Annotated in this window: 58 protein-coding genes and 1 tRNA gene (2 of these 59 running past the window's edge); 36 read left to right on the plus strand and 23 right to left on the minus strand. The window is 72.3% G+C overall.

The window, feature by feature from the left end:
* Window positions 1–1,025, plus strand: the 3' portion of a protein-coding gene (locus tag IOD16_RS37000; protein ID WP_201438047.1) for a BCCT family transporter. It extends 697 nt beyond the left edge of the window; 1,025 of the gene's 1,722 nt are visible here — the last part of the coding sequence; its start codon lies beyond the left edge, outside the window; it ends in the stop codon at window positions 1,023–1,025.
* Here IOD16_RS37000 and IOD16_RS37005 read toward each other — a convergent pair.
* Complete coding sequence (locus IOD16_RS37005; RefSeq protein WP_201438048.1) at window positions 1,006–1,437, minus strand: DUF6474 family protein; 432 nt, start codon at window positions 1,435–1,437, stop codon at window positions 1,006–1,008. The two genes, IOD16_RS37000 and IOD16_RS37005, sit on opposite strands and share 20 nt — an antisense overlap.
* Window positions 1,438–1,543: 106 nt before the next feature.
* Here IOD16_RS37005 and IOD16_RS37010 point away from each other — a divergent pair, with 106 nt between their 5' ends.
* Entirely contained in the window at window positions 1,544–3,178 is a 1,635-nt protein-coding gene (locus tag IOD16_RS37010) for a TM0106 family RecB-like putative nuclease (RefSeq protein ID WP_123744788.1), read from the plus strand.
* Between the two features lie 49 nt (window positions 3,179–3,227).
* Here IOD16_RS37010 and IOD16_RS37015 read toward each other — a convergent pair whose 3' ends face one another.
* Window positions 3,228–3,980 (minus strand): SDR family NAD(P)-dependent oxidoreductase, encoded by a 753-nt coding sequence (locus tag IOD16_RS37015; RefSeq protein WP_123744787.1) that lies wholly within the window; start codon window positions 3,978–3,980, stop codon window positions 3,228–3,230.
* Window positions 3,981–4,260: 280 nt separating this feature from the next.
* Here IOD16_RS37015 and IOD16_RS37020 point away from each other — a divergent pair, with 280 nt between their 5' ends.
* Both IOD16_RS37020 and IOD16_RS37025 read left to right on the plus strand, forming a co-directional pair.
* The gene (locus tag IOD16_RS37020; RefSeq protein WP_201438049.1) at window positions 4,261–5,559 is read left to right on the plus strand and encodes a UDP-glucose dehydrogenase family protein; all 1,299 of its coding nucleotides are present in this window, start codon (window positions 4,261–4,263) and stop codon (window positions 5,557–5,559) included.
* 85 nt (window positions 5,560–5,644) lie between these two features.
* Window positions 5,645–7,441 (plus strand): gamma-glutamyltransferase family protein, encoded by a 1,797-nt coding sequence (locus tag IOD16_RS37025; RefSeq protein WP_201438050.1) that lies wholly within the window; start codon window positions 5,645–5,647, stop codon window positions 7,439–7,441.
* Window positions 7,442–7,512: 71 nt separating this feature from the next.
* Here the strand turns inward: IOD16_RS37025 and IOD16_RS37030 are convergent, their stop codons facing one another.
* Window positions 7,513–7,782 carry a hypothetical protein gene (locus IOD16_RS37030; RefSeq protein WP_123744784.1) on the minus strand — a complete coding sequence of 90 codons (270 nt, stop codon included), beginning with the start codon at window positions 7,780–7,782 and terminating at the stop codon, window positions 7,513–7,515.
* Window positions 7,783–8,007: 225 nt separating this feature from the next.
* On the opposite strand from IOD16_RS37030, the gene IOD16_RS37035 reads away from it, so the two are divergent.
* The 3 genes from IOD16_RS37035 to IOD16_RS37045 all read left to right on the plus strand — a co-directional run bounded on the left by IOD16_RS37035 (window position 8,008) and on the right by IOD16_RS37045 (window position 9,693).
* Complete coding sequence (locus IOD16_RS37035) at window positions 8,008–8,169, plus strand: DUF397 domain-containing protein (RefSeq protein ID WP_201438051.1); 162 nt, start codon at window positions 8,008–8,010, stop codon at window positions 8,167–8,169.
* Between the two features lie 65 nt (window positions 8,170–8,234).
* Complete coding sequence (locus tag IOD16_RS37040) at window positions 8,235–9,137, plus strand: sensor histidine kinase (RefSeq protein WP_236594598.1); 903 nt, start codon at window positions 8,235–8,237, stop codon at window positions 9,135–9,137.
* Window positions 9,034–9,693 carry a response regulator transcription factor gene (locus tag IOD16_RS37045; protein ID WP_123748217.1) on the plus strand — a complete coding sequence of 220 codons (660 nt, stop codon included), beginning with the start codon at window positions 9,034–9,036 and terminating at the stop codon, window positions 9,691–9,693. The genes IOD16_RS37040 and IOD16_RS37045 overlap by 104 nt, the downstream gene beginning before the upstream one ends.
* A 141-nt stretch (window positions 9,694–9,834) precedes the next feature.
* Here IOD16_RS37045 and IOD16_RS37050 read toward each other — a convergent pair whose 3' ends face one another.
* Window positions 9,835–10,209, minus strand: coding sequence for a hypothetical protein (locus IOD16_RS37050; RefSeq protein ID WP_201438052.1), 375 nt, complete (start codon window positions 10,207–10,209; stop codon window positions 9,835–9,837).
* A 363-nt stretch (window positions 10,210–10,572) separates the two neighbouring features.
* Between IOD16_RS37050 and IOD16_RS37055 the strand changes: the two genes are divergently transcribed.
* Window positions 10,573–11,853, plus strand: a complete 1,281-nt coding sequence (locus IOD16_RS37055; RefSeq protein WP_201438053.1) for an alginate O-acetyltransferase AlgX-related protein — start codon at window positions 10,573–10,575, stop codon at window positions 11,851–11,853.
* Here IOD16_RS37055 and IOD16_RS41160 read toward each other — a convergent pair.
* The 6 genes from IOD16_RS41160 to IOD16_RS37085 all read right to left on the minus strand — a co-directional run bounded on the left by IOD16_RS41160 (window position 11,850) and on the right by IOD16_RS37085 (window position 21,370).
* Window positions 11,850–13,694, minus strand: a complete 1,845-nt coding sequence (locus IOD16_RS41160) for an acyltransferase family protein (protein WP_201438054.1) — start codon at window positions 13,692–13,694, stop codon at window positions 11,850–11,852. The two genes, IOD16_RS37055 and IOD16_RS41160, sit on opposite strands and share 4 nt — an antisense overlap.
* A gap of 34 nt (window positions 13,695–13,728) precedes the next feature.
* Window positions 13,729–14,862 carry an acyltransferase family protein gene (locus IOD16_RS37065; RefSeq protein ID WP_201438055.1) on the minus strand — a complete coding sequence of 378 codons (1,134 nt, stop codon included), beginning with the start codon at window positions 14,860–14,862 and terminating at the stop codon, window positions 13,729–13,731.
* Entirely contained in the window at window positions 14,859–15,824 is a 966-nt protein-coding gene (locus IOD16_RS37070; RefSeq protein ID WP_201438056.1) for a hypothetical protein, read from the minus strand. Before IOD16_RS37070 ends, IOD16_RS37065 begins: the two co-directional genes overlap by 4 nt.
* Window positions 15,817–16,461, minus strand: coding sequence for a hypothetical protein (locus IOD16_RS37075; RefSeq protein WP_201438057.1), 645 nt, complete (start codon window positions 16,459–16,461; stop codon window positions 15,817–15,819). The genes IOD16_RS37070 and IOD16_RS37075 overlap by 8 nt, the downstream gene beginning before the upstream one ends.
* A gap of 93 nt (window positions 16,462–16,554) precedes the next feature.
* Window positions 16,555–20,262, minus strand: coding sequence for an FkbM family methyltransferase (locus IOD16_RS37080; protein ID WP_201438058.1), 3,708 nt, complete (start codon window positions 20,260–20,262; stop codon window positions 16,555–16,557).
* Window positions 20,255–21,370: a hypothetical protein gene (locus IOD16_RS37085; RefSeq protein WP_201438059.1), complete on the minus strand. Its 1,116-nt coding sequence runs from the start codon at window positions 21,368–21,370 to the stop codon at window positions 20,255–20,257. Before IOD16_RS37085 ends, IOD16_RS37080 begins: the two co-directional genes overlap by 8 nt.
* A 398-nt stretch (window positions 21,371–21,768) precedes the next feature.
* Here IOD16_RS37085 and IOD16_RS37090 point away from each other — a divergent pair, with 398 nt between their 5' ends.
* Entirely contained in the window at window positions 21,769–22,710 is a 942-nt protein-coding gene (locus tag IOD16_RS37090) for a glycoside hydrolase family 6 protein (RefSeq protein ID WP_201438060.1), read from the plus strand.
* Window positions 22,711–22,852: 142 nt separating this feature from the next.
* Window positions 22,853–24,604, plus strand: a complete 1,752-nt coding sequence (locus IOD16_RS37095; protein ID WP_236594599.1) for an ABC transporter ATP-binding protein — start codon at window positions 22,853–22,855, stop codon at window positions 24,602–24,604.
* 62 nt (window positions 24,605–24,666) lie between these two features.
* On the opposite strand, the gene IOD16_RS37100 is transcribed toward IOD16_RS37095, so the two are convergent.
* Complete coding sequence (locus IOD16_RS37100) at window positions 24,667–25,368, minus strand: hypothetical protein (protein WP_201438062.1); 702 nt, start codon at window positions 25,366–25,368, stop codon at window positions 24,667–24,669.
* A gap of 56 nt (window positions 25,369–25,424) precedes the next feature.
* Between IOD16_RS37100 and IOD16_RS37105 the strand changes: the two genes are divergently transcribed.
* Entirely contained in the window at window positions 25,425–25,889 is a 465-nt protein-coding gene (locus tag IOD16_RS37105; protein WP_201438063.1) for a hypothetical protein, read from the plus strand.
* 46 nt (window positions 25,890–25,935) lie between these two features.
* Here the strand turns inward: IOD16_RS37105 and IOD16_RS37110 are convergent, their stop codons facing one another.
* From IOD16_RS37110 to IOD16_RS37120, 3 genes are all read right to left on the minus strand, one after another.
* Window positions 25,936–26,364, minus strand: a complete 429-nt coding sequence (locus IOD16_RS37110) for an OsmC family protein (protein WP_123748215.1) — start codon at window positions 26,362–26,364, stop codon at window positions 25,936–25,938.
* A gap of 123 nt (window positions 26,365–26,487) precedes the next feature.
* A tRNA-Gly gene (locus tag IOD16_RS37115) sits at window positions 26,488–26,560 on the minus strand.
* A gap of 13 nt (window positions 26,561–26,573) precedes the next feature.
* Window positions 26,574–26,984 carry a DUF7674 family protein gene (locus IOD16_RS37120; protein WP_123744771.1) on the minus strand — a complete coding sequence of 137 codons (411 nt, stop codon included), beginning with the start codon at window positions 26,982–26,984 and terminating at the stop codon, window positions 26,574–26,576.
* Window positions 26,985–27,233: 249 nt separating this feature from the next.
* Here IOD16_RS37120 and IOD16_RS37125 point away from each other — a divergent pair, with 249 nt between their 5' ends.
* The 5 genes from IOD16_RS37125 (at window position 27,234) to IOD16_RS37145 (ending at window position 31,845) form a co-directional block, all read left to right on the plus strand.
* On the plus strand, window positions 27,234–28,607 hold the full coding sequence (locus IOD16_RS37125; protein ID WP_201438064.1) for a sigma-70 family RNA polymerase sigma factor: 1,374 nt from the start codon (window positions 27,234–27,236) through the stop codon (window positions 28,605–28,607).
* An 87-nt stretch (window positions 28,608–28,694) separates the two neighbouring features.
* The gene (locus tag IOD16_RS37130) at window positions 28,695–29,129 is read left to right on the plus strand and encodes a DUF983 domain-containing protein (protein WP_123744769.1); all 435 of its coding nucleotides are present in this window, start codon (window positions 28,695–28,697) and stop codon (window positions 29,127–29,129) included.
* A 27-nt stretch (window positions 29,130–29,156) separates the two neighbouring features.
* Window positions 29,157–30,020 carry an Fpg/Nei family DNA glycosylase gene (locus tag IOD16_RS37135; protein WP_123744768.1) on the plus strand — a complete coding sequence of 288 codons (864 nt, stop codon included), beginning with the start codon at window positions 29,157–29,159 and terminating at the stop codon, window positions 30,018–30,020.
* A gap of 92 nt (window positions 30,021–30,112) precedes the next feature.
* Window positions 30,113–30,403, plus strand: coding sequence for a hypothetical protein (locus tag IOD16_RS37140; protein WP_201438065.1), 291 nt, complete (start codon window positions 30,113–30,115; stop codon window positions 30,401–30,403).
* A gap of 182 nt (window positions 30,404–30,585) precedes the next feature.
* A complete protein-coding gene (locus tag IOD16_RS37145) occupies window positions 30,586–31,845 on the plus strand; it encodes a histidine kinase (protein ID WP_123744766.1) in 1,260 nt (419 codons plus the stop codon).
* 15 nt (window positions 31,846–31,860) lie between these two features.
* Here the strand turns inward: IOD16_RS37145 and IOD16_RS37150 are convergent, their stop codons facing one another.
* Entirely contained in the window at window positions 31,861–32,028 is a 168-nt protein-coding gene (locus IOD16_RS37150; RefSeq protein WP_170185171.1) for a hypothetical protein, read from the minus strand.
* Between the two features lie 71 nt (window positions 32,029–32,099).
* Here IOD16_RS37150 and IOD16_RS37155 point away from each other — a divergent pair, with 71 nt between their 5' ends.
* The 8 genes from IOD16_RS37155 to IOD16_RS37190 all read left to right on the plus strand — a co-directional run bounded on the left by IOD16_RS37155 (window position 32,100) and on the right by IOD16_RS37190 (window position 39,780).
* Window positions 32,100–32,966, plus strand: coding sequence for a S49 family peptidase (locus IOD16_RS37155; RefSeq protein WP_201438066.1), 867 nt, complete (start codon window positions 32,100–32,102; stop codon window positions 32,964–32,966).
* A gap of 61 nt (window positions 32,967–33,027) precedes the next feature.
* Window positions 33,028–33,888 (plus strand): LytR/AlgR family response regulator transcription factor, encoded by an 861-nt coding sequence (locus tag IOD16_RS37160; protein WP_201438067.1) that lies wholly within the window; start codon window positions 33,028–33,030, stop codon window positions 33,886–33,888.
* A complete protein-coding gene (locus IOD16_RS37165; RefSeq protein WP_123744763.1) occupies window positions 33,885–34,325 on the plus strand; it encodes a hypothetical protein in 441 nt (146 codons plus the stop codon). Before IOD16_RS37160 ends, IOD16_RS37165 begins: the two co-directional genes overlap by 4 nt.
* Before the next feature lie 35 nt (window positions 34,326–34,360).
* A complete protein-coding gene (locus IOD16_RS37170) occupies window positions 34,361–36,118 on the plus strand; it encodes a sodium/solute symporter (protein ID WP_442978144.1) in 1,758 nt (585 codons plus the stop codon).
* A gap of 381 nt (window positions 36,119–36,499) precedes the next feature.
* Window positions 36,500–36,847, plus strand: a complete 348-nt coding sequence (locus tag IOD16_RS37175) for a DUF485 domain-containing protein (protein WP_123744761.1) — start codon at window positions 36,500–36,502, stop codon at window positions 36,845–36,847.
* On the plus strand, window positions 36,844–38,433 hold the full coding sequence (locus IOD16_RS37180; protein WP_201438069.1) for a solute symporter family protein: 1,590 nt from the start codon (window positions 36,844–36,846) through the stop codon (window positions 38,431–38,433). The genes IOD16_RS37175 and IOD16_RS37180 overlap by 4 nt, the downstream gene beginning before the upstream one ends.
* Before the next feature lie 101 nt (window positions 38,434–38,534).
* Window positions 38,535–38,873, plus strand: a complete 339-nt coding sequence (locus IOD16_RS37185; RefSeq protein ID WP_123744758.1) for a rhodanese-like domain-containing protein — start codon at window positions 38,535–38,537, stop codon at window positions 38,871–38,873.
* Between the two features lies 1 nt (window position 38,874).
* Entirely contained in the window at window positions 38,875–39,780 is a 906-nt protein-coding gene (locus IOD16_RS37190; RefSeq protein WP_123744757.1) for a DUF4328 domain-containing protein, read from the plus strand.
* A 30-nt stretch (window positions 39,781–39,810) separates the two neighbouring features.
* Here the strand turns inward: IOD16_RS37190 and IOD16_RS37195 are convergent, their stop codons facing one another.
* Window positions 39,811–40,056, minus strand: coding sequence for a hypothetical protein (locus IOD16_RS37195; protein WP_201441780.1), 246 nt, complete (start codon window positions 40,054–40,056; stop codon window positions 39,811–39,813).
* A 91-nt stretch (window positions 40,057–40,147) separates the two neighbouring features.
* On the opposite strand from IOD16_RS37195, the gene IOD16_RS37200 reads away from it, so the two are divergent.
* The 3 genes from IOD16_RS37200 to IOD16_RS37210 are packed head-to-tail and all read left to right on the plus strand — an operon-like array spanning window position 40,148 to window position 42,222.
* Window positions 40,148–40,972, plus strand: coding sequence for a helix-turn-helix domain-containing protein (locus IOD16_RS37200; protein WP_236594601.1), 825 nt, complete (start codon window positions 40,148–40,150; stop codon window positions 40,970–40,972).
* Between the two features lie 23 nt (window positions 40,973–40,995).
* Complete coding sequence (locus tag IOD16_RS37205) at window positions 40,996–41,181, plus strand: DUF397 domain-containing protein (RefSeq protein WP_201441729.1); 186 nt, start codon at window positions 40,996–40,998, stop codon at window positions 41,179–41,181.
* Between the two features lie 24 nt (window positions 41,182–41,205).
* Entirely contained in the window at window positions 41,206–42,222 is a 1,017-nt protein-coding gene (locus IOD16_RS37210; protein WP_201438070.1) for a glycerophosphodiester phosphodiesterase, read from the plus strand.
* Here the strand turns inward: IOD16_RS37210 and IOD16_RS37215 are convergent.
* Entirely contained in the window at window positions 42,212–43,456 is a 1,245-nt protein-coding gene (locus tag IOD16_RS37215; protein WP_201438071.1) for a cytochrome P450, read from the minus strand. The genes IOD16_RS37210 and IOD16_RS37215 overlap by 11 nt on opposite strands.
* 92 nt (window positions 43,457–43,548) lie before the next feature.
* On the opposite strand from IOD16_RS37215, the gene IOD16_RS37220 reads away from it, so the two are divergent.
* From IOD16_RS37220 to IOD16_RS37250, 7 genes are all read left to right on the plus strand, one after another.
* Window positions 43,549–44,256: a glycerophosphodiester phosphodiesterase family protein gene (locus IOD16_RS37220; RefSeq protein WP_201438072.1), complete on the plus strand. Its 708-nt coding sequence runs from the start codon at window positions 43,549–43,551 to the stop codon at window positions 44,254–44,256.
* 17 nt (window positions 44,257–44,273) lie between these two features.
* Entirely contained in the window at window positions 44,274–45,236 is a 963-nt protein-coding gene (locus IOD16_RS37225; protein ID WP_201438073.1) for a DUF5926 family protein, read from the plus strand.
* A 61-nt stretch (window positions 45,237–45,297) separates the two neighbouring features.
* On the plus strand, window positions 45,298–45,621 hold the full coding sequence (locus IOD16_RS37230; protein WP_123744750.1) for a DUF952 domain-containing protein: 324 nt from the start codon (window positions 45,298–45,300) through the stop codon (window positions 45,619–45,621).
* Between the two features lie 86 nt (window positions 45,622–45,707).
* Entirely contained in the window at window positions 45,708–46,229 is a 522-nt protein-coding gene (locus IOD16_RS37235; RefSeq protein WP_268957663.1) for a SigE family RNA polymerase sigma factor, read from the plus strand.
* Complete coding sequence (locus IOD16_RS37240) at window positions 46,226–46,963, plus strand: hypothetical protein (protein WP_201438074.1); 738 nt, start codon at window positions 46,226–46,228, stop codon at window positions 46,961–46,963. The genes IOD16_RS37235 and IOD16_RS37240 overlap by 4 nt, the downstream gene beginning before the upstream one ends.
* Window positions 46,960–47,535 (plus strand): hypothetical protein, encoded by a 576-nt coding sequence (locus tag IOD16_RS37245; RefSeq protein ID WP_201438075.1) that lies wholly within the window; start codon window positions 46,960–46,962, stop codon window positions 47,533–47,535. The genes IOD16_RS37240 and IOD16_RS37245 overlap by 4 nt, the downstream gene beginning before the upstream one ends.
* 38 nt (window positions 47,536–47,573) lie before the next feature.
* Window positions 47,574–48,080, plus strand: a complete 507-nt coding sequence (locus tag IOD16_RS37250; RefSeq protein WP_201438076.1) for a hypothetical protein — start codon at window positions 47,574–47,576, stop codon at window positions 48,078–48,080.
* 107 nt (window positions 48,081–48,187) lie between these two features.
* Here IOD16_RS37250 and IOD16_RS37255 read toward each other — a convergent pair whose 3' ends face one another.
* Window positions 48,188–48,748, minus strand: coding sequence for a ferritin (locus IOD16_RS37255; protein ID WP_123744746.1), 561 nt, complete (start codon window positions 48,746–48,748; stop codon window positions 48,188–48,190).
* 105 nt (window positions 48,749–48,853) lie between these two features.
* Entirely contained in the window at window positions 48,854–50,101 is a 1,248-nt protein-coding gene (locus IOD16_RS37260; protein WP_123744745.1) for an arginine deiminase, read from the minus strand.
* Window positions 50,102–50,299: 198 nt separating this feature from the next.
* Here IOD16_RS37260 and IOD16_RS37265 point away from each other — a divergent pair, with 198 nt between their 5' ends.
* Window positions 50,300–50,659, plus strand: coding sequence for a hypothetical protein (locus IOD16_RS37265; protein ID WP_201438077.1), 360 nt, complete (start codon window positions 50,300–50,302; stop codon window positions 50,657–50,659).
* Window position 50,660: 1 nt separating this feature from the next.
* Entirely contained in the window at window positions 50,661–52,721 is a 2,061-nt protein-coding gene (locus IOD16_RS37270; protein ID WP_201438078.1) for a caspase, EACC1-associated type, read from the plus strand.
* A gap of 216 nt (window positions 52,722–52,937) precedes the next feature.
* Here IOD16_RS37270 and IOD16_RS41350 read toward each other — a convergent pair whose 3' ends face one another.
* From IOD16_RS41350 to IOD16_RS37285, 4 genes are all read right to left on the minus strand, one after another.
* Window positions 52,938–53,393, minus strand: coding sequence for a hypothetical protein (locus tag IOD16_RS41350; protein WP_328809391.1), 456 nt, complete (start codon window positions 53,391–53,393; stop codon window positions 52,938–52,940).
* 129 nt (window positions 53,394–53,522) lie between these two features.
* Window positions 53,523–53,678 (minus strand): hypothetical protein, encoded by a 156-nt coding sequence (locus tag IOD16_RS41355; protein WP_328809392.1) that lies wholly within the window; start codon window positions 53,676–53,678, stop codon window positions 53,523–53,525.
* Between the two features lie 215 nt (window positions 53,679–53,893).
* On the minus strand, window positions 53,894–54,658 hold the full coding sequence (locus IOD16_RS37280) for a CPBP family intramembrane glutamic endopeptidase (protein WP_201438079.1): 765 nt from the start codon (window positions 54,656–54,658) through the stop codon (window positions 53,894–53,896).
* Window positions 54,659–54,683: 25 nt separating this feature from the next.
* Window positions 54,684–55,238, minus strand: the 3' portion of a protein-coding gene (locus IOD16_RS37285) for a DUF2470 domain-containing protein (protein ID WP_201438080.1). 204 nt of this gene lie beyond the right edge of the window; the window shows 555 of its 759 coding nt (coding positions 205–759); its start codon lies off the right edge, out of view; its stop codon occupies window positions 54,684–54,686.

The following is a 55,238-nucleotide window of genomic DNA, read 5'->3' on the forward strand; positions in this document are numbered from 1 at the left end:
CGGCCACGTCGCTCGGTCTCGGCGCGCTCCAGATCGGCAGCGGCCTGCAGGTCGCGGGCTGGCTGGGCGAGGTCGGCAACGGTGTCGTGGTGGGCGTCATCGCGGTGCTGACCGTGGCGTTCGTCGCCTCGGCGGTGTCCGGCGTGGCCAAGGGCATCCAGTGGCTGTCGAACATCAACATGGTGCTGGCCGTGGTGCTGGCCGCGTTCGTGTTCGTGGTCGGGCCGACGGTGTTCGTGCTGAACCTCGTGCCCACCGCGATCGGCGACTACTTCCGCGAGCTGGCCGACATGGCGGGCCGGACCGCCGCGTCCGGCGGCGACGCCACCGAGGCGTGGCTGTCCGGCTGGACGATCTTCTACTGGGCGTGGTGGATCTCGTGGACGCCGTTCGTCGGCATGTTCATCGCCCGCATCAGCCGCGGCCGCACGATCCGGCAGTTCGTGGCCGGCGTGATCGGCGTGCCCAGCCTGGTGAGCCTGGCCTGGTTCTGCGTGTTCGGCGGCACGGCGATCTTCGTGCAGCGGTCCGGCACGGACCTGGCGGGCACGGCCTCGTCCGAGGCGCAGCTGTTCGGGCTGCTCGACCAGTTCCCGCTGGCCCCCGTCGCCGGGGTGGTGGTGATGCTGCTGGTGGCGATCTTCTTCGTGTCCGGCGCGGACGCCGCGTCGGTGGTCATGGGCACGCTGTCGCAGCGCGGCTCGATCCGGCCGGGCAAGCCCGTGGTCGTGTTCTGGGGCGTGCTGACCGGTGTCGTCGCGTCCGTCATGCTGCTGATCGGCGGGTCGAGCGCGTTGACCGGCCTGCAGAACCTCACGATCATCGCCGCGCTGCCGTTCATGCTCGTGATGGTGGGGCTGTGCGTGTCGCTGGCCCGTGACCTGCGCAGCGACCCGCTGATCCGGCGGGAGGAACGCGTCGCCGAGGTGATGGAAGAGGTCACCGCGCAGTACGACCCGGCCGACCCCGACCCGGAGGAGACGGCCTACCGGGTCGTGGAGGAGCTCACACGCCGAGGCGTTTGAGCAGGTCGGCTTCCATCGCGTCCAGGTCGGCCGAGACCGCGCGGTGCGCCGCCCTGCGCCGCGGCGCGGGCATCCGCTCCGACGCCCGCACCGCGGCCAGCAGCTGGGCCAGCCGCTTCTCGGTGTCCTGGGCGTAGGTCGGCTCGGTGTCGCGCAGCTGGGCGAGCGCGTCGGCGAACCCGGCGATCCGGGCGTGCAGCCGCGCCCCCTTGCCCGAGTACCTGGTCAGCTGGTCGACCGGGACCCCGAGCCGGGAGGCCCGGTAGCGGTCGTAGCGGTCGCTCAGGAGCGCGGCGGCCCGCGCCGCGACCGGCGCCATCACCGGGATCAGCGTCGGCGCCAACACCTTGGCCACGCCCATGAGGTTCTTCGCCCTGCTCGGGGTGAACCCCTTGCCCTTGTCGCGCGCCATGGCCGCACCTCCTGGACGTGAACCCTAGAGCCGTTCCGCGAAAAGATCGACTCGACTCCGCGAGGTTGCCGGCACGACCACGCGCCCGGCGTCATACGCTGCACCGGTGACTTCCCAGGTGCAGCTCGACGCCGGCGTGGTCACTCGTTGCCGCCGGCGGGTGCACCTCGAACACGATCCGACCATGCGCGACGTGCCCAGACTGCCACCGGACCCCACCGGTCAGCAGCGCAAGGCCGACGCGAACGACCACCGGCAGGCGGTCGCCACCGCGCTGGGCCGGTTCGTCGGGTCCGACCTGATGGAGATCCCGCAGGACGTGCCGTCGGCCGACCGCGAGCGCGTCACCGCCGCCGCGATGCAGGCGGGGGTGCCCTACATCTGGGGCGCGGCGCTGCCCCGCGACCCGCTGGGCGGCCGGCGCGGCGGCATCGACCTGCTGGTGAAGGAGACGACCGGGTACGTGCCGGTGCTCGTGGTCCGGCACAAGGTCAGCGACCCCGGCCAGGGCGCGCGGACGTCACCGCTGTCCTACCCGCTGCCGGGCGGCGCGCGGGTCGACCCGCTGCGCAAGGTCCGGCCCCAGCCGCGCGACCAGCTCCGGCTGGCGCACGCGCAGCGGCAGCTCCAGGCCTCCGGCTTCGCCGCGCAGGGCCGGGCGACCGGCGGCGTGATCGGCATGGACGCCGACGTCGTCGTGTGGCACGACCTGGAAGCGCCCACGTGGCCGGGCGGCCGGAACGCCCTCGCCGAGTACGACACCCGGTTCGCCGACCGGCTGGCCGTGGCGTCCGCCGCCGCCACCGGCGCCGACCCGCAGGCCCGCCCGTCCCGGATCGTGGAGTGCCGCAGCTGCCCGTGGTGGCCGGTGTGCGAGACCGACCTGAAGGCCGCGCGCGACGTCAGCCTCGTGGTGCGCGGCGAGGACGCCGTGGCGCTGCGCAAGGCCGGCGTCCGCACCGTCGACGACCTGGCCGCGCAGGACCCGGACGCGCAGGTCGTCCCGCTGGTCGGGATGCTGCACCCGGACGCGGTGATCCTCGCCCGCGCCTGGCTGCGCGACCTCACCGTGGTGCGCCGCGTGTCCCGCATGGAGGTGCCGCGCGCCGACGTCGAGGTCGACGTGGACATGGAGAGCTTCGGCGACCTCGGCGCGTACATGTGGGGCTGCTGGCTGTCCGGGCAGGACGTCGGCGAGGAGCACGGCTACCGCGCGTTCGCCACCTGGGACCCGCTGCCGTGCGCGGACGAGGCCCGGTCGTTCGCCGAGTTCTGGGGCTGGCTGACGGGCGTCCGGCTGCGCGCCCGCGCGCGCGGCCTGTCGTTCAAGGCCTACTGCTACAACGAGCTCGCGGAGAACCGCTGGCTGCTCGGGTCGGCCGAGCGGTTCAAGGGGCAGCCCGGCATCCCCACCGTGGCGCAGGTGCGGGAGTTCATCACGTCCGACTCGTGGGTCGACCTGTTCGGCATCGTGCAGGACCAGTTCCTGTGCGCGCACGGCAAGGGCCTGAAGACCATCGCCCCCGTCGCCGGCTTCCGCTGGCGCGACCCGGAGGCGGGCGGCGAGAACTCGATGCGCTGGTACCGCGACGCCGTGGGCATGGACGGCCGGCCGCCGGACCCCGCCCAGCGCCGCCGGCTGCTGGAGTACAACGAGGACGACGTCCGCGCCACCCACACCCTGCGGCTGTGGATGACGTCGGACGCCATGGACGACCTGCCGTTCGCCGGCGACCTCTGACCTCGGCGCCGCCGCTGCTCCGAGCCGTCGCCCGCGGGTCAGCGGCGAATCACCGCGGCGCCATGCGCAGGGCGCCGTCCATGCGGATGACCTCGCCGTTCAGGTAGTCGTGCTCGACGATCGCCACGGCCAGCCGCGCGTACTCCTCCGGCAGCGCCAGCCGCTTCGGGAACGGCACTCCCGCCGCCAGGCCCGCCCGGAACTCGTCGGACACGGTGGCCAGCATCGGCGTGTCCACGATGCCCGGCGCGATCGTCATCACCCGCACGCCCACCGACGACAGGTCGCGCGCGGCGGGCAGCGTCATCCCGACGACCGCGGCCTTGGACGCCGCGTACGCCACCTGCCCGATCTGCCCGTCGAACGCCGCGATCGACGCCGTGTTGATCACCACGCCCCGCTGGCCGTGCTCCAGCGGCTCGGTCTTGCCGATCGCCGCCGCCGCCAGCCGCAGCACGTTGAACGTGCCGACCAGGTTGACGTCGATGACCTTCCGGTACAGGTCGAGCGGGTGCGGGCCGGACTTGCCGACCGTCCGCGCCGACGGGCCGATGCCCGCGCAGTTCACCACGACCCGCAGCGGCGAGCCGGAGCCCGCGGCGGTGTCGACGGCGGCTTGGACGTCCTCCTCGGAGGTCACGTCCGCCGCCAGGTAGGTGACGCCCTCGACGTCGGGGGCGCCGTCGGTAGAGAGGTCCAGCGCGAACACCGCCGCACCACGTGCCGCCAACGCCCGTGCGGTCGCGAGGCCAAGCCCGGACGCGCCGCCGGTGACGACCGCCGCGGTACCCGAGATCTCCATACATCCTCCTGTCCTGGGACCAGGAGGTTAACGGTCGTTCAGCCCCCGGCGCTCGGAGAAGTGGAGCAATGCGACCAACGGCACGGCCGCCAGCACCGCCAAGCCCGCGAAGAGCAGGGAGAACAGGACGAGTTCCATACCCATGACCTTGCCTTCAGCCAGGCGAAACCGCGTCCGCCGCGAGGGGTGTTTCCCCGTACACCCGGGGGACTACCCACCTCACTCTCCGCATACGCCTGGTGTTTGACCCGCGGTCAACTTCGGGTGTCACCGTCACCGCATGTTCGTCCGGCGGATCGCGGTCGTGGGAACGGGTTACGTGGGCCTGACGACGGGGGCGTGCCTGGCCTCCCTCGGGCATCGGGTCGTGTGCGCGGACGTGGACGCGCTGAAGGTCGCCCGGCTGCGCGCCGGGCAGGTCGACATCCTCGAGCCCGACCTCGCCGACCTGGTCGCGGCCGGCCAGGCCGCGGGGCGGCTCGCGTTCGTGGAGGGCGCGCGGCACGCCGTCGGTGACGCCGAGGTGGTGTTCCTGTGCCTGCCGACACCCATGGGCGTCGGCGGCGCGGCCGACCTGAGCGCGGTCGAGGCGGTGGCCCGGGAGATCCGCGACGTCCTCCCCCGCGGCGCGGTCGTGGTGTGCAAGTCCACCGTTCCGGTCGGCACGTCCACCCGGGTCGCGGCCCTGCTCGGGCGGGAGGACGTCGCCGTCGTCTCCAACCCCGAGTTCCTGCGCGAGGGCAGCGCCGTGCGCGACTTCCTGCACCCCGACCGGATCGTGGTCGGCGCGGACTCGCCGCAGGCCGCCGAACGCGTCGGCGCGCTGTTCACCAGGCTCGGCGCGCCTACCGTGCTCATGGACGCGGCCAGCGCCGAGATGGTCAAGTACGCCGCCAACTGCTTCCTGGCGATGAAGCTGTCCTACGTCAACGCGGTCGCCGAGCTGTGCGAGCTCGTCGGCGCGGACGTCGCCTCCGTCACCGAGGGCATGGGCCACGACAAGCGCATCGGCCAGTCATTCCTCAAGCCGGGCCCCGGCTGGGGCGGGTCGTGCCTGCCCAAGGACACGCACGCCATGGTGCGCATCGCCGAGGCCGTCGGCGTCGACTTCCCGCTGGTCAAGGCCACCATCGAGACGAACGCCCGGCAGCAGCGGCGGGTGGTGGAGAAGCTGCGCCGGGCCATCGGACCGCTCGCCGGCGCCCGCATCGGCGTGCTGGGGCTGGCGTTCAAGGCGGGCACCAACGACCTGCGCGACTCGCCCGCGCTGGCGGTGGCGGAACTGCTCGCGTTCGAGGGCGCGGAGCTCCTCGCCCACGACCCGGAGATCAGCCGGCCGCTGGCGGGGATGACGGTGGTCGACTCGCCGTACGCGGCGGTGCGCGGCGCGGACGCGGTCGTGCTGCTGACCGAGTGGCCGCAGTTCCGCGCGCTGGACTGGGCGCTGGTGGCGTCGGCGATGGCCGGTTCGACGGTGCTGGACACGCGGGGCCACCTCGACCCGGACGCGGTGGCGCGGGCGGGGCTCGTGCTGCACGGCCTGGGGCGCGAGCTGCGGGTCCCCGACCAGGCCAGGTGAGCGCCGTTCGGGTTCAGTAGATCTTCAGGAGACAGTCTCGTTAGCAGGGGTAACAAAAGCCGGCGGGCCGACGTAGGTTGTCGAAATGTTCACCACCCGTCCTGAACTCGTCGGCACGCACGGAATGGTCGCGTCCACGCACTGGCTCGCCTCCGGCGCGGGCATGGCCGTCCTGGAGGACGGCGGCAACGCCTTCGACGCCGCCGTCGCGGTCGGCTTCGTGCTGCAAGTGGTGGAGCCGCACCTCAACGGGCCGGGCGGCGAGGTGCCCGTGGTGTTCGCCGCCGCCGGCGAGACCGCGCCCCGCGTGCTGTGCGGCCAGGGCGTGGCGCCCGCCGGCGCGACGATCGCGCACTACACGGGCCTGGGGCTGGACCTCGTGCCGGGCAGCGGGCTGCTGGCGGCCACCGTGCCGGGCGCGTGGGACGGCTGGCTGACGCTGCTGCGCGACTACGGGACCAAGACGCTGCGCGAGGTGCTGGGGTACGCGATCGGGTACGCCCGCGACGGGTTCCCGCTGCTGGAACGGGCGGCGTTCACCATCGCGACGGTCAGCGACCTGTTCCGCGACCACTGGACGTCGTCGGCGGCGCTGTGGTTGTCCGGCGGGCAGCCGCCGAAGGCCGGCGCGCGGTTCCGCAACCCCAAGCTCGCGGACACCTGGGAGTGGCTGCTGGCCGCCGCCGAGGCCGCCGGGTCGGACCGCGAGGCGCAGATCGAGGCGGCGCGGCGGGCGTGGTCGCAGGGGTTCGTGGCGGCCCAGGTGGACGAGTTCTCCCGGATCGCGCACCGCGACGACTCGGGGGCCGACCACGCCGGGGTGCTGACCGGCGCGGACATGGCGTCGTGGGAGGCGTCCTACGAGGACGCCGTGTCGGTGGACTTCGGGTCGTGGAGCGTGGTGAAGCCGGGGGCGTGGACCCAGGGACCCGTGCTGCTCCAGCAGTTGCTGCTGCTGGAGGGCTTCGCGGACCGGATGTCCTACGTGGACGGCGTGCCGTCGGCGGAGACCGTGCACCTGGCGGCGGAGTGCGCGAAGCTGGCGTTCGCCGACCGGGAGGCCTGGTACGGCGACCACGGCGACGTGCCGCTGGACGCCCTCCTGTCCAGGGAGTACGCGGACCGGCGGCGGCAGCTCGTGGCCGACCACGCCTCGCTCGACCTGCGGCCCGGCTCACCCGGCGCGACGCCGGCCCGACTGCCCGGGCACGTGCTGCGCGGCCCGCGCGTCGCGAACCGGCCCGACGGCGGCGGCGCGCTCGGCGAACCCACCGTGTCGGGCGTGGGCACGGTCAAGGGCGACACGGTCCACGTGGACGTGGTCGACCGCTGGGGCAACATCGTCTCGGCCACCCCGTCCGGCGGCTGGTTGCAGTCCTCGCCGACCATCCCGTCGCTCGGGTTCTGCCTCGGCAGCCGGGCGCAGATGTTCTGGCTGGACGAGGGGCTGCCCAACTCCCTGGCGCCCGGCAAGCGACCCCGGATCACCCTGTCCCCGACGCTGGCCCTGCGCGACGGCCTGCCCGCGATGGCGTTCGGCACCCCCGGCGGCGACCAGCAGGACCAGTGGCAGCTGGGGTTCTGGCTCGCGCACACCGCGGGCGGGATGAACCTGCAGGAGGCCATCGACTCGCCGATGTGGCACACCAACGCGTTCCCGAGCTCGTTCTACCCGCGCTCGTGGACGCCCGGCGAACTCGTGGTCGAGTCGCGGATCGGTGACGCCGCGATGGCGGAGCTGCGCGACCGCGGCCACGCGGTCCTCGACGCCGGACCGTGGACGCTGGGCCGCATGTCGGCCGTCGCCCGGGACGCGCGCGACGGCCTGCTGCGCGCCGCCGCCAACCCGCGCGGCGCCCAGGGGTACGCCGTCGGCCGCTGATCGGGGTGGTTGGAACGGCCCCGGCCCGAGGGGGAGGGGGCCGGGACCGCTCCGGCTCGGGGGCGGTGTCGTCAGCGGCCGAGCTCGACCCCCAGGTCCAGCGGGCCGCCGGTGGCGCCGTCGCCCAGCAGCAGGGGGCCGGTGACGATCGGGCCGGCCGGGTTCGAGGCGTCGACCCGGATCACGTCGCCGAGGTTCGCGATCTTGCCGAGCTCGGCGTCGAGGTCGGGCCGCACCTGCGCGCCGAGGTCGACGGCCTGCGCGGTGCCGCCCAGGCCGAGCATGACGGCCGCGCCGCCGAGGGTGACCGCGGCTCCGGCGATGGTCTTCCTGAGGTTCATGGGCGGGAAAGTTTCGCAACCGGGGTGCCCGGATCAAGCCCGCTACTCCGGCGGAGTGGATTACTTCACCCGGAGCGGTGGAGCCCGGTCCAGTGCAAGCCGACCGTGCAGACCCGCGTCCCACACCGCCACCGAGCAGACCCCTGTCGGCGCACCCGCCCGCGCCAGGAAGTCCTCCGCACACCCCCGCGTGCACCGGTCCTTCCACTCCGCACCACGCTCGATGTGCCAGTCAGCCGGATCGAGAAGGGCAACTGCGTGGAGGTCTCGCTGGCGGGCCGTTCGGCGCGGGTGCGGGACTCGAAGAACCCGGCTGGGCCGACCGTGGCGCTGCCGGACCGGGCCGGTTTCCTCGCCGCGGTGAAGAAGGGCTCGTACGACGCCTGACGTACGGGCGTGAGCCGCCTCTGAGGGGACGCTGACCTGCGCCGGTCTCCCGTACCGTCATCCCCGTGGCGTGGCTGGCGTGGGTCTGGTTCGCGGCGACGTTCGCGCCGCTGGTCTGGCGCAAGCGCTTCCCCGTCGCCGTCATCGCGGTCACCGGGGTCTCGACGTGGCTCTACTACGTCACCGGGCACTGGGGCCCGCTGATCGTCGCGCCCGCCGTCGCCGTGCTCTCCCTGCGCCGCACCCGGGTCGCCGAGCAGCGGAGCCGGCAGGTGGAGGAAGAGCGGCTGCGCATCGCGCGGGAGGTGCACGACGTCGTCGCGCACAGCCTCGCCATGATCAACGTGCAGGCCGGCGTCGCCGCGCACGTCGCCGACCGCCGTCCCGAAGAGGCGGTCAAGGCGCTCAAGGCGATCAAGGAGGCCAGCGGCCACGCGTTGGACGACCTGCGCGCCACCCTCGGCGTGCTGCGCACCGGCGAGGGCACGACGCCGGCGCCCAGCCTCGACCGCCTGGCCGAGCTGGTCGGACCGGTGCCGGTCGCCAAGGTCGTCGGCTCGCCGGGCGCGGTGCCCGCACCCGTCGACGCCGCCGCCTACCGGGTGGTCCAGGAGGCGTTGACCAACGCGCTGCGGTACGCGCCGGACGCGTCCGAGATCGTCATCTCGTTCGAGCGCACCGAGGAGGCCCTGGTCCTCACCGTCACCGACGACGGCACGGCCAGGGGCGGCCAGGCGCCGCAGGGCGCGGGCTCCGGCATCCGCGGCATGCGGGAGCGGGTCGAAGCGCTCGGCGGCACGCTGGTCGCGGGACCATCGGCCGCGGGCTTCACCGTCGAGGCGGTCCTACCGTGGGAGGTTCGTGGTGATCAGGGTGGTGCTGGCCGACGACCAGGCGTTGGTGCGCGCGGGGTTCCGCCTGCTGCTCGACACCGAGGACGGCTTCGAGGTCGTCGGCGAGGCCGGTGACGGCGCGGAGGCGGTCCGGCGCGCGCACGAGCACCGCCCGGACGTCGTGGTGATGGACATCCGGATGCCGGGCACGGACGGCCTGGCCGCCACCCGGCAGATCTGCGCCGAGCTGCCGGAGGTGAAGGTGCTGGTGCTGACGACCTTCAACGTGGACGAGTACGTGTTCGAGGCGTTGCGGAGCGGCGCGTCGGGCTTCCTGCTCAAGGACACCGATCCGGTCGAGCTGCTGCGCGCCCTCACGGTGGTCGCGGAGGGTGAGGCGCTCCTCGCACCGAGCGTCACCCGGAAGTTGATCGAGGAGTTCGCGAATCGGCCGGAGCACCGCCGGCCGGACCCCCGGGCGCTGCGGGAGCTGACCGCTCGGGAGCGGGAGGTCCTCGCGCTCGTCGCGGCCGGCATGTCGAACGACGAGATCGCCGAGCACCTCGTGATCAGTCCGGCGACGTCGCGCACCCACGTCAGTCGGGTGATGACCAAACTGGGCGCGCGGGACCGCGCACAACTCGTCGTGCTCGCCTACGAATCAGGTTTGGTGTCACCGCGCCGAGGGTGAATATTCATTGTTGAGAACGTTGCGGGAACGCATAGTCCGGGTTCGAAACTTCTGCGTAAAACGCGGAAAAATCACGGACAGTAACCGAAACGCCGATGCCCGCCGCATTGTGTGTGCGGCGGGTGACGTTAGCGGAAGATGTCAGGCGATAGCGCCGGGCGGCAGCTTCAGCGTGAACGGCAGCGTGGTCACGACCGCGAGGTCGGACGCCGTCCTCTTCATCAGCGTGGGCGCGTTGCGCGAGCCGGGCTCGGGCAGGTCGAGCAACCGGTCCACGGCCTCGGCCAGCGGTCCCTCGTAAATCCAGACCGCCTGGGCGGCGCGCTGGCTGTCCCGGACGGCCGGCAGCCTGCCCGCGCGGGCCTCGGTCTCGGACCAGAACAGGATCGAGTCGATGAACCCTCTGCGCTGCTTGAACGCCATGATGCGGTCGAGCTGTCCGTCCTCGTCCCGGAGGTGGAGGAACTGGAACCCGCTTTCGCGCAGCTCGATGACCTTACTCAGTGCGAGATCCATGACGCACCTACCTCTGTTCTGAGGTCCCCTAGCAGGCACAGGTCGTACGACCCGAAATGATCGTACGGCAAGTGGACAAGCCGCCATAGGGACTAGGCCGGCGGGGCGGTCTCAATACGGGTTCGCCCACCTTCGGATTTCGAAGCCGAGCGCAGGGCCCGAACGGTTCGCACTAAAAATGCCAGCGCCCCTGTGGTGACCAGGATCACAGTGGGCCACATACGATCCTCCGGTGCGTCAGGTGTCCTGTCACCGGAAGAGACGTCCGCCATGGCCGCTGGGTTGCACGCGGGACGGTTCTCGAATCCCCACCTTGAGGTGAACCACGAACAGGTGATGTGCCTGCCAACTACGCTGTTCGGCGTGAGCACCGACCCGCCGCCCAAGAGCCTCCCGGCGGTGCCGGAGTCGCTGCTGCCCCGCGAGCACGCCCTCTACCGGCCGCGGCACAGCGGCCGCCAGCGCACCGCGCTCACCCTCGCGGTCATCTTCTTCTGCGCGCCCGCCCTGCTGCTGGTGGTCGGCGTGCGCCCGGCGGAGTTCGAGAACCGCAAGCTCGCCGAGTTCCCGTCGATCACCGACGGCTGGGGCTTCTTCACCGGGTTCAACGCGTGGGCGAGCGACCACGTGCCGCTGCGCGACAAGGCCGTGGCCGCCGCGAACGGCATCAGCCGCGGCGTGTTCGGCGAGGCGCCGGACCTCGACCGGCGGCAGGACGTCGTCGGCCCGGTGCCGACGCCGCCGAAGGACCCGTCCGCGGACCTGCCCGACCCGACGGCGTTCGTCGACGCGATCGAGGGCAAGGACGACTGGCTGTACCTCGGCGCGGACGTCGAGGGCGCGTGCGACCCGGTGATGCCGATCGCCGAGGTGCACGCCCGGCTGGCCCGCCTGCGTGCCGCGGTCGAGTCGTCGGGGCGGCGGTTCCTGCTGGTCGTCGCGCCGAACAAGAGCACGATGGTGCCCGACTACCTGCCGTCGAAGTTCTACGGCAAGGACTGCTTCACCAAGGCGCGCGACGAGTTCTGGCGGGGCATCGGCAAGACGGGCGCGCTCGACCTGCGGTCGCGGATCGAGGAGACCGCCAAGCTGACCAACCGCCTGCCCTACCCCAAGTACGACAGCCACTGGACCCACGAGGGCAGCCTCGTGATGGCCCGCGTCATCACCGACACCGTCAAGCCGAACACCTCCAAGGCCTGGAAGGTCGAGCCGACGAAGGTGGTCGACCGCGAGGGCGACCTGGCGCCGCTGCTGGGCCGGACCGCGACGGACCCGATCCAGTCCTACGACCTCGCGCCCGACGGCAGCACGGTGCGCAACCACGAGATCACGCCCGACCCCAAGCCGCAGCGGTTCACGCAGCCGCCCTCGAAGGGCGTGGCGACCGCCAAGGTGGGGCTGCTCGGCGACTCGTTCGCCTACTACGCGGCGCAGTACCTGGTGGCCTGCTTCACCGACTTGACGATGGTGCACGTCGAACGCCTCACCCACGACCCGCGCGAGGTCGCCCGCGCCCTCGCGGCCAACGACGTCGTGGTGCTGGAAGCGGCCGAGCGGTTGCTCGTCAGCGGGCTGGACCCGGTGCTGGAACCGCCGGTCATCGACATCATCGCCGAGGAGATGGCGAAGCAGCCGCGCTAGCGGTGGTGGCCGTTCTCCTTGGCGTGGTTGGCGAGCAGGGACGCGACCGTCACCGCGGGTCCGTCGTCCTCGCGCAGCCGCCGGCGCCGGGGCGGTGGCGCCTCGTCGGCCTCGGGCTCCTCGACCGGCCAGACCGCCGCGGGCAGGTACTGGGTCGCGTCCTCCACCGGCGGGGGCGCCGGCCGCGGTGGGGCCGGGCGCGGCGGGGGTCGGACCGGCGTGCGCTGGGCGGGCGTGCCGCGCGGGGGCGTGCCGGGGACCGGTGATCCGTTGGCCGGGGCGCGCGGCGGCGTGCCGTTGGCCGAGCCGTTGACCGGGGAGCCGTTGACGGGGGAGCCGTTGACGGGCGTGCCCCTCGGCGGGGTGCCCGGAGCCGGCGTGCCGTTGACCGGCAGGCCGCGCGGGGGCGTGCCGGGGGCCGGAACGCCCCGTCGTGGTGCGCCGTTGACCGGCAGGCCCCGGGGAGGTGTGCGCGGAGGAGGTGTGCGCTGGAGCGGGGTGCCCTGCGGCGGGGTGCGCGGTGGGGTGCGCTGCGGCGGTGGCGTGCGCAAGCGGACCGGTCGGAGCACCTCGGTCGGCGTCTCCCTGACGGGCGCGGGCTCGTCCGGCTCGTCGGACTCCGCCGGCCACTCGGCGTCCTCGACGTCGTCGAACTCGTCCTCGAACTCGTCGAGGTCGTCGTCCTCGAGCTCGTCCGCCTCCGCTTCCAGCTCCGGCTCGGGTTCCGGCTCGGGCGCCGGCTTGCGGGACAGCTTCCGGGCCAGCGCGTGGCTCGGCTTCTCCACGTACCGGTAGCTCAGCTCCACCACGCCGAACGTCAGCGCCACGGCGAGCGGGATCGCCAGCAGCAGCGGCACGGCGGGCCGCATCAGGTCCAGCGTCACGAACGCCACGAGACCGTGCAGCAGGTAGATCGAGTAGCTGCGCTCCGAGAGCGCGATCCAGATCCTGCGCTCCTTGAGCCGCGACTCCGCGAAGTACCCGGCCATGAAGAACAGCAGCGCGAACGCCAGCGCGAGGTTGTACGAGGTGTCGAGCCGGCCGAGCTTGAGGAAGTCGGCGAGCACGTACAGCGACCAGGCGATGCCGACGTACAGGCCGCCCAGCCACAGCGGCACGCGCTTGCTCGTGGTCGCCCAGATGATCTGGCCGATGATCGGGATGGGCAGGTACGACACGTTCACCGCGAACAGCGCCCACGACGCGCCGAACTCGCGGGCGCTCATCATCACCACGAACACGAACGTCAGCTGCACGCCGATGGCGAGCCACGTCCAGCGCCGCATCACCGGCAGCAGCGCCACCAGCAGGAGGTAGAAGACGACCTCGACGACCAGCGTCCACGCGACGCCGACCATCACCACCTGCGGCACGATCAGGTAGTTGATCACCAGTGAGTTGGTGACGACGGTCCACCAGGTGATCGTCGGCTCCTCCGCGCCGATCAGCGTCTGCGCGCCGAGCAGGATCACGGCGGCGGTAAGGAGCACCACGAACGTCATCGGGATGTAGACGCGCACCAACCGGTTGAGGCCGAACCGGCGCTGGCCCTGGCGCAGCGCGATGGGCGTCACCACGAACCCGCTGACCAGGAAGAAGAACGGCACCGCGATCTGGCCGATGCCCTGCAACCCCATGTGCATCGGATCGCTGGTGAGCGCGTCGATGAAGTCGATGCCCGGCGTCGGCCCGACCTCGCGCTTGGCGACCCACTGCTCGGCGATGTGGCTGTAGAAGACGAGCAGCGCCGCCAACCCGCGTCCGATGTCGATGAACGCGATGCGGACCTTCGGCGGTGCCGTCTGACCGTCCAGGGGTCCGCCCCTTCCCAGTCGCCGCATCCCCGCCGCCAGCATGGTAACGGAAGGCTCTCGATCAGACGGCGGATCGTGACCGTCCCGCGCGGCCGGTGGTGCTGCGGCGCCGTTCCCAGCGGCGGATCGCCCGATCGGCGGGCATCTCCACCCAGCGGTGCAGCGCCTCGGCCGCGAGGTACGCGACGGCGAGCCCGATCAGGACCACCAGGTTCTCGTCCAGGTGGGGGGTCAGGGCGTCGAAGACGGGGTAGATGGCGCACACGTGCACCAGGTAGATCGCGTAGGTGCGCTTGGCCCACGCCTTGACCAGCGCCGACCGGCTGACGCGGTCCTGCGCCTTCATCAGCAGCACCACCACGAGCACCGCGAGCAGCGCGGTGCGGGGCACGCCGTCGCCCTGGAACGTGAGGCCGAGCTTGTCCGCCCAGACCAGCAGCAGGAAGTGGACGGAGCCGATCGCCACGCCCGCCACCGGGTGGACCTTGCCGGAGTGCACCAGGGAGATCAGCTGCCCCAGGCACAGGAGCGGGATGTAGGTGGCGAACCCGGTGAAGTGCGCGCCGAAGAACTCGTTGTGCGGCGCGATGAGCAGCGTCAGGCACGCCAGGGCCGCGATCACGAGCGGCGGCACCCAGGCCCACCTGCGCAGCAACGGGATGGACAGCGCCACCAGCACGTAGAAGACGATCTGCACGCGCAGCGTCCACGTGACGGCGAGCAGCGCGACGTCCGGTTCCGCGAACGTGTTGCCCAGCACCATGCCGAGCAGCAGCTTGTCGACGCCGAGCGGGCCTTCCCAGACCCGCGAGACGCGCAACCCGAAGTTGATCAGGCACCAGCCGATGAAGGTCACCACGAACAACAGCGGCGCGAGGCGGGTGACGCGGCGGCGGAGGAACTGGCCGGGCGTCTCGCGGTTCGTCACGTGGGTGACCACGACACCGCTGACCACGAGGAAGAACGCGACGCCGACGAACGAGAGCCACGGGTGCAGGTGCAGCGTGCCCACGCTGACCCACTTGGTCCACGTCCCGGCCCACCACTGCTCGCCGTCGCCGGCGAACCAGGCGAGGACGTGGGTGAAGACGACCGCGCACGAGGCGATCACCCGCAGCAGGTCGAGGCCGTGCAGGTAGCCGTCGGGCTTGGCCGCGGCGGTCTCGGGCGGCTGCCGGACTTCGGTTGTGCTCATGCGAGGCGCTTTCGGCAGCGGTGCAGCAGCTCGGCGGCGAGGCACGTGCACGTCAAGGAGATCGGGATGGCCACCGCGGGCGTGATCACGAGGTGCTGCACGCCGAGCACGGCGTACCCGACGACCGGGATCGACGCGAACAGCGGCAGCGCCCGGCTGTCCAGCCAGCGCACCACCCGCGTCCCGGCGATCGACGCGCCCCTCGGCAACGCGATCAGGAACAGCAGCAGCGCGTAGACCGCGGCCAGCGGGTGCCAGAACGCGGCGGTCTCGGGGAACACCCGTTCCGCCAGCACCACCAGCGCGAGGCACAGCAGGCCCAGCACCAGCGCGTGCCACCGCGGCAGCAGGTCGACGCGGAACAGCCACGCGACCTGGCCGAGCGTCGCCAGCGGCACGAGCGCCGCCGCCTGCCCGATCACGCGCAGCGCGTCGAGCTCGCCGGTCGAGGTCGCCCACCCGCCCGCGAGCACGAGCAGGCACACGACTTCCAGCTGCACGAACACGGCCAAGCCGGGAACCCGGTGTTGCAGCGGCAGCAGCACCAGCAGGACCAGCGCGAACAACGCCACCGCGCCCACCGGCGTGGTGATCGCCGGGTCCACCAGCGGCTCCGCGCCCACGGCGGTCAGCAGCGCGCCGACCGCCGCGGCGACGACCACGGTGGGCAGTCCCCCGCGGACCAGCCGCGCCGCGAACGGGAGTCGGTCCGCGCCGGCCGAGCGGGCGATGCCGGCGACCGTGAACCCGGCGACCATCAGCAGCAGCGCGACACCGAGGAACCCGAAGTCCTCGCCGACCCCGGTCGGCCGGTTGACCCAGTTGCGGACCACCAGGACCAGGTCGGACGAGTGACCGTGCCGGTCGAGCCAGAGACCGACGAGGTAGCTGTAGGCGATCAGGCACACGGCGGCGGCCGTCACCACGCTCACCCCCGCGACGGGGGTCCTCCGCTCATCCATCGGCCGGCAGCGCCTTGAGCTGCTTGCCCAGCAGGGAACCGAAGTCGGCCAGGTGCTCGACGCTCCGCGCGTTGAACTCGACCCGCGTGACCAGGTCACCGTGCACGTAGTGCGCACGCGCGGTCGCCTTGGCGCCCGGCCCGGAGTCCGGGTCCGGCACGACCTCCACGGCCCGGGTGACGCCGTCCTGCGCGGGCCGGCGGACCAGGCCGAACGAGAGCTGCAGCTCGTCGAGCTCGTCGGCGGCGCGCAGCGCCGCCTCCCGGTCGGCCATCCGGACCACCGCGACCAGGACCCGGCCTTCGGGGAGCTTCGACGACACGGTCATCCGCGACGCGCCCGCGCCTCCCCTGGTGAAGATCTCCGCCTCGGCCGGGTTCAGGAAGCCCAACTCCTCGACGTCGTGGAAGGCGAGCACGTGGTCGTAGTACTCGGTGCCCGAGTCGAAGTCGGCCACCGCGAGCCGAGGCGCGGCCTGGCGGCCTTCCTCGCCGGCGAGCGGGACGTTGCGCGCGTTGTCCGGCAGCGCCGGCGTGCCGAACAGCGCCCAGCCGGCGGTCACGACGACGACGAGCGACGCGATGATCGACAGGTCGCGGGGGAGGGAGGTGCGCGACGGCGTCCGGCGGTCGGACACGGAACCTCCTCATGGACGCGGCTCCCACCGGTGGGTGGGAGCCGCGTCGATTGTAAGTGAGGAGTTCGGTCGCCCGTGGCGAGAACGCTCAGGTCAGAGTGGTCGGAGCCAGAGGGTGACGAAGCCGGTGTCGACCGTGTCCGCCTGGCGCACCAGGTCCTCGTCGGCGTGCTCGGCGTCCGGGTCGGCGCCGAGCGGCACGGGGGCGTAGCCCATCTTGCGGTAGCCGAGGAGCACCTGGAGCGGGTCGTCGCCCAGTTCCACGATGGCGCTCGGGCAGAACTCGCACACCACGTGCGGGCGGTCGCGTTCCAGCACGGCGGTCAGGCCGGCGAGCGCCCGGTGGTCGCGGCCCTGCAGGTCGACCTTCACCAGCGTGACGCGGCGGTCGGTCACCTCGGCCCTGCCGTCGAGCCGGATCGCGGGGATCACCACGCCGCCCGTGCCCTCGTCGGACAGCTCGTGCGCCCGGTGGTCGCCGCTGTTGTCGTCCTCGGCCTGCACGAGGCGGATGCTGCCGTCCTCGTCCCACGCCGCGACCGGCAGCACGTCGACGGTCCGCGCGCCCTCGGCGCCCAGGTTGGCCACGACGTTGCGGCGCAGGTACTCGGCGTTGACCGGGTTGGCCTCCACCGCGACGACCGACGCGACGCCCTTGGCCCGCTGCAGCAGGCGCAGCGTGTGGTAGCCGACGTGCGCGCCGATGTCGAGGAACGTGCCGTCGCCGACGAGCCCGGCCATCAGGTCGGCCTCCTCGACCTCCCACGACCGGTGGTAGGCGAGCCACGGCAGCACGACGTTGTCCACGGGCAGCAGCAGGGCGCCCGCGTCGCACACCACGACGTCGGCTCCCGCGGGCACCGGCGCGTGCCGCAGCCGGGCCGTGTCCTGCACCGCGGACAGGGTCCGGGCCAGCTCGGTGATCCGCTGCTCGTCGCCGTCGAGCCGCTCGTCGCGCTCGGCGAACCGGGTGAACGTGGTGCGCTCGTCGTCCGCCAGCCGCGTCCACACCCGTTCCAGGGTGTTGTCGAGCTGCTGCTCCAGGTTCGTCAGGTTCGCCGCGTTGTCCTCGGCGGCGGCGCGGAACTCGTCCTGCGCGCTCGCGAGCCGGTTCTTGAGGCCCTCGTTCGCCCAGCGCGTCGACTCGACGTTCGACTCGACCGCCTCCAGCCGCGCGACCACGCTGTTCAACGTGTCCTCGACGCCGCCGACGAGCGTGCCCATCACCTTGCGCTGGTGCACGTCGTAGTGGTCGATGGCCCGCAGCACGGCCTTGCGCAGCGCGGGCGCCAGCGGCGTGCGCGACGCGGCGCCGACCTCGGCGCGCCACAGCAGCGCCTGCTTGGACTCGCGCAACGGCCGCAGCAGGTCCGCGCCCGGCAGCTCGGCCCGGTAGCCCGCGCCGCCGCTGCCCTGCCAGCTCTCGTGCGCGGCGCGCAGCTGCTCGGCCATCCACGTGGCGGCCCGCTTCACCGACCGCGTGCGCAGGATGTGCTCCCGGGCCGCACGACCGCGCCGGGCGGCCTCGGCCGGGTTGTCCGCGACCTCGCGCATGGCGCGGGCGGCGGCGTCCAGGTCGGGCTCGGCCCACACCGCGCCCGCCGGGTACGGGTGGTGGCCCGGGCCCACCGGCACCAGCTTGGCCGGCACCGGCCAGCCGGTCTTGGCGTCCAGGAACTCCGCGGTGCTGGAGTAGTCGGTGGAGATCACCGGCATGGCCCGCGCCATCGCCTCGGCCACGGTGAGGCCGAAGCCCTCGCTGCGGTGCAGGGAGACGTACGCGCTGCTGGACGCGTACAGGTCGTCCAGCTCCCGCACGGACAGGTAGCGCTCGACCAGCTCGATCCGCGGGTCGTCCATGACCTTCACCCGCAGCCGCTCGGCGGTGTGCGGGTTCTTGTCGCCGTTGATCGCCTTGAGCACCAGGCGCACGTCGTCGCGGCCCTCGAAGGCCCGCTGGAACGCCTCGACCAGGCCCCACGGGTTCTTGCGCTGGCCGATGCTGAAGAAGTCGAACGCGAACAGGAACTGCACCGGGTCGCCGGGGCGGCGCTCCGGCCGGGACACCGCGCCGGGGTCGCGCACGGGCACCGGGATCGCCTTCACCGGCACCGAGGTGTGCTTGGCGATGGCGTCGCGGCAGAACTCGCTGACCGTCCACACCTCGTCGACCAGGTCGAACGCGTGGTGCATCTCGCCGGGGAACTCCTCGAGCTCCCACGCCCACAGGCCGATCCGGTAGCGGTGGTGGCCCACGTGCGGCTGGTGGTCCAGCACCGCGCGGGTCTGGTCGGCGTTCACGCACAGCAGGCTGATCGGGAACCGGGGCCTGCCGACCGTGCCCGGCTCGGCCAGGCCCGTGCGGTTGGACACCAGCCGGTCCTCGACCACCGAGACGACCGGCACGCCGGACTCGCGGATCGCGTCGTGCACCAGCCGGGCCATCTCGCCGACGCCCAGCTCGGCGGTCAGGTAGCCGACCACGTTGACGCCGAACTCGTCCGACGGCTCGGACGGCTCGACCGGCTCGGCGGGCAGCGCCCACGCCGGCAGCGACGCCTCGGTCACGCCGGAGCTCGCGCACCAGGAGCGGAACGGCGCGGCGTCACGGCTGTGCAGCAGCGGGAACGCGGTCTTCAGGTCGGGGCGCGACTCCCACACCGCGTGCACGAGACGGCTCAGCGTGGTGCCGACGGGCGCGTCGTCGGGCGGACCGGCGAGCCACCGGCGCAGCGCCTCGCCGCCGTCGGCGTCGAACGCGTGCGGCGGCACCTCGGTCGTCTGGTTGCCGGTCAGGCCCATGAGGTGCCCGCGCTCGGCCTTCACCCACGCGTCCCGGTACAGGGTGCGCATCGCCGGGCTGATCTTCGTGCCGTCGGCCATCTTGGCGAAGCCGTACGGGATCGACTCCAGCGTCTCGGCGTAACCGTTGCCCTGCAGGGCCGCGCGGTAGCCGTCGCACAGCTCGCGGACGGTGGGGTGCTCCGACAGCACCACGCGCGGCCGGTTCGGGGTGTGGTGCGACAGCAGCCACGGCTTCTCCGGCCGGTACCCGCTGTAGTGGAAGAACCGCAGCCGGTGGCCGCCCGCGGTCAGCACACCGTCCGCGCCGCGCTCGACGGGGCGCTCGTGGATGTTCCAGTAGGCGACGTTGAAACCGGGGTCGCGCAGCACGGTGTTGCCGAACAGCGCGGGCACCTGGTCCACCCACCGCTGGTCGGTGAACAGCTGCTTCTCCGGCGCCACGATCGCGTCGTGGCGCAGCCGCTCGGCCCAGAAGTCCAGGAACGGCCCGGCGCCGGGGCCGGTGGCCACGAAACCGAGGTTGAAGATCCCGGCGCCCATGATCGCCGCTTCGCTCGGGTCCTTGCCGTCGCGCGGCAGGGGGTGGAGGAAGTGCGGCGTGAGCACGATGCCGTGCGCGAGGGCCAGCTCCGCCAGTTCCGGCATCGGCGCGAAGACCTGGATGTCCGGGTCCAGGTAGATCACCACGTCGGCGTCGGCCCGCAGCTCGCGCAGCAGGTACGGCTTCACCGCCGTGGCCAGCTCGGTGATGTTGTAGGCCGTGGCCATGCGCAGGTAGTCGTCCGCGTCGATGCCGCTGGCCTCGGGGCCCACCGTGCGCAACCGGCCCTGCCGCTCGCCCGAGCCGCGTGGCGCGTCGATCACCGCGATCACGAACTCGTGGTCCGGGTGGTGCTCGAGGTACGACGCGGCGAGGACGCGCGCGGCGGGCAGGTAGTTGCGGGCGACGACGGTGCACGCGGTGACGGCGCCGCCGGCGGTGCGCGGGTCAGCCATCGGCGGCGAGCACCTCGAGCTCTGCTTCCAGGGCCTGGTCGAAGCCCTTGCGCGCGGCGGTGAGCGTGGACGAGGCCACGTCGACCCGGATGATCAGGTCCTTGCTGCTGTAGTGGCCGCGGACGCGGGCCAGCTGCGGGTCCTTCGCGTCGATCTGCCCGGCCAGCACGCCGGCGGGACCGTCCGTGACCTGCGTCATGCCGTTGTTGATCTGGGTGTTGTGCAGGCCGAGCACGGCGGCCGCGGCGGAGGCGGCGTCGGTGCCCTGCACGATCAGGATGATGCCCTTGGAGCCGTCGTCCAGGGTGAACTGGGTCAGCTTGGTCTTGGTGGCGCCCGCGGTCGTGTAGAGCGCGGCCTCCGAGTCCAGCAGGTACTTGAGGTTCGGGACCGCCGTGAAGTCGGTCACCGCCTTGTTCGTGGCGACCTTGCCGGGGATCTCGCCGAGCGGCAGCGGGTCCGGCGGCGGCTGCGAGGTGGTGGTCGTGGTCGCGGTCGTCTCGGTGGTGTTGCCACCGGCCGTGGACGACGACTCGCCGCGCCCCCAGATCCAGTAGGCGCCGAACGCGATGCCCGCGAGCAGCACGACGGCCACCACGATGCCGATGACCTTGCCCTTGCCGCTGCCGCTGTCGTCGAAGACCTCGGGGCCCTGCGCGATCCAGCTCGGGTTGGCGTCGCCGATCGGGCTGTAGTTGTCGCCACCCCACGGCGGCGTGCTCGACGGCGGGCCGGACTGCCAGCCACCCTGCTGCTGCTGTTGCGGCGGCGGCGGCATCTGGTGCTGCGGCGGCGCGATGGGGGTCACGTACTGGGTGCGGTCGGCGTCGGCCGGCCGCTGGCTGACCACCTGCGTCCGGTCCGGGTTCGCCTGCTGGGCGCCGGGCGTGACGATCTGGGTGGCGTCGGGGTTCTGGTTCGGCGGCGACGGCGGCACCGCGTCCCACCGCACGGGCGGCGCGAACGGGCCGCTGTTGGGCGGTGCGGCCGGGCCGCCACCCGAGGCGGCGGCGAGGAGTTCATCCCGGCGTCGGCGGTAGTCGTCGGCGCTGATCCGACCCTCCGCCAATGTGCGGTCCAGCTCTGCCAGGTCCTCTTGCCAGGACATTCCGCTCCTCCAGGGGTTGCCGCGCGAGCGCCATTGTTGCTTATGCGCCCGTGGCCGGTGCGGGCATACGGCACTTGTGATGCGGTCGTTGCCGGCCGTCGTCCCCGGCGGTCGCGGCGAGGCCGCCGAACAGCACGTGGACGGGGGGTGCCGGCCCGGTCGGGCCGTGACGAAAGCCGGGGTGATCGATCCAGTCGACACCCGGGTCCGACGCCTCCGCGCGCAGCCGGCTATGTCGGAGGTCACACGCGGGGTCCGGGGCGAGGCGCAGGGCTTCCCGGTGACGGTGAGCCACGTCCCGGCACCCAGCGTGCGCGGAAAGATCGCGTCCGGCCCGTTGACCTGGGTGCTTTGATCGATGAGCCACCGCCGCACGGTTCCGAGCGGAAGGATCGTTGATGCGCTTGACCGCGACAGTGCTCGCCCTGCTCGCCGCGCTCGTCGTCCCGGGCCAGGCGAACGCCGCCAGCCCCATCGGCATGACCAGCGGTTTCTACGTGGACCCCAACTCGAATCCCGCCGTCTGGGTGCGGAACAACCCCAACGACGGGCGGACGTCGGCCATCAGGGCCTCCCTCTCGACCAAGCCGATGGCGCGGTGGTTCGGCAGTTGGAGCGGTGACATCCGCACGGCCGTCGGCAACTACGTGGCCGCCGCCGACGCCGCCGACAAGCTGCCCGTCCTCGTCGCCTACAACATCCCCGGCCGGGACGCGTGCGGCGGGCACTCCGGCGGCGGGGCCGGATCACCCGAGGCCTACCGGACGTGGATCGCGAACTTCGCGGGCGCCATCGGCGCGCGGCCCGCCGTCGTGGTGATCGAGCCGGACTCGCTGGCCGACTTCAACTGCATGACGCCCGACGCCGTCACCGCGCGCAACGCGATGATCCGCTACGCCACCGAGCAGTTCCGCGACCGCGCCCCGAACACGTGGGCCTACCTGGACGCGGGCAACGCCCGCTGGGTGCCCGCGAACACCATGGCGGGCCGGTTGGACGCGGCCGGCGTGCGCAACGTCCGCGGGTTCGCGATCAACGTCTCGAACTACCACACCACCGCCGAGTCGGTGTCCTACGGCAACTCCGTGAACGGCTCCCTGCCCGGCTACACCAAGGCCTTCGTCGTCGACACCAGCCGCAACGGCAACGGGTCCAACGGCGAGTGGTGCAACCCCGGCCAGCGCAGGCTCGGCGCGACCGCCCAGACCGGCGGCGGCGCGGAGATGCTGCTGTGGGTGAAGGTCCCCGGCGACTCCGACGGCAACTGCGGCACCGCGCCGAACACGCCCGCGGGCACGTTCGACCCGGAGATCGCCTACCGGCTGGTGTTCGGCTACTGACCGACGCCGGGCGGGTGTCCTCCGACACCCGCCCGGCCAGGGCAAATGCGGTGGACCGGCCACTTAGGATGTGAGAGCGCTCCCCCACACGGCGCGGTGTGGGCGTCTCATGACCCCCCCCGTTCGCAGGAGCCCCCGCACCATGCCCCACGGTCCGCTCGACCACCGCTACCGCGGCGAGCACCCCGTCCGCACCCTCCTCTACCTCTTCCGCGAGGACCGCGCGAAGCTCGGCCTCGGCGCCGGCGCGTTCTTCGTCAAGCACAGCCCCACCTGGCTCACCCCGGTCATCACCGCCCACGTCATCGACGTCGTCGTGGAGCGCGAGCCGGTCACCGGCATCTGGCTCGGCGCCGGGTTGCTGCTGGTCACGCTCGTGCTCAACTACCCGTTCGCGATCCTCTACACGCGCTGGTGGTACGGCAGCGCGCGCCGGATGGGCATGCGGATGAGGTCGGCGCTGAGCCGGCGCATGCAGCAGCTGTCCATCGGCTACCACGCGCGGGTCAGCGCGGGCGTGCTGCAGACCAAGGTCATCCGGGACGTCGAGAGCATCGAGACGTCCACCCAGCAGGTCGGCGACCAGGGCCTCTCGGCGCTGGCGACGCTGAGCGGCGCGCTGGTCGTGATCAGCTTGAGCGCGCCCGCGTTCCTGCCGGTGTTCCTGCTCGTCGTGCCCGCGGCGGCGGTGCTGGTGATGTGGCTGCGCGGCCGGCTGCGCGCGTACAACGAGTCGTTCCGGCACGAGGTCGAGCAGCTGTCGTCGCGGGTCGGCGAGATGACCACGCTCATCCCGATCACCCGTGCCCACGGCCTGGAGAGCACCGCCCTCAACCGCATGGACGGCACGCTGCGGCAGGTCTTCGCCGCCGGCATGAAGCTCGACGGCCTCAACGTCCGCTTCGGCGCGCTGGCCTGGATCCTGCTCAACGCCCTCGGCGTCGGCTGCCTCGCCGGCGCGGCCCTGGCCGCCTACCACGGGTGGCTGTCCGTGACGCCGGGTGACGTGGTCATGCTCAGCGCCTACTTCGCCTCCCTGACCGGCGCGGTCACCACGCTGATGAGCCTCACGCCGCTGATCGGCAAGGGCCTGGAGTCGGTGCGCTCCCTCGGCGAGGTGCTCCAGGCGCCGGACCTGGAGCACAACGCGGGCAAGGCGCAGGTCGACGTCGTGCACGGCGGCGTGCGGTTCGAGGAGGTCGGGTTCGCCTACCCGGAGTCCGCGCGGAGCTCGGTCAGCGACTTCACCCTCGACGTGCGGCCGGGCGAGACGATCGCGCTGGTCGGCGCGTCCGGCGCGGGCAAGTCGACGGCGGTGAACCTGGTCATCGGGTTCCTGCGGCCCACGCAGGGCCGCATCCTGCTCGACGGCGTCGACATGGAGGCGTTGGACCTGCGCAGCTACCGGCGGTTCGTGTCGGTGGTGCCGCAGGAGTCGATCCTGTTCGAGGGCACGATCCGGGACAACGTCACCTACGGCCTGGACGACGTGTCCGAGGACGTGGTGCGGCGGGCGTTGGCCGACGCGAACGCGCTGGAGTTCATCGACCGGCTGCCGGCCGGGCTGGACACCGTGGTCGGCGAGCGCGGCGCGCGGCTGTCCGGCGGCCAGAAGCAGCGGCTGGCGATCGCCCGGGCGCTGATCCGCGACCCGCGCGTGCTGGTGCTGGACGAGGCGACCTCCGCGCTGGACACCAAGTCCGAGGCGCTGGTGCAGCAGGCGCTGGCCCGTCTGGTGCACGGCCGCACGGTGTTCGTGGTGGCGCACCGGCTGTCCACGATCCGCAACGCCGACCGGATCGTGGTGATGGACGAGGGTCGGATCGTGGAGATCGGCTCGCACGACGAGCTGCTCCGGACCGGTGGCGCGTACGCGCGGGCGCAGAGCGCGTAGCCGGGGACCGCACTGGCTTCGGTGCGACGAAGGGGGCGGTTCCCGGCTACCGGGGGCCGCCCTCAGTTCTTCTTGGTGAGCAGGGTGGGTCCGACGATGCGGCGCGCGATCCGGCGCAGCCGGCTGCGCGAGGTGGCGGTCGGCGTCGGCTTGGCGGCGGCGGGTGCGGCGGGGGCCGGTGCTTCGGCGGGCTCGGCGGGTGCGGCGACGGGGGCGAACGCTTCGGCGGCGGCCGGGTTGGCGGGTGCGGCGGCGGGGGACGGGGTCACGGGAGGCGCGGTCACGGGAGGCGCGGGGGTGAACGCCGCGGTCTGGCCGGTGGGCGCGAAGGGCGACGCGGCGGTCTGGTCCGCGGGCGCGAAGAGCGACGTGGTGGGCGGGCCGGCGGGCGCGGGGGCGAACGCGGTCGCCGCCGGGGTGGCGAGGGCGGGTGCGCCGTGGGCGGTGGGCGAGGCGGCCGGGACCGCGCCGGCGGCGCCGTCGAGCTTGCCCTTGAGCGCGTCGACGAGCCTGCCGTTGCTGTGGCCGTGACCGTTGCCGTTGGTGTGGCCGTTGCCGTTGGTGTGGCCGTTGAGCTTGCCGTTCGACCCGCCGGACACCGGCTCGAACTTCGTGGTCGCCGCCGCGATCGGCGTCAGGTTGGTCGCGGTCATCGGCTCGGCGGTGGGCCAAGCGGGCTCCCGCACGGCGGCGATGGGCTGCACGCGGACCGTGGGCGTGTCGTTGGTTCGCTGGGGCTGGGTGGGCACCTGGCTGGACGTCACGCCTCGATCTTGCCAAAACACGTTCGGTTATCCGTCGCCGGGCGAGTCAGCAGAAGATGAACCCGCACGGTCTGCGGGTGGTCGTCGTGGTAGTCGTGGTGGTGGTGGGACGCCGCGTCGTGGTCGTCGTCGTGGTGGTCGGCCGCGCGGTGGTGGTCGTCGTCGTGGACGACGTGGTGGAGGCGGTGGTGGTCGTCGTGGTGGTCGTGGTCGACGACGCCGACGTGGTGCTCGTGCGGCTCGTCGACCTGCTGCTCGACGACGTGGCGTTGGCCGCGGTGGTCGTGCGGTCCGGCTGCTCGCTGCCCTTGACGACCACGATCTCGCCGCCGCCGGTCGGCTCCAGGCCGCGGGTCGGCTTGGTCGTGCTCCCGTTCACCGCCAGCAGGGCGGCCACCGCCGCGCCGACCAAGGCGCCGAACGCGAGCCGGCCGGGTCCACCCAACGCCGTGAGCATCCCCAACGACTACCGGCCTCACTCATTCGGGTCAAATCCCCGCGGACAACTGGTACCGGCCTGACACTTCGGGTATCTGGCCGGTACCAGGGGTCATCCGGAGGCCCGGGTCACGCCTTGAGGCTCGCGTCGAGCGTGATCTCCGTGCCGGCCAGCGCCTTGCTGACCGGGCAGTTCTCCTTGGCGTTCGCGGCCGCGGCCGCGAAGCCCTCCTCGTCCAGCCCCGGCACGACCGCGGTGACGGTCAGGTGGATGCCGGTGATGCCGGTGCCGGGCTGGAACGTCACCTCGGCCGAGGTGACGACCTCCTGCGGCGGGGTGCCCGCCTGCGCGAGGCCGTGCGACAGCGCCATCGAGTAGCACGACGAGTGCGCGGCGGCGATGAGCTCCTCGGGGCTGGTCTTGCCGTTCGCCGCCTCGGCCCGGGACGGCCAGCTCACGTCGAACGTGCCGACGCCGGAGGACTCGAGGGCGACGTTGCCCGCGCCCTCCATCAGGTTGCCTTCCCAGCGCGTGGTCGCCTTGCGGGTGGTGGCCATGTTCTGCAACTCCGTCTTCGACGAGGAAACCCTTCGCCGCCAAACCTAATGGTGATCGTCGGCGCGCGCCCCGGCGCACACGCGAAAGGGCCCCCGGTGAGATACCGGGGGCCCTTTTCGGAGAGCGGATGACGAGACTCGAACTCGCGACCCTCACCTTGGCAAGGTGATGCGCTACCAACTGCGCTACATCCGCCTGTTGACGACAACTATAGACCACGCTCGAACCGGGTTTCGACGGGGGGTCCCGATCGCGCCAGCAGCCGGTCCACCTCGGTCAACCGCTCCTTCGGCCAGCGCCACTCCCACAGGGGCCTGACCCGGTCGACGACCTCGGCGGGCAGCCACGGCGCCACCTCGTCGCGCAGCTCCCACTCGTCGAACACGTGCTCGTAGAAGCTGACCACGGACGCGTCGGACAGGAACCGCTCGGGCTGCCGGAAGCACCAGTGCGCGAAGCCGTACACCCGGCCCAGCGCCTCGCGGTCGCCGTCGCGGTGGGCCTCCAGCGCGAGTTGCCACAACTCGGACAGGAACACGTGGCAGGACCAGGACTCGCGCTCGACAACGGCGCTCAGCTCGGGGAGGAGGGCGGAAGCCCTTGTGCGCCAATCGACCACGCGGCAGGAGACTACTCGTCACCGGGCGGTCCGCAGCGCGGTCGGCCACCAGCCGACGCCCACCCGTGACCGCCCCGTCACCGAACGCGAGCACCCGCGCTGCGGTGCACAGGTGCTCTGACTAGGCCGAACGGCCGACACCGTCCGTCGGGTGTTCGGTATCGGCTCGCTATCACTTCGGGCCGGGACCAGCCGACTGTGGCATCTTGACCACTGGACCACAGGCGGGGCGGGAGGTGCCGGGGCGGGATGGCCGGAGATGCCGATGTCGACCTGGAACTGCTCGCCAGGGTCAGGGCGGGCGACGACGGCGCGTTCGGCGAGCTGTTCACCCGCCACGCCGACGCCGTTCGCCGGTTCGCCCTCCGGCACGTGCGCGAGCACGCCGAAGCCGACGACCTGACCGCCGAGGCCTTCTTCCGGGTGCTCCAGGCGATCCGCCGGGGCAACGGGCCCACCGAGCACGTCCGCACCTACCTGCTGACCGTCGCGCGCCGGGTGGCGTGGGAGTGGAGCGGGCGGCGCCGGGACGTGCCGGTGGAGGACGAGGAGCTGAGCCTGCGGGTCGAGCCGTTCCCGGACGTCACCGCGAACCGGCCGGAGCACGCGCTGATCTCCCGCGCCTTCACCAGCCTGCCCGAGCGGTGGCGCACGGTGCTGTGGCAGGTCGAGGTGGAGGGCGAGCGGCCCGCCGCGGTCGCGCCGCACTTCGGCCTGAGCCCGAACGCGATGGCGGCGCTGGCCCGCCGCGCCCGCGAGGGGCTGCGGGCGGCCTACCTCCAGGCGCACCTGGCCGAGGACACCGGGCCGGGCGCGTGCAGCTCCGTGGTCGCGAAGCTGGGCGCCTACACGGCGGGCGGCTCGCAGGGCGCCGAGCACCGGCGCATCCGCAAGCACCTGCGGACCTGCTCCTCCTGCAACGCGCTGCACGCCGAGCTGGTCGAGGTGTGCTCGACGTTGCGGGCGCACGCGGCGAGCATCGCCGTGCCGGTGGCCGCGACCGCGCTGCTGGGGCAGGCGGTGCTCGGACCGGCGGCGTCGGGCACCGCGGCGCTCGGACCCGCGGTGCTGGGCAAGGCGGCGTGGCTCACCGGGCGGGTGAAGTCGGCGCTGGCGGCCACCGCCTCGGTCGTCGCCGTCGGCCTGTTCGGGGTGCTGGCCGGCGCGTTCACCGGCGCGCCCGGCCCGGCGCTGGTGCAGTCCGGCCCCGACGGCGCGCCCGGCGAGAACGTGCTGGACCTGTGCTCGACCGAGGCGACCACGACGGTGACCGGCACGGCGACCAGCGCGACGTCGCCGACGCCCGCCGACGCGCGGCGGGTCGTGCACCCCGGCACGGGGCAGGCGGGGCGCCCGGCGCCGACGACGACGTCCGCCCCGGTCCCGCCGCGGGTGGAGCCGACCGGGTCGACCGCGCCGGCCGAGCCGCGCGACCTGGACCCGACCACGACGTCCACGGCGGTCACCACCTCCGACCCGCGCACGGTCCTGCTGGTCACGACCACGACGACGACCGCGGCGACCACCACCGGACCGGCCAGGTCGGTCGAGCCGACGCCGCCGCCGGTCACGCCGACGACGGTGACGCTGCGCCCGACGCCGACCGGTCTGGGCGCCGCGTGACGGCCGGGGTTTCACCCGCGAGGTGCAAGACTTTGCCGGTAGCGTGGAAAGCGCTGAGTGATCGCTCGACGTCTTGAGGAGACGGTGATGACGCGGCTGGTGCGCGGAGCTGACGGCCGGATGTGGACGGTGCGCAGCCAGATCGAGTGGCGCAACCCGTCGACGGAGGAGGACTTCGAGCACGACGTGAACGGCGGCCACGGCCCCGGCGTGCTGATGCTGGCGATCGTGATCGGCATGGCGGTGCTGCTGGTCGCGTGGACGCCCGCGGAGGTCGTCGTGCCGGCGTGGCTGCTCGTCGCGCTGGTCCTGGTGTTCCTGTTCTTCCCGGTGCGCTGGGCGGTGCGGCGGCCGTGGCTGGTGGCGGCGGAGTCGAAGAAGACCGAGGAGCTGCCGCCGGAGCGGTGGATCGGCTCGGTGCGCGGCTTCCTGACCGTGCGCAACGAGGTCGCGAACGTGGCCCGCAAGATCGAGATGTACTCGCTGCCCGACCTGGACGGCCCGCTGCAACCGGTCGACTGACGGCCGTCGGCGGGTGACACTGGTCTGGTGCCGGAACTGCCCGAGGTCGAGGCCCTCGCCCACCACCTGCGCGAGCACGCCGTCGGACGGCGCGTGCACCGGGTGGACGTCTCGTCGTTGCAGGTGTTGAAGACGTTCACGCCGCCGTGGACCGAGCTCCAGGGGCGCGAGGTGACCGGCGCGGGCCGGTTCGGCAAGCACCTGGACCTCGACTGCGACGGCCTGCACCTGGTGGTGCACCTCGCGCGGGCCGGGTGGCTGCGCTGGTCGGAGCACCTGTCGGCGGCGCCGCCCAAGCCCGGCCGCGGCCCGTTGGCGCTGCGCGTGCACCTGGGCCCGCCCGGTGAGGGGCCCGGGTTCGACCTGACCGAGGCGGGCACGAAGAAGGGCCTGGCCGCGTGGGTGGTGACCGACCCGGCGGACGTGCCGGGCATCGCGCGGCTCGGCCCGGACGCGCTGTCGATCACGCGCACCCAGCTCGAGGACCTGTTCGCCGGGCGCACCGAGCGGCTGAAGACCGCGCTGACCGACCAGGCGGTGCTGGCGGGCGTCGGCAACGCCTACTCCGACGAGATCATGCACACGGCCCGGCTGTCGCCGTACGCGACGGCGGGGAAGCTGCCCGCCGAGGCGTTGGACCGGCTGCACGAGGCGCTGGTCGGCGTGCTGACCGACGCGGTGGCCCGGTCGGTCGGCCAGTCCGCCGCGACCCTGAAGGGTGAGAAGCGGTCCGGGCTGCGGGTGCACGCGCGGACCGGTCTGCCCTGCCCGGTGTGCGGTGACGTGGTGCGCGAGGTCTCGTTCGCGGACAAGGCCTTCCAGTACTGCCCGACGTGCCAGACGGGCGGCAAGCCGCTCGCCGACCGCCGGATGTCACGGCTGCTCAAGTAGGTCACACGGACGAGTGGCTTGGTCCGTTCGTCGGCTGAGCCACGCCGTCGGGGGAACTCCTCCGGGGTCCGACCGACCCACTTGGAGGAGTCATGAACCAGCGCATCGCCGCCGCGTTGATCGGCGCGACCATGGGACTGGCCACGTTCGCGGGTTCGACCATCGCCGTCTCGGCCGCCGCGCCGAAGGCCGAGCAGCCGCCCCAGTTGCAGCAGGACCAGGTGTCCGAGGTGATCTGCCGGGTGCTCAAGGAGCTGGACCTGCTCGACAACCCCGCGCTCGCGGACCTGGTGAAGAACTTGAAGTGCAAGGACTCGGACAAACCCACCGAGACGACCACGTCCACATCGGCGTCGGAGACGAACGAGCCCGGTCGGCGCTGACGCGGGGTGAGCGCCGAACCGGCTGCGCGACCCGAGTGATCGGGTCGCGCCCACGCTCAGTGATCGTCATGAGCGTTGATCACCCGTTTGGGTAAGCACTCTGCCACGGTTGCCCGCAATTCATCGGATGTGCACGTTCCGCACGGCCCATCCCCTTGCCTATACCGCCCCCACGGCACAGCATGGACGCCGTGCGGGACCTCCTGACCGAGCGCGCTGTGCTCGGACTCATCGCGACCTTGGCCGTTCTGGGCCTCTTCGTGATGCTGTGCCGTGCCCGCCGCGTCAGCACGTCGGTCGAGGACGCCGTGATGGACATGCTGCACCGCATGTCGAAGGCGTCGGCCGACCTGCGCGAGGGCTTGACCGAGGACGCGGCGAACAAGGCGACGCCGCACCTGCGGGAGATGCTGCGGTGCGTCGCGGTCGGCATCACCGACCACGAAGGCACCCTGCTGTCCTGGGACGGCGGGGCCAACGACCACTACGAGTTCCTCCGCGCCTACATCGAGCGCGCCATCGGCGAGGGCCACAAGGAGCACGTCGAGCACCGCAAGCTGGACTGCGAGCTGCCCGGCCCGTGCTCGCTGCACAGCGCGGTGATCGTGCCGCTGGTGGTGGAGGGCGACGTCGCCGGCACGCTGATCGTGGTCAGCGGGGTGGCGAACAAGCGGCAGATCCGGATGGCGGAGGAGACCGCGCGGTTCGTCTCCACGCAGCTGGAGCTGGAGGTGCTGCAGAAGTCCCGGCAGGCGCTGGCGCAGGCCGAGGTCCGGGCGCTGCGGGCGCAGATCTCGCCGCACTTCGTCTACAACGCGCTGAACACGATCTCGTCGCTGATCCGCACGGACCCGGCGCACGCGCGGGAGCTGCTGCAGGAGTTCGCCGAGTTCACCCGCTACTCGTTCCGCACCGACGGCTTCTTCACCACGCTGGCCGACGAGCTGACCAACATCCACCGCTACCTGACCATCGAGCAGGCGCGGTACGGGTCGAGGCTGAACGTCCGGCTCAAGATCGCGCCCGAGGTGCTCCAGGTCGTGCTGCCGTTCCTGGTGCTGCAACCGCTGGTGGAGAACGCGGTCCGGCACGGGCTGGCGAAGAAGCCCGGCGGCGGCGAGCTGACCATCATCGCCGAGGACAACGGCGCGGAGGCGTTGATCTCGGTCGAGGACGACGGCGTCGGCATGGACCCGGACCGCCTCTTCGACGACCTCAAGGACGCGCACCAGACCGGCGCGCACGTCGGCCTCGGCAACATCAACCACCGGATGCGGGCGGTCTTCGGCGACGACTACGCGCTGGTCGTGGAGACCGCGCCGGAAGCCGGCATGAAGATCATCCTGAAGATCCCGAAGTACCGGCCGGGCGTGCAGACGAACCTGCCGCTGGTGCCGCCGCGACTCGAGGACACCACCGAGCAGCCCGCGGTGCGCGCCTGATCGGCCCCGGCGCGGTCAGGCGGCGGCGATCGCCAGGACGGTCACCATCATGACCGCGCACACGCTCCAGGTGATCCACATCCAGTAGACGTGCATCGCGGTCGGACCGTCGGCGTTCTTGCGACCGCGGTCGTCCCACCACTCGACGTAGCGTTCGAGCCACCGGAACGGGTTGAACGTCACCGCTCGATGTTAGCCGTGCCCGGCGGGTTTCCGGACGCGCTCGACCGCCGTCGACCCGTAAGGTCGAGGACATGAGCGTGACGGACAAGATCGCGGCCCGGCTGCCCAGGATCGTGAGCGATCGGACCGAGCGCGGACCCGTGGTGGCCGCCGTCCGACTGCACGGCGTCATCACCCCGATGCCGACGCCGATGGCCCGCAACACCATCAGCATGCAGACCGTGGAGAGCGCGCTGACCCGCGCCTTCGAGCACGACCGGCTCGTCGCGGTCGCGCTGCTGATCAACTCGCCCGGCGGCGCGCCGACGCAGTCCGCCCTGGTCGCCGAGCGCATCCGCGAGCTGGCCGCCAAGAACAAGGTGCCCGTCCTCGCGTTCTGCGAGGACCTGGCGGCCTCCGGCGGCTACTGGCTGGCCTGCGCGGGCGACGAGATCTACGCGCACGGCACGTCCCTGGTCGGCTCGATCGGCGTGGTGAGCTCGGGTTTCGGCCTCAACGGCCTGATCGAGCGCTACGGCGTCGAGCGGCGCGTGCACACCGCCGGCGAGGCGAAGGTGCGCCTCGACCCGTTCAGCCCGGAGAAGCCCGAGGACGTCGAGTGGCTCAAGGGCCTGCAGGCCCAGCTGCACGAGCAGTTCGCCGACTGGGTGAAGGAGCGGCGCGGCGCGAAGCTCAAGGCCACCGACGACGAGCTGTTCAACGGCGAGGTGTGGACCGGGGCGAAGGCGGTCGAGCTCGGCCTGGTGGACGGCCTCGGCACGCTGCGCGGCGTCGTCGCCAAGCGCTACCCGGACGCGGAGATCGCCATCGCCGAGCCGCGCCGGCCCTTCCTCGCCCGCCTCGGACTCGCCGGCGCGACCACCCGATCGGGCGACTTCCTGGTGGAGGGGTTGGCGGCGCTGGAAGAGCGGGCGCGCTGGTCGCGATTCGGCTTGTGAGGTCACGGCCTCGCGGCCGTCCGGCAACCGGCGTAGACAGCGACCCCACCGGGTCGGCAAGATGCGCGGCACAGTGAGCACCCCAATGACCAATCGCACGGACAGCACAGGCCTCCTCGTTCTGGCGGTGGACGACGAGGCGCCCGGTCTGAGCGAGATCAAGTTCCTGCTCGAGAGCAGCCCGCACATCCGACGTGTGCTCACGGCCTTCGACGCGGCCGAGGCACTGCGCATCCTCCGGGGTGACTACGACGTCGAGGTGATGGACCGCACCCGGGCCGGGCTGCCGCCGGTCGACGCCGTGTTCGCGGACATCAACATGCCCGGGCTCAGCGGCACGGACCTCGCGCGCGTGCTCGGCGCGTTCCGGCAGCCGCCGGCGCTGGTGTTCGTCACGGGGGTCGAGCACTCGGAGGCCGTGGTGGCGTTCGAGGTGGGCGCGCTGGACTTCGTGACCAAGCCGATCAACTCCGACCGGATCAACAAGGCGATCTCGCGCGTGGTGGACCGGGTCGCCGCGACACCGGCGGTCACGCCGGAGCCCGCGGCGGCGGAACCGCAGGACGACGAGGTGATCCCGGTCGAGCTGGGCGGCACGATCAAGCTCGTGCCGCGCGCCACCGTGCGCTACGTCGAGGCGCAGGGCGACTACGCGCGCCTGCACACCAACGACGGGGCGAGCCACCTGGTGCGCATCCCGCTGGCGCAGCTGGAGGAGCGCTGGGAGAACGCCGGGTTCGTCCGCATCCACCGGTCCTTCCTGGTGGCGCTGCCGCTGGTGACCGAGCTGCGGATGACGTCGAACGGGTACGCGGTGGTGATCGGCTCCGGCGAGGGCGCGAAGGAGCTGCCGGTCAGCCGGCGGCACACGCGCGAGCTGAAGGAGAGGATCGTGCGCCCCCCCAGAAGCAGTTGGGGATGACCAAGCACTCCGGCCCTCCCGGGCAACCGGACCAGCCGCAGCCGGCCGAGCGCGACGCCTGGCTGTCGGTCTCCGCGCGCAAGAACCGCAGGCGGCGCGTGGTGCTCGCCGATCCGCGCGGTCGCGGGCGGGTGCTGCGCACGATCATCGAGCTGGAGGAGCAGACCAGCGTCGGCGAGAAGCTGATCCGCGACCTGATCCGGACCCAGCTGCGCACGGGCCTGGTGCTCGGCGGCGGCACGCTGCTGCTGCTGGCGCTGCTGCCGCTGGTGTTCTACCTGCTGCCGTGGCTGGCGGAGGTGGAGTTCCTCGGCGTGCGGCTGCCGTGGCTGCTGCTCGGCCTGCTGCCGTTCCCGCTCTGCTACGGCGTCGGCTACGCGTACCGGAGGTTCGCCGAGCGCCACGAGCAGGACTTCGTGAGTTCGGTGGACCGGTGATCGACAACCCGTGGAGCCTCGTGCTCGTCGGCGTGATGGCGTTGCTGACGTTCTCGTTGGGCTACGTGGGTTCCCGTCGGGCGAACACGACCCCGGACTTCCTGGTGGCCCGCCGCGCCGTGCCGGCCACCCGCAACGCCGCCGCGATCTCCGGCGAGTACCTGTCCGCGGCCTCGTTCCTGGGCGTGGCGGGGCTGGTCCTCAAGGACGGGATCGACGCGCTGTGGTACCCGATCGGCTTCACCGCGGGGTACCTGGCGATGATGCTGTTCGTGGCCGCGCCGCTGCGGCGGTCGGGCGCGTACACGCTGCCGGACTTCGCCGAGGCGCGGCTGGGCCCGTCGAACCTGCGCAAGGTCTGCACGTTCTTCGTGATCTGCATCGGCGTGCTGTACCTGGTGCCGCAGCTCCAGTCGGCCGGGTTGACGCTGAACACGATCACCGGCCTGCCCGCGTGGCTGGGCGGCGCGGCGGTGACCGTGATCGTGGTGGTGAACGTCCTCGGCGGCGGGATGCGCGCGATCACGCTGGTGCAGGCGTTCCAGTACTGGGGCAAGCTGTTCGCGATCGCCGCGCCGACGTTCGTGCTGTTCGCGCTGTTCCTGACCGGTCCGGGCAACGGCGCGCAGCCGGTGGACTCCTCGGGCGTGCTGCGGTTCCCCGAGGACGTCGAGGTGACCACGGTCGACCCGGTGCGGGTGCGCGTCGACGTGGCGATGGACCTGACCGCGACCGGCCGGGTGGACGGCGCGCCCGCCGACGGCCCGGTGTACTGGACGCCCGGCGAGTACGAGGTGGGCGCGGAGACGGAGCTGCGGTTCGCCGCGGGGTCCCCGGTGCCGGTGGTCGAGGGGTCGCCGACGTCGAACCACGACTGGCTGCGGCCCCAGACGGAGGGCCTGTCGGGGCTGTTCGAGACCTACTCGCTGATCTTCGCGACGTTCCTGGGCACCATGGGGCTGCCGCACGTGCTGGTGCGGTTCTACACCAACCCGGACGGGCGGGCGGCGCGGCGCACGGCGCTGCACGTGCTGTACCTGCTGGGGCTGTTCTACCTGTTCCCGACCGTGCTGGGCGTGATCTCCCGCCAGTACCTGCCGCAGCTGCTGGTCACGGGCAAGACGGACGCGGCGGTGCTGCTGCTGCCGACCACGATGCAGCCCAACCCGCTCGGCCAGGTGCTCGGCGCGGTCGTGGCGGCGGGCGCGTTCGCGGCGTTCCTGTCCACGTCGTCGGGGCTGCTCGTGTCGGTGGCCGGGGTGGTGTCCACGGACATCCTGCCGGGCAAGGTGCGCGACTTCCGGTGGGCGACGGTGCTGACCGGCGCGGTGGCGATCGGCTTGGCGCTGGTGCTGCCCCGGTCGGACGCGTCGTTGACGGTGGCGATGTCGTTCGCGTTGGCGGCGTCCACGTTCTGCCCGTTGTTGTTGTTGGGCATCTGGTGGCGCGGGCTGACGTGGGTCGGCGCGATGGCCGGTCTGCTGGTCGGCGGCGGGCTGGTGATCGGCGCGCAGGTGGCGACGGTGGTCAGCTCGTACACCGGGGGGTGGGCGCCGTCGGTGTTCTCGCAGCCGGCGCTGGTGACCGTGCCGGTGGCGTTCCTGACCATGGTGATGATCAGCAAGCTGACCGCGCGCCGCAGGCCCGACGACGTGAACCAGATCCTGCTGCGGTTCCACGCGCCGGATCCGCTGGGGTTCATGCGCGACCGCGAGTCGCAGTTCGGCGCGGCCGAGGAGAAGGCGCGCGCGGCGGACCGCGGGCACGGCGCCGGCGGGCCGTCGTCTTCCTGAATCGGTGTGAAACGGCTCACACCCGCGTTTGAGGGGCCGGGTCCGGGTCAGCCCTGCGGGGAAGGCCCGTCGCCCGCCCGGTCCCGCGATGACCTGCGGCGGATCCGGTCGGCCGGAAAGCCTGTCGCCGAGAGTAGAGATAAGTCTCGATCGGGTGAAGATAAAGACACCGATCCGGCTATCGGTGACTTCGATCACCCGAGTGGCAGTTCGGCTCAGAGTTACTACCGCTCATCGCATCACTCGACTGTTGAGCGCAAGGTCACACAAAAGGTCTTTCAGGCGTGAGCCAGGTCTCCCTACGGTGCACGGCGTATCAGGAACGCACCAGGAGGACTTACGTGCCGTTCACACCGTCGTCAAGTACGCGAGGAGGGGACCGTGAGCACCTCTGAGCAGCACACCCCCGACACCCAGGGCAACCACAACTGGGTGGACGTGCAGAACAGCCCCGACTTCCGCGAGCTGCGGCGGCGGCTGCGCAGTTTCGTCTTCCCCATGGCCGGTCTCTTCCTGGCCTGGTACCTGCTGTACGTCCTGCTCGCCGACTACGCCCACGGGTTCATGTCGACGAAGGTCATCGGCAACATCAACTGGGGTCTGATCCTCGGTCTGCTCCAGTTCGTGTCGACGTTCCTCATCACGACGCTCTACGTGCGGCACGCGAACAAGAACCTCGACCCCATGGCGGAGAAGCTCCGCAACGAGCTCGAAGGGGGTCAAGCGTGAACGGCAACGCCCTGCTCAACATCGGCATCTTCGGCGTCTTCGTCGCGGCAACCCTGGTCGTCGTCATCCGGGCCAGCCGCAACACCAAGACGGCCGCCGACTACCTCGCCGCGGGCCGTGCCTTCACCGGCCCCCAGAACGGCATCGCCATCGCGGGCGACTACCTGTCCGCCGCGTCGTTCCTCGGCATCGCGGGCGCCATCGCGGTCAACGGCTACGACGGCTTCCTCTACTCCATCGGCTTCCTGGTGGCGTGGCTCATCGCGTTGTTGCTGGTCGCGGAGCTGCTGCGGAACACCGGCAAGTTCACGATGGGCGACGTGCTCGCGTTCCGGATGCGGCAGCGCCCCATCCGCGCGGCGGCGGCCACCTCCACGATGGCCGTGTCGTTCTTCTACCTGCTGGCCCAGATGGCGGGCGCCGGCGGTCTCGTCGCGCTCCTGCTGGGCATCACCGGCAAGGGCGGCCAGGCCGTCGTCATCGCCGTGGTCGGCGCGCTGATGATCGCCTACGTGCTCATCGGCGGCATGAAGGGCACCACCTGGGTGCAGATCATCAAGGCCGTGCTGCTCATCGCGGGCGCCGGCGTGATGACCGTCTGGGTGATGGGCAAGTACGGCTTCAACCTGTCGAACCTGCTCGGCTCGGTGTCCGACAAGCTGCTCGGCCCGGGTCTGCAGTACGGCAAGACGGAGACCAGCAAGCTCGACTTCATCTCGCTGGCCCTCGCGCTGGTGCTCGGCACGGCCGGCCTGCCGCACATCCTGATGCGCTTCTACACGGTCCCGACCGCGAAGGAAGCCCGCCGCTCCGTGGTGTGGGCGATCTGGCTGATCGGCATCTTCTACCTGCTCACGCTGGTGCTCGGCTACGGCGCGGCGGCCCTCGTGGGCTCCGACAAGATCACCAAGGCGCCCGGTGGCGTGAACTCGGCGGCGCCGCTGCTGGCCGAAGCCCTCGGCGGTCCGATCCTGCTCGGCCTGATCGCCGCGGTCGCGTTCGCCACGATCCTCGCCGTGGTCGCCGGTCTGACGATCACCGCGTCGGCGTCGTTCGCGCACGACATCTACGCGAACATCATCAAGAAGGGCAAGCTGGAGGACAAGGAGGCGGAGGTCCGGGTCGCGCGGATCACCGCCGTCGTCATCGGCATCGTGGCGATCCTCGGCGGCATCCTGGCCAACGGCCAGAACATCGCCTTCCTGGTGGCGCTCGCGTTCGCGGTGGCGGCCTCGGCGAACCTGCCGACGATCCTCTACTCGCTGTTCTGGAAGCGCTTCAACACCGCGGGCGCCCTGTGGAGCATCTACGGCGGCCTCGGCATCACGGTGCTGCTGATCGTGTTCTCGCCGGTGGTGTCCGGCAAGCCGGTCAACCCGGCGACCGGCAAGAGCGCGTCGATGCTGCAGGGCGTCGACTTCCACTGGTTCCCGCTCGACAACCCCGGCCTGGTGTCGATCCCGCTGTCGTTCCTGCTGGGCTTCCTGGGCACGGTGCTGTCGAAGGAGAACAACAAGGAGAAGTACGCGGAGATGGAGGTGCGCGCCCTCACCGGCGTCGGCGCCGAGAAGGCGACCGCCCACTAGTCGCCGCCCGCCCCGGACCACGCCGGCCGTCATCCCTTCGGGGGGTGGCGGCCGGCGTGCTCCTTATCCCCGGTTCATGGCCGCCGTGGCAGCATGGTCGCGTGACCGTTCCCAGCGTTGAAGTGTCCGAGGTGCCGGCGGAGCTGCCGGAGGGCAAGGTCCTGCTCGACGTGCGCGAAGCCGACGAGTGGGCGGCGGGCCACGCCCCGGGCGCCCTGCACATCCCGATGAGCGAGCTGGCGGGCAGGCTCGACGCCCTCCCGGCCGACTCCGAGTTCTACGTCGTGTGCCGCGCCGGCGGCCGATCCGCGCGGGTCACGCAGTACCTGAACGCCAACGGCTGGGAGGCGACGAACGTCGACGGCGGCATGCAGGTGTGGGCCGCGTCCGGCCGACCGCTGGTCGGCGAGGTCGACGGCGCGGAGCCCGAGGTCATCTGACATGGCGCTGCGACCGATGCGGGTGGACTGGGTGGCGAGCCCGCCACCCGGCGCCTACCCGCACCGTCGCCAGGGCGGGCCGCGCCGCGGCTACACCGGCCCGCCCTCGTACCCGGTCCCGCCGCGCTGGGGCTTCCCGCTGCTGGCGTGGCGCTGGCCCACGTCCGTGGCCATGGACGACGACCGGCCCACCGACTCGATCGACCACGCCCAGCGGCTGGCGCGCACGGCGTCCCACGCCCTGGGCCTGGCCGCGTTGACGGCGGTGTGGGCGGCGGGCAGCGAGCTGTGGCGCTACGTGCTGTTGCTGCTCAGCCGCTACGGCGCGATGTCGGAGACCACGGTGGGCGTGTCGGACGCCATGGTCGTGGCGTCGTCGGTGGTGACGGTCGTGGCGTCCGCGGTCGCCCTGGTCTTCACGCTGCTGTGGCTGCGCCGGGCCCGCGACGCGGCCGCCTCGGAGGCCGGTTACGGCCCGTCGAGGTCCGACCGCGAGGTGCTGATCGGCCTGGTGGTCCCCGGCGTGAACCTGGTGGTGCCGGGTTCGGTCCTGGCGGAGCTGGAGCACGCGGCGCTGCGCGAGCCCGCCACCTCCCGCCCGGCGCCGTCCAAGCTGATCCGCTGGTGGTGGGGCCTGTGGGCGGGCACCGGCTTGTTCGTCGCGTTCACCGTGCTCTGGGGCTTCCGCTCCAGCGTGCAGGCCATGGCGGACGGCGTGCTGTTCCACGCGGTCGCCGACCTGCTGGCCGCCTCGGTGGCCGTCCTGACCGCCGTCGTGGTCCGCCGGATCACCACCCTGCTGCTGCCGGTGGACGCCGGCGCGATCCGTCGGATGAGGGTGGTGGACGTCAAGGACGCCCCGACCCCGGTCCTGCGCTCGATCCGCTCCTCGGGCTCGCCGCGCTGACCCACCCGGGCACGACCACCCAGCCGGTGGTCATGCGGTCCTGTCCTCGTGGTCGGGCTCCTCGTACTCCCAGACGAGCGCGAGGGGGACGCGCCGGCCGTAGCGCTTGAGGGCTGATTCGGCGGACGTGTGCTGCCCGATGAACGTCCGGCCGGTCTCCGGATCGCGCCGGTGGACGATCGCGTCCGTCCTCTCCCCGTCGATGATCTCCATGCCCCAGGCGAAGATCCGGTTGCGGTCGGTCGTGTCCACCAGGCTGAAGAGGTTCGCTTCCACGCCGACGACTGTGCGGCCGGGAGATCCGCCCGATGCGGTGACGTGCGGCGGGAATCCCGCTTTCGCGCGTCCCGCCGGATCATGCTGCCCTGTGCCCACTCCGCCACCGTTCCGCCGCCGTCGGCTGGGGCGCAAGCTCACCCGGATGCGGACCAAGGCCAAGCTGACCCTCGACGAGGCAGCAAGGGCCCTGTACCGCACGAAGTCCACGCTGCACCGGATCGAGAAGGGCGAGACGCTGCTCGACGTCCACCTCGCCAAGTCGATGATGGACCTCTACGACCAGTACGACCCCGAACTCCTCGACCAGGCCCTGCGCGCCCGTGAGCCCGGCTGGTGGACCACCTACGGCATCGAGAACCAGGGCTACATCGACGTCGAGACCGAAGCCGCCCAGGTCTCCGAACTGGCGTTGCTGGTCATCCCCGGACTGCTCCAGACGACCGACTACATGCGAGCGTTGTTCGAGGCGCACCGGTTGAAGCGCACCAGGCGCTGGCTGGAGAACGACATCCGCGTCCGGCAGATAAGGCAGGAACGGCTGACCGACCCGGACGACCCGCTGCGGCTGCACGCCATCATCGACGAAGCCGCGCTGCGCAAGGTCGTCGGCGGTGCGGAGACCATGCGTGCGCAGCGGCAACACCTGCTGGACATGGCCGAGCTGCCCAGTGTGACCATCCGGCTGCTGGCCAATGACCGGGGCGCTCACGCCAGCCTGGTCGGCGGCTTCACCCTGCTGGGGTTCGAGGACGACGAGTCGCCCGTGCTCTTCATCGAGCACATGGCCGGAGCGGTGCACATCGAGGATGAACAGGGGCTCCGGGAAGCTAAACTCACGTTCGAGCACCTGACTTCCCAGGCGTTGCGCCCCGACGAGTCGATTGCCCTGATCGAGCGGGTCCTGGTCGAGTGAAAGAGGCGATGGCTGTGTCCACGATGGACCTCTCGGGTGCGGCGTGGCGGAAGAGCAGCCGTAGCGGTGGGGCCAGCAACACGAACTGCGTCGAGGTGGCGTTCACGGGTCCGGCGGTGGCGGTCCGGGACTCGAAGAACCCGGAGGCCGCAACGTTGGCGTTCCCGGCCGTTCAGTGGTCGTTCTTCCTCCGGCACTTGGGGGCCTGACCGACCGCGTGCCACCGTGGACCCATGCGGGCACTCGCGGTGGCACTGGTCCTGACCCTGCTGACCTCCGGCGTGGCGAACGCGGGCGGTGGGCGGAAGTTCGACCTCCAGGCCCACCGGGGTGGGATCGGGCTGACGGTCGAGAGCACGTTGGCGGCGTTCGGCAAGGCGCTCGAAGTGGGCGTCACGACGCTGGAGCTGGACGTGCAGATCACCAAGGACGGCCGTGAGGTCGTCACGCACGACCGCAGGACCAACCCGGCCAAGTGCGTCGACACCGCGCCCGCCGTGCCCGGCGACCCGGCGTTCCCGTACGCGGGCAAGTACGTGAAGGACCTGACGTTCGCGCAGGTCCGGACGCTGGACTGCGGGTCGAAGCGGTGGGCGCAGTACCCGGAGCAGGAGCTGTCGCCGGGCGCGCGGATGCCGACGCTGGCCGAGGTCTTCGCCCTGGCCCGCCGCTACCGCGCGTTCGACGTGAAGTTCAACATCGAGACCAAGGTCGAAGCCGCCGCGCCGCACGAGACCGCGCCGCGCGAGCAGTTCGTCGAGGTCACGGCCCGTGAGATCCGCAGGTCCGGCTTCTACCGCAACGTCACCGTGCAGTCGTTCGACTGGGGCGCGCTGATGCTGTGGCGGCAGGCCGAGCCGCGCATCCCGCTGGTCGCGCTGACCCAGCCGGAGTTCCTGCGCCCCGGCTCACCGTGGACGGGCGGCCTGGACCTGGCGGACTTCGGCGGCAGCGTCGTCGAGGCCGTGAAGAGCTTCGGCGCGTCCGCCCTCTCCCCGGTGCACGGCAACCCGCAGAACGGCCGCGTCGACGACCCCGACTACGTCCCGTTCACGACGAAAGCCCTGGTGGACGAGGCGCACGCGCACGGCCTGAAGGTCGTCCCGTGGACCGTGAACGACCCGGCGACCATGCACAAGCTGATCGACGACGGCGTGGACGGCCTGATCACCGACTACCCGGACCGCCTGCGCACCGTGCTCGCCGACCGCGGCCTCAAGCTGCCGAGGAAGCACACGATCAGGCGGTGACCCGGGAGTCGGTGAGCGGCAGGTCGTGCAGGCCCCGGATGACGAACTCGGCGCGGCGGCGCGGTTCGGCGGCCAGGGTGGCGGTCGGCAGCTTGCGGGCCAGGGAGGACAGCGCGGCTTGGACCTCGATGCGGGCCAGCGGTGCGCCCAGGCAGTAGTGGATGCCCATGCCGAAGCCCAGGTGCGGGTTGGGGTTGCGGGCGATGTCGAAGGTGTCCGGGTCGGTGAAGACCTCGGGGTCGCGGGCCGCCGCGCCCAGCAGCGCGGCGATCTTCTGACCCGGCTCCAGCCGGTGCCCGGCGATGGTCACCGGCTCGGTGGCGGTGCGTTCGAACAGTTGCAGCGGCGAGTCGTAGCGGATCAGCTCCTCGACCGCGGTGGGCAGCAGAGCGTGGTCGTCCACCAGGCGACGCCACTCGTGCGGGTGGTTCATCAGGGCTTGGACGCCGTTGCCGATGACGTTGACCGTGGCCTCGTGGCCTGCCATGAGCAGCAGCACGGCGGTCGCCACCAGCTCGTCCTCGGTCAGCTTCGCGCCGTCGGTGTCGGTGACCGCCACCAGGTCGGACACCAGGTCGTCACCCGGCGACACGCGCCGCAGCGCGATCAGCTCCCGCAGGTAGGCGACGAACTCCCCGGCCGCGTGCTCGGCCACCGCCTGCTTGTCCGCGGCCAGGTCGTACTCGTACATCTTCACGATCGCGTTGGACCACGGTTGCAGCAGCGGGCGGTCGCCGGCGGGCACGCCCAGCAGCTCGGCGATCACCTCGACCGGCAGCGGCGCGGCCACGTGGGACAGCAGGTCGGCCTGCCCCTCCGCGGTGATCTCGGCGACCAGCTCGTCCACCAGGCGGTCGGCGAGGTCGGTGATCCACGGCCGCAGCCGCTCCACGTGACCGCGGCCGAACGCGGCGGCCACCAGCCTGCGCAGCCGGCTGTGCGTGGGCGGCTCGTTCTCCAGCAGCGAGTTGCGGTGCAGCAGGTTGAACGACGTGAACCGGTCGACGGGCGTCACGTCGGTCCAGAGGCGGCCGAGCGACCGGTGCTTGAGCACGGCCGACGCCGCCGCGTGCGACACCGCCACGGCGACGCCCATGTCCTCGTGCCAGTGCACCCCGCCCTCCGCGCGCATCGCCGCGAACGCGGGGTACGGGTCCGCGATGAAAGCCGGGTCGTGCTGGTCGAAGGAGGCCACGGTGACGGACGGTAGGTCTTGAGCGCCACTCGCGTCCATCGGAGTGTGGTTGTTGTGTCAAACATTCAGCGATCTGTGACATGCAGTAGTCGAGTTGACCGCGCACGTGCACCGCTAGCAGCATCCCCGTCGTGTCACCTGAAGTCGTCGCCCACCGCGGCGCGTCCACCCTCCGGCCCGAGCACACCCTCGCCGCCTACGAGCTCGCCCTGCGGCAGGGCGCCGACGGCCTGGAGTGCGACGTGCGGCTCACCAAGGACGGCCACCTCGTCTGCGTGCACGACCGCAGGATCGACCGCACCAGCGGCGGCGTCGGCAGGGTGAGCGCGATGACGCTCGACGAGCTGCGCCGGCACGACTTCGGCAGCTGGCACGGCGGCGAGCCCGCCGAGGTGCTCACCCTGGACGCCCTGCTCGGCCTCGCCGCCGACCACGGCAAGCGGCTGTTCGTCGAGACCAAGCACCCCGTCCGGTCCGGGGGCCTGGTCGAGCGCAGGCTCGCCGAGGAGCTGGGCCGGCACCGGGTCGACGCGGTGATGATGTCGTTCTCCGTCTTCGCCGTGCACCGGTTCAAGAAGCTCAAGCCCGAGGTGCCCACGGTCCTGCTCTACGACCGGCTGTGGCCGAGGACCAAGCCCCACTTCGCCGACTACGCCGGACCGGGCGTTCACCTGCTCAGACGTCACCCGGACCGGGGACAGGGCGTCTACACGTGGACGGTGGACGACCCGGCCGACATCGCGTTGTGCCGCGAGCGCGGCGTCCGGTTCGTCGCCACCAACAACCCGGAGGAGACGCGCGGCCGGCTTGCGGATAACTTGACGCCCGACCAGCCCTGAGACCGAGGAGGCGCGCGGTGGCGAAGCGGACAGCCGTGAAGGACAAGCCGGCGGACGGCGTCAACCCGCGGCAGCCGTGCCCGTGCGGCTCCGGCAAGCGCTACAAGGCCTGCCACGGTTCGGCCGGCGGCGCGGCGGACGTGATCGTCTCCCGCCCGTTCCAGGGCCTGGCCGCCGAGGCGGAGCTGATCGCGCTGCGCGAGTTCGTGCCCTCGGCGATGGCGAAGCTGCCGCTGAAGGCCGACAGTCAGGCGGCCGGCTCCGGCCGCGAGATCACGCTGGCCACCGTGCTGCCGATGGCGGCGGCGGGCCTGGTCCGCGCGGACGGCACCGCGTTCGTCGGCCTGCAGGTGCAGACCCGGTCCGGTGACCTCAGCCGCGACCTGGCCCGCGCCGTGCAGTGGGCGCTGACCGCGAAGACCGGTGACGCCCTCGCGGTCGTCGGCCCGGACGACGGCTCCAACCCCGGCCGCCTGCAGGACCTGCTCGACGTCGACGCGACGTTGACCCCCGAGCTGCACACCGACTTCGCGTGGTGGCTGCCGCCGGACAACGAGCCGGCCGGCGAGGTCGCCCTGTCCCTGGAGCGCGCCAACGCCGCGATCCTGCCCACCGAGCGCCTCGACGCGCCCGGCGTGGCCGCCGCCTACTGGGTGGACGCGGGCGACAAGGCGCACCTGCGCTGGGTCCGCCCCGAGCCGGAGGAGACGCTGCTCGCGGCGCTCGCCCGGCTGACCGTGCGCGGCGAGCTGGACCTGGGCGAGGGCTCCCGGTACGCCGGGTCGTTCCGCGCGCACGGCCTGCTGGTCCCGGTGTGGGACCTGGACCGCGAGCTGCACTCCAGCGAGTGGGCGCCGGGCGCGGAAGCGTTGGGCAAGCGTTTGCAGGATGCCCTGACCAGCCTCGACGCCGAACCGCTGACCGAGGCGGAACGGCGGGCGCGCGACGGTCTGCGGGGACGGCAGATCACCCTGCGCTGAACCTGTCCACAGGTATCCCCAGCTTTGTCCACAGGTTCCTGTGGACAACTCAGGAGGCGGCGTGATCCTGCGGATCAGTTCGAAGGCGGACTGGCGGCGGGCCCGCGAGGACGGCGCGATCCCGCTCGACCTCGACGGGTTCGTGCACTGCTCGGACCCGGGCACGGTGCACCTGCCGGCCAACCGCCTGTACCCGAACCGGCACGACCTCGTGCTGCTGGTGATCGACCCCGGTGGACTGCCCGTGCTGTGGGAGCCGGGCGAGACCGAGGACGGCCCGTGGTTCCCGCACGTCTACGGGCCGATCCCGGCCGACTCCGTGGTGGCCGTGCACGAGTTCACGCCGGACGCCGACGGCGCCTTCCGGCCGTTGCCCGTTTTGTGACCTAGCACCGGGGCAACCGACAGCCCCTCTCGAACGTGTCCTCTCCGACGGTGGCCGAGGGGCCACCGCCGGAGGGGGTTTCCGAGGTGACCGCGGTCTTGCCGGGGGAGAGAGCCACCGATCGCGGTGGGGGGACGACGGCCGACTTCGCCGACTTCGTGCGGATGTCGTTGCCGGGCCTGTTGCGCTACGGCCACGCGTTGACCGGCAACCCGCACAACTCGGCCGACCTGGTGCAGACCGTGCTGGAGAAGGTCGGCTCGCGGTGGGCCGCCGTGCTGCGCAAGGGCGAGCCGCTGGCGTACGTGCGGCGGTCCATGGCGAACGCCAACACCAGCCGGTGGCGCCGCCGGCGGCGTGAGGACCTGGTGGCGGAGTTCCCCGACGCGGTGGCCGCGGCCGGGCACGACCGCCTGGAGCACGAGCCGCTGTGGCAGGCGTTGCGCGCGCTCCCGCCGCGTCAGCGCGCCGTGGTGGTGCTGCGCTTCTACGACGGTCTGTCCGAGGCCGAGATCGCCGACACCCTCGGCGTGTCCCCGGGCACGGTCAAGAGCCAGAACAGCAAGGCGATGGCGACCTTGCGCGCACGACTGGGGGACTCGGCGTGAACCTCGAGGAGGAGCTGGGCCGGCTGCTGAACGACGACCGGCTGGACGTGCGGGCCAGGCCGGACGCGACCGAGGTGGTGGTGACCGGCGCCCGTCGGGTGCGTCGCCGCCGGACCGCCGTCGTGGGCGCGGTCACCGCGGTCGCGCTGGTGGCGAGCGGGTGGGGCGTGACGGCGCTGGGCGGCTCGCTGAGCCTGCCGTCCGTCGACCCGGCCGTGCTGCCGACCACCACCACCACCACGACGTCCACTGGTGGGGTGACCGCGGCGCCGCCACCGCACACCGTGGTGGAGACGGTGACCGTGTCGGTGACGAAGGAGCAGGCGCGTCCGAACGTGGGGTACGGCGCGGTGAAGTTCGGCATGACCGAGCAGGAGGTGACCGCCACCGGTCTGGTGACCCGGGCACCCGGTGGCGAGTGCGCGGCGTTCACCTGGACGAGCGACCCGGGTATCGCGAACGCCGTGCTCGTGGCGCGTGGCCGGGGGGTCGTGCGGATCGAGCTGCCCGCGACCGGCACGACGTCGAAGGGGATCGGCGTCGGGTCGACGCTGGAGCGGGTGAAGGCGGAGTACCCGACGGGGCAGCAGGCCTACGGGGGCGGCTCCTACGACGTGGTCATGCCGGGTGACGTCGCGTGGAAGTACGTGTTCGCGCTGGACGCGGAGCGGGTTGTCGGGATTCGGATGCAGCGGCTCGGCGCCGACTGCGCGCAACAGGGGGAACAGCGATGAAGGTCATGGGTGTGGTGCTGGCGGTCGCGGGACTCGCGCTGGTCGGCTGCACGGGGGAACCGGCCGCGTCGAGCGGTCCGTCGTCGACGTCGTCCGCGGCCACTGCGCCGAGCACGTCGTCGGTCGCGCCGACCGCGGTCACGGTGCAGTCGACGGTGACGAGCACCGTGGTCGAGACCGTGGTGGTGGACACGACGCCGGTCCTGAGCCACACCGGGTTCGGCGCCATCGAGCTCGGCATGACGCGTGAGGAGCTGGTGGCGACCGGCCTGGTGGGCGAGCCGGTGTCGCGGATGAGCGCCCAGTGCGACGTGTACGAGTTCAAGTCGGGCAGCGGCACCGCCTGGGTCCAGGGCGGCGAGGGCGTCATGGCGATCATCGTGAAGTACGGCGCCACCACCGCCGAGGGCCTCCCGGTCGACATCAGCCCGGTCGACCCGCGGGTCGCGCGGACCTACCCGGGTGGTGAGGCGGGCCCGAACGGCTACGCGGTGCGGGTCGAGGACGGCGTGTCCTACTTGCTGCACGGCGCCACCGCGCTCACCCGTCGGGGTCAGGCCTGCTTCAACTGATCGTGGCAGCGGGTGGCGGCGAGCGGGAGGATGGGCGGATGAAGTGGCTGGTCGTGTCGGCGGTGCTCCTGCTGCTGACCGCCTGCGAGTCGTCCGCGCCGCAGGCCGTGCCGCCCGTCACGAACGTCAGCGCGACGTCCGGGGCGGGTGGCGGGGCCGTGCTCGACGCCCGCGGCATCGGCGCGGTGCGGCTGGGCATGACGGTGGCGGAGCTGGAGGCCACCGGGGAGGTCGGCGGCGACGTGACCAGGCCCGAGTTCTCCTGCTCGATCCGCGAGCTGAAGACCGCGCGGGGCTGGGTCGGCCTCCAGGACGGCGTGGTGGTGGAGATCCGGGTCGAAGCGGGTGGTCGCACGCCCGAGGGCCTGCGCATCGGCGACTCGCGGGCGCGCATGCACGAGGTGTACCCGGGCGTGGAGCAGTACCCGCACGGCTTCATCCGGCAGCTGGACGCCGAGACCGGCTACAAGTTCTTCTTCGAGAACGCGGGCGACACGCTGACCGGCATCGGCCTCGTCCGGGCCGACCGGGGGTGCCTCACCTGAGCACCCCCTGTCTTGAGCACCCTGTCTTGAGCTCACCGCCCCTGAGCACGCAGCGACGCCCGCCACCGCGGAGGTGACGGGCGTCGTTCGCTGTCGGCGGGCCGGGCCTACAGGGCGCCGCCCGCGGCGCGCGGCGTGCCGTTGTCGGCTTCCTCGCCCACGTTCTCGCGGGTCAGGAACGTCTCCACGTGGAACAGGTTGCCGTCGGCGCGGTCGATCACGGTGAGCAGCGTGCTCATCGACGCGACCTCCTCCACCTGCTCCTTCAGGAACCACTGGAGGAACTGCTCGCCGATGTAGTCGCCCTCGTCGCGGGCCGTCTTGGCGAGCGCGACGATCTGCTCGGTGACCTTCTTCTCCTGCTCCAGCGCGAGCGCGACCGGCTCGCGCGGCGCGGTGAAGTCGTTGCGCACGTCGTCCACACCGGGAATGGCCACCGGCAGTCCGTTGTCCATCAGGTACTGCACGATCATCATCGCGTGGTTGCGCTCTTCCAGCGACTGCTTGTAGAAGTGCGAAGCGAGCCGCGGCAGGTCGCTCGCGTCGAACCAGACCGCGATGGCCACGTACTGCTGCGAGGCCGTGAACTCGTTGCGCACCTGCTCCTGAAGCAGGTCGTGGAACTTCGAGGAACGCGCACCGGTGATTTTCTTCAAGTTGACAGCCATGCTCGAAGAATACCCGATAGAGTGGATTTCATGCATTAAAGGCAAGGCTTCACGAACTTTAGGAAAGGGTTGCCGAAGAAAGCTTAGGCAACCCTCCCCGGTCGGTCAGACCAGCGGCGCGCGGTCGATCGGGCACGACATGCAGCGCGGGCCGCCGCGACCGGAGCCCAGCTCGGAGCCGCTGATCCGGATCACCTCGACGCCCGCGTCCTCCAGCCGCGCGTTCGTCTCCACGTTCCGCTCGTAAGCCACCACCAGACCAGGTCCGACGGCCAGCGTGTTGTTGCCGTCGTCCCACTGCTCGCGTTCCGCGGTCACCGGGTCGAGCCCGGTGTCGATCACGCGCAGCTTCTCGATGCCCATCGCGTCGGCCGCCGCCTCCAGGAACGGCCGCCGGTCCTCGACCACGACGCCGCCCGCGCCGTCGGACCGCACGGGGAACGCGAACAGGTTGTCCCGCACCGCCGGGTACATCACCACGGCGTCCCGGTCGACCATCGTGCACACCGTGTCCAGGTGCATGGTGGCCCGCTCCTGCGTGATCGGCACCGCCAGCACGGTGTGCGCGAGGCCGTCGGCCAGCGCGGACCGGGCGAACGACTCCGCGCCCGCGGGCGTGGTCCGCTCGCCGACGCCGATCGCCAGCACGCCCGGCGCGAGCAGCAGCACGTCACCGCCCTCGACCGGCGCGGAGTGCGCCCCGTACGCGCGGCCGGTCCTGCGGAAGCGCGGGTGGTAGGCGTAGATCAGGTCCGTCAGCGCGGTCTCCCGGTCGCGCGCGGGCAGCGCCAGCGACGTGATCGCGACCCGGTCGCCGACCCACACCGACGAGTCGCGGGTGAACAGCAGGTTCGGCAGCGGGTCGACCGCGAAGTCGATCGGGTGGTGCATCTTGCGCACCAGCGACGCGCCCTCGGCGGCGGGCAGCTCCTCGAACGTCATGCCGGTCATCAGCGCGGTGGCGAGCTGGTCGGGGCCGATCGAGGCCAGGTGCGAGCGCAGCGCGTCGGCCAGGTCGATGCCGAGCCGCCGCTCGTTGACCGCGCTGTGGATGCCCGCGATCCGGGCCCGGTCGTCGTGCAGCGCGTCGACCAGCAGGTCCGCCAGCAGCAGCACCTCGACGCCGCGCCCGCGCAGCAGCTCGGCGAACGCGTCGTGCTCCTCCTGCGCCCGGTCGACCCACGGCACGCCGTCGAACAGCAGCTGGTCGTTGTTGCGCGGGGTGAGCCGCTTGAGCTCGGCGCCGGGACGGTGCAGCAGCACCGTGCGCAGGGGGCCGACTTCGCTGTCGACGCGGGGCGCCGCTGCCGGCTCGCCGTCGGTGGACGCGGTCTGGGCGATGTGCGCAGTCACGGATCGAGGGTAACCCGAGGTCGGTCGGATCAGCAGCTCTGAGTGGGCCGTTCCAGCGAAACTCGATCGTATGGTGGCTTCAGAACGGCGATTCGTTGTGCAATTGGCACACTTGACGTTGTGAACGTTGCGTTGTGAGGTGGACTACCGGTCCAAGGGTGCGGTTGCGGGATGATCGTGTTCTACCGGGGAGGATCAGTGGCGGACTTACGCTTGTTCATCGACGCGCCGGGCAACCCCGCCTCGGCGACGACCCAGTTGCTGCAAGAGCTGGTCAGGGGCGCGAGGGTCGACGCGCGGCCCGCGCCGGCCGCGTCGCCGGAGGGCTCCAAGAGCGGCGCGGGCGCGACCGTCGCCGAGCTCGTGCTCAACGGCGCGCTGCCCGCCGCGGTGGCCGCCGCCGTCGCCTCCGTGGTCACGTCGTTCGTGCAGCGCGGCAGCGCGCGCAAGGTGACGATCAAGACCCGGGACGACGAGATCACCGTCGAGGGCGTGGACGCCCGCTCGCAGAAAGCCCTGCTGGAGGCGTGGCTGCGCGAGCACGAGGGCGAGGGGTGAGGTGGGCCGGCACGCGCTGTTGGTGGCGACCGGCGAGTACGACGACGTGCGGCTGAGCCGGCTGCGCGCGCCGGAGCAGGACGTGGAGCGGCTCGCCGCCGTGCTGGAGGACCCCGACGTCGGCGGGTTCACCACGGTCGAGGTGCTGCGGGACCGCACCGACCACGAGATCCGGCGCGCGGTCGAGGAGGTGCTCGCGCCGCGCGAGGCCGACGACCTGGTGCTGCTGTACTTCTCGTGCCACGGCCTGACCACGGCCGCGCGGCGGCTGTACTTCGCCGCGTCGAACACCGTGCAGGACCGGCCCGCGGGCACCGCGATCCCCCGCTCGTTCCTCAACGAGCAGCTGGAGGACTGCCGGGCGTCCGGCCGGGTCCTGGTGCTGGACTGCTGCTTCAGCGGCGCGTTCGTGGAGGGGTTCAAGGCGGGCCCGACGGACGTGCTCGACGACGTCGGCGAGGGCTACGTGGTGATGACCGCGTCCAACGCCTACGAGTACGCGTTCGAGCAGGACTCGCTGTCGTTGGACGCGCCGCTCGCGTCGCTGTTCACCGACGTGCTGATCGAGGGCCTGGCCGGCGGGGCCGCCGACCTCGACGGCGACGGGTGGATCGACGTCGACGAGCTGTTCAGGTACGCGCGGGCCGAGGTGCGCGCCCGGCGTCCCGACCAGACGCCGCAGTTCTTCGCGCACGGCTCGTCGCAGCCGCTGCGGATCGCGCGGGCCGGCGGCGCTCCGGGGCGTCGGCCGCGCGGCACGGCGTCCTACACGTCCGGGCAGCTGTTGGTGGCGCGTGGTTTCCGGGCCGCCGCCGAACCGGTGTGCCGGACGTTGGGGCCGATGGGGCGGCGGTCGGTGGTGTTCGTGGACGGGCGGCCGGTGGAGCTGGCCGACGCGTCGGCGATCGTGGACGCGTTCCAGCCGGACGACCCGCGGGACCGGCTCGGCGCGGCGTACGTGCGCGACCTGGTGCTGGAGGTGCGGCGCGAGGCCGGTGACGGCGCGGCGTCGGCGGTGGCCGTGGCGCGCGGCGCGATCGGCGGGCTGGTCGACGCGATGCGCGACGGGCACCACCCGGTGCGGCTGATGCGCGGCGTCACGGCCGCCGCCGCCCGGGCCGCCGCGCTGGTCGACGAGGCGACGCGACCGCTGGCCCCGGCCGAGCTGCCCGCGCTGGCCACCGCCGCCTCGGGCGACGCCGGGATCGGCGCGCTGGTCGGCGCCGTGGCCGCCCGGACCGGGTGGCGCGGGCCCGTCCTGGTGGAGGAGGGCCGGCGGTTCGAGCCGGAGTTCGAGGTCCACCGCGGCCTGCGCCTGGACCGCGGGTACGCGTCCAGCCAGTTCGTGACCGACATCGCCGGCCGCGCGGCGGTGTCAGAGGACGCGTGGGTGCTGCTGACCGCCGGCCCGCTGACCGGCGTCGAGCGGATCCTCGACCGGGTGGACCTCGGCGGGCGCCCGCTGCTGGTGGTGTGCGAGGCGCTGCCGCACGCGGAGCTCGCCGAGCTGCTGAAGATCGCGCAGGCGCGGGACGTGGTCGCGGTGACCGCCGGGCCCGACGAGCTGGAACGGCTCCAGGGCGTGGTCGGCGGCACGGTCCACTACCCGTACTGGGGCAACGACCCGGTGCTGCTGTCGTCGTTGGGCCGCGCGGCGAAGGTCGTGGTGACCGAGCAGGACACGGTGGTGCTGGCCGGGCCCGCGGCGACCGAAGACGACACCGCCGTGCTCGTCCGGGCCGCCGCCGGCGACGTGGCCCGGGTGCGGCGCGCGGTGCGCGCCGTGGACAGCGCCGTGCGCGACGGCGTGCTCCGCGGTGGTGGTGTCGGCCTGGCCGAGCTGGGCGCCCGCCTGGCGCGGGACGCCACCGGCACGCCGGAGGAGGTCGCCGGCTGGCAGGCCTTCGCCGCGGCCCTGGCGGAACCGGCGGCCCGGATCGCCGAGAACGCCGCCCTCCCCGTCGCCGACCTGGACCCGGCCCTGCTCGACCCGGCCGGCGTCGCCCACACCGTCATCACCGCCGCCGCCCGCACCACCTCCCGCTTCCTCCTCGTCCACTGACCACACCGCGTGTCCTACGTCCGGAACACCCGTGTCCTACCTTCGGAACACCCGAGTTGAACGCTCAGGCGATGAACCGCACGTCCGGGTGCTGTGGCGAGCCGCCCCGGAACAGCCTCCCGTCCCGCCCCTTCAGGTGAAGGTCGAAGTGCAGGTCCCGCTTCCACCCCCGTTGGCTCACCCAGAAGTCCGCCCACGTCGGGTCGAACTCCGGCGTCAGGTGCGAGTGCTCGACCCGCCCGTCGCCGGGTCCACGAAGTCCGCGCCCACCAGCACGAACGGCCGGTCCAGCCCGCGCGTCACGACCTCGCCCGGCCGGCGCTCCGCGCCGGAGCCGTACGACAGGGCGCCGTCCACGTTGATCCCGGCGTCGATCCGCCGGTCGTGCACCATCGTCTCGCCCGCCGTGAACCCGCCGTACGAATGGCCGAACATGCCGACCCGCGACAGGTCCAGCGCCCGGCCGAGACCCCGCGGCAACGGGTCCCGCTCCGCGTCCGGGTTGTGCCCGCGCGCGATCGAACCCAGCTGGTCGAGCACGAACCGGGTGTCGGCCACCCGCGCGTCGAGCGCGGTCTTGGACCAGGTCGGGTCGTCCTCGTCGCCCATCGGCGGCTCGACCCGGCCGTCCACCGGGAACTCGACCGCGAGCGACTCGTGCGTGTGCGACATCGAGACGACGACGTACCCGCGGCTCGCCAGGTCGTCGGTGAGCCCCGCGCTCAGCTCCCGCGCCGGCCGGGACGTCGAGCAGCTCCGGTTCCGCCGCTTCCCGGTCGACGGCCGCCGCCACCCCCGAGGTCATCCACGGCGCGCGTGCGCCGCCCGAGCCGTGCGCGGGGTATGTGACGGTGCCATCACCTCCCGGTCCCGCGCGGGCTGCCACGGGTCCGGCCGCCGGTCGATCAGGTGCAGCTCCGCCGTGCCGACGGCGTGGTGGCCGGTCAGCTCGGGCATGGCGATCCGCACGCCGGCGCCCGCCGCTGCCGGCGTAGCCGAGCCGAGAGCCACCGGGCCGAGAGCCGTTGAGCCGAGAGCCACGGCGGCCGCGACGGTGAGCGCTGTGGTGCGCGTCCAGGTTCCCCCTCTTGTCAGGTCACCTGATGCTGTCGGGTGGCGTCGTCGCCACGCGTCCGCCTCGCGGTTGATCGGCCGTACCCCGCGCGGTGGACTCAGGGCAACCAGGACACGTGACCGCGCACCAGCGTGTAGCCGACGAACGCGACCACGTCGAGCAGCGCGTGCGCCACGACCAGCACCCACAGCCGGTTCGTGCGCTGCCACACCTTGCCGAACACCAGCCCCATCACCACGTTGCCGATGAACCCGCCGAACCCCTGGTACAGGTGGTACGAGCCGCGCAGCACCGCGCTGGCCAGCAACGCCGTGTTCTCCCGCCACCCGAGCTGCCGCAGCCGGGTGATGAAGTACCCGACGACCAGCACCTCCTCCGCCCACGCGTTGCCGATGGCGGACAGCACCAGCACCGAGCTGCGCCACCACGAGGAGTCCAACGCGGACGGCAGCACGGCCAGGTTCAGCCCCAGGTTCCACGCGACCAGGTAGAAGACCAGCCCCGGGATGCCGATCACGGCTGCCAGCCCGAGGCTGCCCAGCGCGTCCGGCCCGATCCGGGTGCGGTCCAGGCCGAGCGCCTTCAGCTTGATGCCGCCCTGCCACAGCAGGTACAGGCCCAGCCCGCCCCACGCGGCCAGCTGCACGACGCCGAGCAGCTGCGCGATCAGGTCCAGCAGGTCGAACCGCGCCTGCGGGACGTTGATCGCGACCTTCTGCTCGTTCAGCGGCACGGGTTGGAGCAGGCTGTCCAGCAGCCGCACCAGGCTGCGCGCCCCGGACAGCCCGAGCGTCACGGCGAAGACGAGCAGCAGCTCCAGCCGGTAGCCGCGGCGCGTCCGGGCGTCGAGGTCTGCGATCACGGCGCTTACGGTAACCGCGCGGGCGTCACCGGCGTTGCGCCAGGAAGGGGCAGCCCATCAGGCGGCGCAGCTCCACGGCCAGCTCCTGCGCCGTGCCCACCGGGCGGGAGAACGCGATCCGCACGTCGTGGTCCTCGTCCGCCATCTCCACCCGCAGCCGCAGGCCGAAGCGGTCCAGGCCGAGCGGGCGCACGTGGCCGCCCCGCAGGTCGGTCGGCAGGTGCTGGGCGAGCAGGCCCACCACGTCCCGGTGCGACAGCTCCAGGTGCCGCAGCCAGTGGTCCTCGTGCGCGGCGAACGGGTCCGGCTCCGCCTGCGCGAACAACTCCGGCCGCAACGACGTGGTGCCCTCGGCGTCGGCCACCACCAGCGACGCGGGCGACAGCCGCAGCGCTGACGCGCCGTGCCCGACGTCGAGCAGCCGCGGGTCCGGACGCGCCTCGGCGACCTCGACGGTCGCCTCGCGCGCCTCGACGGGCGTGAGCGTGCGCAGCCAACCGGTGATCCACAGCAGGCCGCGGACCGGCTCGCGCAGCTGCACGGGCGCCTGGTCGGCCAGTTCCAGCATCGCGGTCACCTC

It is taken from the genome of Saccharothrix sp. 6-C (genome assembly GCF_016695385.1).
In the GTDB taxonomy this organism is placed as follows: domain Bacteria; phylum Actinomycetota; class Actinomycetes; order Mycobacteriales; family Pseudonocardiaceae; genus Actinosynnema; species Actinosynnema texasense.

Excerpts from the sequence above, each read along its gene's own strand:
- IOD16_RS37005 (WP_201438048.1), bottom strand. The coding sequence starts at position 1,437 with ATGGCGCGCGACAAGGGCAAGGGGTTCACCCCGAGCAGGGCGAAGAAC.
- IOD16_RS37015 (WP_123744787.1), bottom strand. The coding sequence starts at position 3,980 with ATGGAGATCTCGGGTACCGCGGCGGTCGTCACCGGCGGCGCGTCCGGG.
- IOD16_RS37020 (WP_201438049.1), top strand. The coding sequence starts at position 4,261 with ATGTTCGTCCGGCGGATCGCGGTCGTGGGAACGGGTTACGTGGGCCTG.
- IOD16_RS37025 (WP_201438050.1), top strand. The coding sequence starts at position 5,645 with ATGTTCACCACCCGTCCTGAACTCGTCGGCACGCACGGAATGGTCGCG.
- IOD16_RS37030 (WP_123744784.1), bottom strand. The coding sequence starts at position 7,782 with ATGAACCTCAGGAAGACCATCGCCGGAGCCGCGGTCACCCTCGGCGGC.
- IOD16_RS37050 (WP_201438052.1), bottom strand. The coding sequence starts at position 10,209 with ATGGATCTCGCACTGAGTAAGGTCATCGAGCTGCGCGAAAGCGGGTTC.
- IOD16_RS41160 (WP_201438054.1), bottom strand. The coding sequence starts at position 13,694 with ATGCGGCGACTGGGAAGGGGCGGACCCCTGGACGGTCAGACGGCACCG.
- IOD16_RS37065 (WP_201438055.1), bottom strand. The coding sequence starts at position 14,862 with ATGAGCACAACCGAAGTCCGGCAGCCGCCCGAGACCGCCGCGGCCAAG.
- IOD16_RS37070 (WP_201438056.1), bottom strand. The coding sequence starts at position 15,824 with ATGGATGAGCGGAGGACCCCCGTCGCGGGGGTGAGCGTGGTGACGGCC.
- IOD16_RS37080 (WP_201438058.1), bottom strand. The coding sequence starts at position 20,262 with ATGGCTGACCCGCGCACCGCCGGCGGCGCCGTCACCGCGTGCACCGTC.
- IOD16_RS37085 (WP_201438059.1), bottom strand. The coding sequence starts at position 21,370 with ATGTCCTGGCAAGAGGACCTGGCAGAGCTGGACCGCACATTGGCGGAG.
- IOD16_RS37090 (WP_201438060.1), top strand. The coding sequence starts at position 21,769 with ATGCGCTTGACCGCGACAGTGCTCGCCCTGCTCGCCGCGCTCGTCGTC.
- IOD16_RS37095 (WP_236594599.1), top strand. The coding sequence starts at position 22,853 with ATGCCCCACGGTCCGCTCGACCACCGCTACCGCGGCGAGCACCCCGTC.
- IOD16_RS37105 (WP_201438063.1), top strand. The coding sequence starts at position 25,425 with ATGAACCCGCACGGTCTGCGGGTGGTCGTCGTGGTAGTCGTGGTGGTG.
- IOD16_RS37110 (WP_123748215.1), bottom strand. The coding sequence starts at position 26,364 with ATGGCCACCACCCGCAAGGCGACCACGCGCTGGGAAGGCAACCTGATG.
- IOD16_RS37125 (WP_201438064.1), top strand. The coding sequence starts at position 27,234 with ATGGCCGGAGATGCCGATGTCGACCTGGAACTGCTCGCCAGGGTCAGG.
- IOD16_RS37130 (WP_123744769.1), top strand. The coding sequence starts at position 28,695 with ATGACGCGGCTGGTGCGCGGAGCTGACGGCCGGATGTGGACGGTGCGC.
- IOD16_RS37140 (WP_201438065.1), top strand. The coding sequence starts at position 30,113 with ATGAACCAGCGCATCGCCGCCGCGTTGATCGGCGCGACCATGGGACTG.
- IOD16_RS37145 (WP_123744766.1), top strand. The coding sequence starts at position 30,586 with ATGGACGCCGTGCGGGACCTCCTGACCGAGCGCGCTGTGCTCGGACTC.
- IOD16_RS37155 (WP_201438066.1), top strand. The coding sequence starts at position 32,100 with ATGAGCGTGACGGACAAGATCGCGGCCCGGCTGCCCAGGATCGTGAGC.
- IOD16_RS37160 (WP_201438067.1), top strand. The coding sequence starts at position 33,028 with ATGCGCGGCACAGTGAGCACCCCAATGACCAATCGCACGGACAGCACA.
- IOD16_RS37165 (WP_123744763.1), top strand. The coding sequence starts at position 33,885 with ATGACCAAGCACTCCGGCCCTCCCGGGCAACCGGACCAGCCGCAGCCG.
- IOD16_RS37170 (WP_442978144.1), top strand. The coding sequence starts at position 34,361 with ATGGCGTTGCTGACGTTCTCGTTGGGCTACGTGGGTTCCCGTCGGGCG.
- IOD16_RS37190 (WP_123744757.1), top strand. The coding sequence starts at position 38,875 with ATGGCGCTGCGACCGATGCGGGTGGACTGGGTGGCGAGCCCGCCACCC.
- IOD16_RS37205 (WP_201441729.1), top strand. The coding sequence starts at position 40,996 with ATGGACCTCTCGGGTGCGGCGTGGCGGAAGAGCAGCCGTAGCGGTGGG.
- IOD16_RS37210 (WP_201438070.1), top strand. The coding sequence starts at position 41,206 with ATGCGGGCACTCGCGGTGGCACTGGTCCTGACCCTGCTGACCTCCGGC.
- IOD16_RS37215 (WP_201438071.1), bottom strand. The coding sequence starts at position 43,456 with ATGGACGCGAGTGGCGCTCAAGACCTACCGTCCGTCACCGTGGCCTCC.
- IOD16_RS37245 (WP_201438075.1), top strand. The coding sequence starts at position 46,960 with ATGAAGGTCATGGGTGTGGTGCTGGCGGTCGCGGGACTCGCGCTGGTC.
- IOD16_RS37250 (WP_201438076.1), top strand. The coding sequence starts at position 47,574 with ATGAAGTGGCTGGTCGTGTCGGCGGTGCTCCTGCTGCTGACCGCCTGC.
- IOD16_RS37255 (WP_123744746.1), bottom strand. The coding sequence starts at position 48,748 with ATGGCTGTCAACTTGAAGAAAATCACCGGTGCGCGTTCCTCGAAGTTC.
- IOD16_RS41350 (WP_328809391.1), bottom strand. The coding sequence starts at position 53,393 with ATGTCGCACACGCACGAGTCGCTCGCGGTCGAGTTCCCGGTGGACGGC.
- IOD16_RS41355 (WP_328809392.1), bottom strand. The coding sequence starts at position 53,678 with ATGCCCGAGCTGACCGGCCACCACGCCGTCGGCACGGCGGAGCTGCAC.